The sequence below is a fragment of the Streptomyces angustmyceticus genome, from assembly GCF_040701845.1.
GTDB classification, from domain to species: domain Bacteria; phylum Actinomycetota; class Actinomycetes; order Streptomycetales; family Streptomycetaceae; genus Streptomyces; species Streptomyces angustmyceticus_A.
Window position 1 is genome coordinate 1 of record NZ_JBFBHQ010000038.1, and the last position, 46456, is coordinate 46456.

31 protein-coding genes and 1 pseudogene are annotated in these 46456 nt (G+C 71.8%); 14 read left to right on the forward strand and 18 right to left on the reverse strand.

From position 1 onward, the window contains the following. Positions 1–103: 103 nt before the first annotated feature. Complete coding sequence (locus AB0411_RS36240; RefSeq protein ID WP_366421487.1) at positions 104–550, reverse strand: DUF1772 domain-containing protein; 447 nt, start codon at positions 548–550, stop codon at positions 104–106. 94 nt (positions 551–644) lie between these two features. Between AB0411_RS36240 and AB0411_RS36245 the strand changes: the two genes are divergently transcribed. Continuing rightward, complete coding sequence (locus AB0411_RS36245; RefSeq protein ID WP_366421488.1) at positions 645–1220, forward strand: TetR/AcrR family transcriptional regulator; 576 nt, start codon at positions 645–647, stop codon at positions 1218–1220. 178 nt (positions 1221–1398) lie between these two features. On the opposite strand, the gene AB0411_RS36250 is transcribed toward AB0411_RS36245, so the two are convergent. After that, on the reverse strand, positions 1399–2280 hold the full coding sequence (locus AB0411_RS36250; RefSeq protein ID WP_366421489.1) for a 1,4-dihydroxy-6-naphthoate synthase: 882 nt from the start codon (positions 2278–2280) through the stop codon (positions 1399–1401). Positions 2281–2515: 235 nt separating this feature from the next. On the opposite strand from AB0411_RS36250, the gene AB0411_RS36255 reads away from it, so the two are divergent. The 3 genes from AB0411_RS36255 to AB0411_RS36265 all read left to right on the forward strand — a co-directional run bounded on the left by AB0411_RS36255 (position 2516) and on the right by AB0411_RS36265 (position 5194). Next, on the forward strand, positions 2516–3598 hold the full coding sequence (locus AB0411_RS36255) for an arylcarboxylate reductase (protein ID WP_366421490.1): 1083 nt from the start codon (positions 2516–2518) through the stop codon (positions 3596–3598). 66 nt (positions 3599–3664) lie between these two features. After that, positions 3665–4828 carry an aminofutalosine synthase MqnE gene (mqnE, locus tag AB0411_RS36260; RefSeq protein ID WP_366421491.1) on the forward strand — a complete coding sequence of 388 codons (1164 nt, stop codon included), beginning with the start codon at positions 3665–3667 and terminating at the stop codon, positions 4826–4828. Positions 4829–4888: 60 nt separating this feature from the next. After that, complete coding sequence (locus AB0411_RS36265; RefSeq protein WP_366421492.1) at positions 4889–5194, forward strand: ferredoxin; 306 nt, start codon at positions 4889–4891, stop codon at positions 5192–5194. Between the two features lie 260 nt (positions 5195–5454). On the opposite strand, the gene mqnC is transcribed toward AB0411_RS36265, so the two are convergent. Genes mqnC through AB0411_RS36280 form a run of 3 tightly spaced genes read right to left on the reverse strand, consistent with a single transcriptional unit; the run spans position 5455 to position 8446 of the window. Then, the gene (mqnC, locus tag AB0411_RS36270; protein ID WP_366421493.1) at positions 5455–6678 is read right to left on the reverse strand and encodes a cyclic dehypoxanthinyl futalosine synthase; all 1224 of its coding nucleotides are present in this window, start codon (positions 6676–6678) and stop codon (positions 5455–5457) included. Positions 6679–6724: 46 nt separating this feature from the next. Continuing rightward, entirely contained in the window at positions 6725–7630 is a 906-nt protein-coding gene (locus tag AB0411_RS36275; protein WP_366421494.1) for a menaquinone biosynthetic enzyme MqnA/MqnD family protein, read from the reverse strand. 45 nt (positions 7631–7675) lie between these two features. Further along, positions 7676–8446, reverse strand: coding sequence for a thioesterase II family protein (locus AB0411_RS36280; RefSeq protein ID WP_366421495.1), 771 nt, complete (start codon positions 8444–8446; stop codon positions 7676–7678). A 322-nt stretch (positions 8447–8768) separates the two neighbouring features. Here AB0411_RS36280 and AB0411_RS36285 point away from each other — a divergent pair, with 322 nt between their 5' ends. The 3 genes from AB0411_RS36285 (at position 8769) to AB0411_RS36295 (ending at position 13366) form a co-directional block, all read left to right on the forward strand. Next, a complete protein-coding gene (locus tag AB0411_RS36285) occupies positions 8769–9170 on the forward strand; it encodes a DUF6069 family protein (RefSeq protein ID WP_366421496.1) in 402 nt (133 codons plus the stop codon). After that, a complete protein-coding gene (locus AB0411_RS36290; protein WP_366421497.1) occupies positions 9167–10150 on the forward strand; it encodes an ACP S-malonyltransferase in 984 nt (327 codons plus the stop codon). Before AB0411_RS36285 ends, AB0411_RS36290 begins: the two co-directional genes overlap by 4 nt. Positions 10151–10291: 141 nt before the next feature. Next, positions 10292–13366 carry a non-ribosomal peptide synthetase gene (locus tag AB0411_RS36295; protein WP_366421498.1) on the forward strand — a complete coding sequence of 1025 codons (3075 nt, stop codon included), beginning with the start codon at positions 10292–10294 and terminating at the stop codon, positions 13364–13366. Positions 13367–13462: 96 nt separating this feature from the next. Here AB0411_RS36295 and AB0411_RS36300 read toward each other — a convergent pair. The 3 genes and pseudogenes from AB0411_RS36300 to AB0411_RS36310 all read right to left on the reverse strand — a co-directional run. Continuing rightward, positions 13463–14017: pseudogene (locus tag AB0411_RS36300) on the reverse strand (adenylyl-sulfate kinase); the annotation flags it as partial. Positions 14018–14019: 2 nt separating this feature from the next. Next, positions 14020–15309 carry a sulfotransferase family protein gene (locus AB0411_RS36305; RefSeq protein ID WP_366421499.1) on the reverse strand — a complete coding sequence of 430 codons (1290 nt, stop codon included), beginning with the start codon at positions 15307–15309 and terminating at the stop codon, positions 14020–14022. Between the two features lie 244 nt (positions 15310–15553). Then, positions 15554–16285: a VC0807 family protein gene (locus tag AB0411_RS36310; RefSeq protein WP_366421500.1), complete on the reverse strand. Its 732-nt coding sequence runs from the start codon at positions 16283–16285 to the stop codon at positions 15554–15556. A gap of 404 nt (positions 16286–16689) precedes the next feature. Between AB0411_RS36310 and AB0411_RS36315 the strand changes: the two genes are divergently transcribed. The 5 genes from AB0411_RS36315 (at position 16690) to AB0411_RS36335 (ending at position 21658) form a co-directional block, all read left to right on the forward strand. Continuing rightward, positions 16690–17922 carry a class I SAM-dependent methyltransferase gene (locus tag AB0411_RS36315; protein WP_366421501.1) on the forward strand — a complete coding sequence of 411 codons (1233 nt, stop codon included), beginning with the start codon at positions 16690–16692 and terminating at the stop codon, positions 17920–17922. A 303-nt stretch (positions 17923–18225) separates the two neighbouring features. Further along, complete coding sequence (locus tag AB0411_RS36320; protein WP_366421502.1) at positions 18226–18855, forward strand: dTDP-4-dehydrorhamnose 3,5-epimerase family protein; 630 nt, start codon at positions 18226–18228, stop codon at positions 18853–18855. Positions 18856–18868: 13 nt separating this feature from the next. Continuing rightward, complete coding sequence (locus tag AB0411_RS36325) at positions 18869–19828, forward strand: NAD-dependent epimerase/dehydratase family protein (protein WP_366421503.1); 960 nt, start codon at positions 18869–18871, stop codon at positions 19826–19828. A 170-nt stretch (positions 19829–19998) separates the two neighbouring features. Further along, entirely contained in the window at positions 19999–20781 is a 783-nt protein-coding gene (locus AB0411_RS36330; RefSeq protein ID WP_366421504.1) for an ABC transporter ATP-binding protein, read from the forward strand. 121 nt (positions 20782–20902) lie between these two features. Continuing rightward, complete coding sequence (locus AB0411_RS36335; protein ID WP_366421517.1) at positions 20903–21658, forward strand: ABC transporter permease; 756 nt, start codon at positions 20903–20905, stop codon at positions 21656–21658. Between the two features lie 94 nt (positions 21659–21752). Here AB0411_RS36335 and AB0411_RS36340 read toward each other — a convergent pair whose 3' ends face one another. From AB0411_RS36340 to AB0411_RS36350, 3 genes are all read right to left on the reverse strand, one after another. Beyond that, positions 21753–22187, reverse strand: a complete 435-nt coding sequence (locus AB0411_RS36340; protein WP_366421505.1) for a cold-shock protein — start codon at positions 22185–22187, stop codon at positions 21753–21755. A gap of 174 nt (positions 22188–22361) precedes the next feature. Continuing rightward, complete coding sequence (locus AB0411_RS36345; RefSeq protein ID WP_366421506.1) at positions 22362–23393, reverse strand: ketoacyl-ACP synthase III family protein; 1032 nt, start codon at positions 23391–23393, stop codon at positions 22362–22364. 34 nt (positions 23394–23427) lie between these two features. Further along, positions 23428–30624: a type I polyketide synthase gene (locus AB0411_RS36350; protein WP_437044433.1), complete on the reverse strand. Its 7197-nt coding sequence runs from the start codon at positions 30622–30624 to the stop codon at positions 23428–23430. 530 nt (positions 30625–31154) lie between these two features. Here AB0411_RS36350 and rfbH point away from each other — a divergent pair. Further along, a complete protein-coding gene (gene rfbH / locus AB0411_RS36355; protein WP_366421508.1) occupies positions 31155–32456 on the forward strand; it encodes a lipopolysaccharide biosynthesis protein RfbH in 1302 nt (433 codons plus the stop codon). 89 nt (positions 32457–32545) lie between these two features. On the opposite strand, the gene AB0411_RS36360 is transcribed toward rfbH, so the two are convergent. The 5 genes from AB0411_RS36360 to AB0411_RS36380 form a co-directional block, all read right to left on the reverse strand. Next, positions 32546–33739 carry a macrolide family glycosyltransferase gene (locus AB0411_RS36360; RefSeq protein WP_366421509.1) on the reverse strand — a complete coding sequence of 398 codons (1194 nt, stop codon included), beginning with the start codon at positions 33737–33739 and terminating at the stop codon, positions 32546–32548. Positions 33740–33875: 136 nt separating this feature from the next. Continuing rightward, positions 33876–34883 carry an NAD-dependent epimerase/dehydratase family protein gene (locus AB0411_RS36365; protein WP_366421510.1) on the reverse strand — a complete coding sequence of 336 codons (1008 nt, stop codon included), beginning with the start codon at positions 34881–34883 and terminating at the stop codon, positions 33876–33878. Beyond that, positions 34883–35884, reverse strand: coding sequence for a dTDP-glucose 4,6-dehydratase (rfbB, locus tag AB0411_RS36370; protein WP_366421511.1), 1002 nt, complete (start codon positions 35882–35884; stop codon positions 34883–34885). The genes AB0411_RS36365 and rfbB overlap by 1 nt, the downstream gene beginning before the upstream one ends. Before the next feature lie 103 nt (positions 35885–35987). After that, positions 35988–37055 (reverse strand): glucose-1-phosphate thymidylyltransferase, encoded by a 1068-nt coding sequence (locus AB0411_RS36375; protein WP_366421512.1) that lies wholly within the window; start codon positions 37053–37055, stop codon positions 35988–35990. Positions 37056–37120: 65 nt separating this feature from the next. Then, positions 37121–38377, reverse strand: coding sequence for an activator-dependent family glycosyltransferase (locus AB0411_RS36380; protein ID WP_366421513.1), 1257 nt, complete (start codon positions 38375–38377; stop codon positions 37121–37123). 419 nt (positions 38378–38796) lie between these two features. On the opposite strand from AB0411_RS36380, the gene AB0411_RS36385 reads away from it, so the two are divergent. Further along, positions 38797–40011, forward strand: coding sequence for a cytochrome P450 (locus AB0411_RS36385; protein WP_366421514.1), 1215 nt, complete (start codon positions 38797–38799; stop codon positions 40009–40011). A 29-nt stretch (positions 40012–40040) separates the two neighbouring features. Here the strand turns inward: AB0411_RS36385 and AB0411_RS36390 are convergent, their stop codons facing one another. Together AB0411_RS36390 and AB0411_RS36395 are read right to left on the reverse strand one after the other, a co-directional pair. Beyond that, on the reverse strand, positions 40041–40244 hold the full coding sequence (locus AB0411_RS36390) for a ferredoxin (protein ID WP_366421515.1): 204 nt from the start codon (positions 40242–40244) through the stop codon (positions 40041–40043). Positions 40245–40420: 176 nt separating this feature from the next. Beyond that, positions 40421–46456 (reverse strand): type I polyketide synthase (locus tag AB0411_RS36395; RefSeq protein WP_366421516.1); only part of this gene is annotated, 6036 nt, incomplete at its 5' end.

Genomic DNA, 46456 nt, shown 5'->3' on the forward strand with positions numbered 1-46456 from the left:
AGCGGCCAGACCAACTACCTGGTCGAGCAGGCCAAGCAGGAGCTCTTCGCCCAGGGCGTCGACGAGAAGCAGTTCCCGGCCGGCGCCCCGGTTCTCGAAGCCGTCAGACGAGCGCGACGGCGAACAGTGCGAAGGCGCACACGATGAGGCCCACCCGCAGGTAGTGGAGCCGGTCCCACCGCCCCACCTGCTGCTTCCAGTCCGTGGGCACGCCCTCGTGCGACCAGGTCGCCACCCGCTTGTTGATCGGCACCAGCAGCAGGATCGACATCACCACGCTCAGTACGAGCAGCGCGGTGCCCGTGGCGACGAGCGAGGCACCGGCGCCGCCCCACCCCACCGCGGCCCACACCGACCCGAGGACGACCGAGCCGATGTACCAGAACGGCATGATCCGGCCGAGGATGCGCGCGCCGTCGCTGCGGGCGTGGACTCCTCCGTCGTTCGAGAGCCGGTCGAGGATCGGGTTGACGAACACCGCCACCGCGAACTCCACGCCCACCATCAGCCCGACCACGACGACCGTGATGACGGCCAGTGCGTTCTGCATGTCCCCTCCCAAGGACCGGACCTAGCGGCGCTAGGTATTGAGTCAATGCTAGACATGCCGCCGCTCGATTGTCTAGCGGTGCTAGAATCGCCGTATGTCGGTACGTGAACGCAAGGAACGCGAGCGGGCCAACCGCCACCAGCTGATCATCTCCACCGCCCGCGAACTCGCCGAGAGCGACGGCTGGGACGCGGTCACCACACGCCGGCTCGCCGAACGGATCGAGTTCAGCCAGCCCGTGCTCTACAGCCACTTCCGGGGGAAGAGGGAGATCCTGGGAGCGGTCGCGCTGGAAGGGTTCGCCGAGTTGACGACCGCGCTGCGCGCCGCGGCACCAAAGGGGCCCGACGACCGCGCGACGGTGGCCGCACTGGCCCGCGCCTACACCGACTTCGCCACGGACAATCCCGCGCTGTACGACGCGATGTTCAGCCTCGACAACGGTCTCCCCTTCGCCGACGAGTCCACGCCGGCGCCGCTGCACGAGGCGTTCGGGGTGTTGCGGGAGCATCTCGCCGGCCACGCGCGGCCGGATGAACCGGGGCTTTTCGTCGAGGCGTTCTGGGCGGCGCTGCACGGACTGGTCACCCTCACCCGCGCCGGGCGGCTCCCCGCCGAGCGGGTATCCGACCGCCTCACGCTCCTGGTGGACCGCTTCGTGTCCCGCTAGGCGATCTCTTCAGGTGGCCTCGGAGGGTGGAGGACGGACCGGCGGTCGTCCGCCTGCCGACTGGGCCGGCCCCCTCCCCCGCATCACATCCGATGGGGAACGTGACACCGCGATGACGACGTCCGGCCGACACCCGGGAAGTGACGACTACGCCCGGCCGACACCCGGGAAGTGACGACTACGCCCGGCCGACACCCGGGAAGTCGAGCGCGCCGGGAGCGACGGGCGGGACGAGGCCCTCGGCGGCGGCGCGGCCGAGCAGCTCCCGCACCGCCCCGTAGCCGTCCTCGCCGAGGCCGGCGGTGTAGTCGTTCACATACAGCCCGATGTGCTGCTCGATCACGTCCGGGGCCATCTCCTGGGCGTGTTCCAGGACGTAGGCACGGGAGGCCGAGGGGTTGGCCCAGGCGAAGCGGACGGAGCCGGCGGCGGCGCGGGCCACCGCTCGCAGCCGCTCCTCCCCGAGGTCCCGCCGGGCGACGATCGCGCCGAGCGGGATCGGGCGGCCGGTGGCGCCCTCCCATTCCTCGCCCATGTCCGCGAGGCGGTGCAGCCCGTACTGCTGATAGGTGAAGCGGGCCTCGTGGATGACGAGCCCCGCGTCGACCGTGCCGTCCCGGACCGCGGGCATGATCTCGTGGAAGGGCATCACCACGATGTCCCCCACTCCGCCCGGCACGGCCCGCGCCGCCCACAGGCGGAACAGCAGATACGCGGTCGAGCGCACGCCGGGCACCGCCACACTCCGCCCCGCCAGCCGCGCCGGGCCGGAGCCGGCCGGGCCGTCCTCGGACCGGGTGAGGACCAGCGGCCCGCAGCCGTGGCCCAGTGCGCCGCCGCACGGCAGCAGCGCGTACTCGTCGAGCACGTACGGCAGGGCCGCGTAGGAGATCTTCAGCAGGTCCCCGGCGCCGCGTTCCGCGAGGCCGTTGGTGACGTCGATGTCCGCGATGGTCACCGCGAGTCCGGGAGCCTCCGGGAGCAACCCGTGTGACCAGGCGTGGAACGCGAAGGTGTCATTGGGGCACGGTGAGTGGGCGAGCGTCAGCCGTTGGGCCATGGGTCCCCTCCGCCGGGGTTCGTGCGGGCTGCCGGCGCGGAGTTCCGGCGCCGTACCTCCCAGGAAACCCGTTGTGGGTATGGGGATTTCCCCAGAGTGGCTCGGCGAGTATGGAAGGGCCGCCGGCGTTGCCGTGTCGGACTGTCACCCCTGTGCCGGCCCGGCCGGGGGACGCGGGCGGCGGCCCGACTCCCGCAGATCCGCACGCGGCCTTCCCGGAAGGAAAGGAACGGCGATGCTGCCGACCACCGCACCACTGGACGCCTCCCGCATGGAGCGGTGGCTGTCCATGGACCTCGACGCGTGGACCCGGCATGTCGTACGACGTCACTTCGCTCCGGACTCCGGGAGCCCTTATTGGCTCAAGCGCCGTGACACGCTGGATTTTGAGCCGTTCGACATCACGCGCTACGCCGAACTGTCGGCGTTCGGTCATTTCACCCTCGCCGAGCTGCGGGACCTCGACCCCGTCGATCTGGTCCCGCAGGCCGTGCCGCGCCCGCTGTCGGGCCGGGTCTTCGGCTCGGGAGGCACCACCGGCAGGCCGTGCCATGTCTTCTACACCGGCCCGATGCTCGACCACCACGCCCTCTGGCGCCGGCGCGGCCTCCTCACGGCAGGTTTCGCACCGGGCCGCACCTGGATCCATGCCACTCCCGGTGGGCCGCATGTGGTGGGTGAGGGCGCCGCGCAGATCGCCCATCTGCATGCGTCGGTCGTCTACGGGATCGACCTCGATCCGCGCTGGATCAAGCAGCTCATCCGGGGCTGCCGGCTGGCCGAGGTCAATCACTACGTCGAGCACGTCGTCGAGCAGATCACGGACCTCATGAGCAGCCGCCGGATCGACTACCTGGAGACGACACCCGCACTGTTCCAGGTGCTGGCACGGCGGCGTCCGGAACTGGTCGGACAGCTCGACGGTGTCGGGCTCGGCGGCACGCAGTTCGTGCCGGCGATGTACCGGGAGTTCGCCGGGGCACTGGGCGGCGGTCTGATCGGGGCGGCCTACGGGAACACGTTCGGCGGTGCCATGGGCCTGCCCGCGGAGCACGACGGCGACGTACTTCCGTACGTTCCGCACTACCCGCAGGTGACCATGGCCGTCGTCGACAAGAACGACCCGACGCGGACGGTGGGCTACGGGGACGTGGGACAGGTCCGGCTCACCGTGTTGCACGAGGATCTCTTCCTGCCCCGCATCCTCGAACGCGACCAGGCCGCGCGGTACCGCACCTCGGCCGACTGGCCCTGCGACGGAGTGGCGAATGTGCAGCCGCTGCAGGTCTCCCGGGCCGCTCCCGAAGGAATCTACTGAGGCGACGCCATCAGCGCCTGAGAACACTTTTTCACCAAGGTCTAGCACTGAGGAAGGTAGTTGGGGATGGACGCAGGACTCAAGCGTGAGCTGGAGGAGAAAGTCCGTGCGGGAGAGCGGCTGACCCGTGAGGACGGCATCGCCCTCTACGGGTGCGACGATCTGGCCTGGCTGGGCGGGCTGGCCCATGAGGTGCGGACGCGCAAGAACGGCGATGTCGTCCACTTCAATGTGAATCGCCACCTCAACATGACGAACGTGTGCACCGCCTCCTGTGCGTACTGCTCCTTCCAGCGCAAACCCGGTGAGCAGGACGCGTACACGATGCGCATCGAGGAGGCCGTCCGCCTCGCCAAGGCGATGGAGAACGACAACCTCACCGAGCTGCACATCGTCAACGGCCTGCACCCGACCCTGCCGTGGCGCTACTACCCGCGGTCGTTGCGCGAGCTGAAGAAGGCCCTGCCGAACGTCTCCCTCAAGGCCTTCACCGCCACCGAGATCCACCACTTCGAGACCATCTCGGGCCTGTCCGCCTCGGAGATCCTCGACGAGCTCATCGACGCCGGCCTGGAGTCGCTGACCGGCGGCGGCGCGGAGATCTTCGACTGGGAGGTCCGGCAGCACATCGTCGACCACCGCACCCACTGGGAGGACTGGTCGCGCATCCACCGCCTCGCGCACGAGAAGGGCCTCAAGACGCCCTCGACGATGCTCTACGGGCACATCGAGGAGCCCCGCCACCGCGTCGACCACGTGCTGCGGCTGCGTGAGCTCCAGGACGAGACCGGCGGCTTCCAGGTCTTCATCCCGCTGCGCTACCAGCACGACTTCGTCGACATGCAGGACGGCAAGGTCCGCAACAAGCTCCAGGCGCGGACCACCATGGCCTCGGGCGCGGAGGCCCTGAAGACCTTCGCGGTCTCCCGCCTCCTCTTCGACAACGTCCCGCACGTCAAGGTCTTCTGGGTGATGCACGGGGTGTCCACGGCCCAGCTGGCCCTGAACCACGGTGCGGACGACATGGACGGCTCGGTCGTCGAGTACAAGATCACGCATGACGCGGACGACTTCGGCACGCCGGACAAGCTGACCCGCGAGGACATTCTCGAACTGATCCGCGATGCCGGCTTCCGCCCCGTCGAGCGCAACACCCGCTATGAGACCATCCGCGAGTACCCGGGCCCCGACCCCGAGCGCCGCGAGTCGCCCCAGCCCATGCGGGTCTGAAGCCCGCCGGCCCGAGCGCCCGAAACCACAGACCAGGACCACGATCAGCAGGCAGGCGGTATGTCCACCAAGGCGAACGTGAACGACGACAATCTCGAGGTCTGGATCGACCAGGACCTCTGCACCGGAGACGGCATCTGCGTGGAGTACGCGCCGGAGGTCTTCGAGCTGGACATCGACGGCCTCGCCTATGTGAAGGGTGAGGACGACGAGTTGCGCCAGGAGCCCCGGGCTACCGTGCCGCTGCCCCTGGATCTGATCCGGGACGTCGCGGACTCGGCCAAGGAGTGCCCGGGCGAGTGCATCCACGTACGGCGCGTCAAGGACGCGGTGGAGGTCTACGGACCGGAGGCCGAGTCGGCCTGACCGGGGCCGGCGGGCCCGCAGGACACGCAGACGCAGCGAACGGGCCGGCTCCCGGAGAGTTCTTCTCCGGGAGCCGGCCTGTCGGCATGGGCCGCGGCCTCTGCCCGCGGGGGCGGCCCGTCGGTATGACGCGGCGGCCGGTTCCACACGGCGGCCGTCGGCCGGCGTTCAGCGCAGCACAGCGGTGGCCGGATCAGTGTGATCCGGCCACCGCTGTCGGAGGGGGCGGTACGTGACGAGCGGCGAGGAAGGCGAGCCGGTCAGCTCGCCCCGATCACCTTCAGCTCGGGGTGGCTGCGCGCGGCGTCCGGGCCGTCGAGGGCGGTGGAGGACAGATGGGAGACCACGTGGTCGTCGACCGGGTCGTTGGCCGGGTCGTCGTGCACCACCAGGTGCTCGTAGGTGGTGGCGCGCTGCGCCGGGACCCGGTCGGCCGACCGGATCAGCTGCAGCAGTTCCATGCGGTTGGAGCGGTGCTTGGCGCCTGCCGAGGAGACCACGTTCTCCTCCAGCATCACCGAGCCGAGGTCGTCGGCTCCGTAGTGCAGGGCGAGCTGCCCTGCCTCCTTGCCGACCGTCAGCCAGGAACCCTGGATGTGCGGCACGTTGTCCAGGAAGATCCGCGCGATGGCGAGCATGCGCAGATACTCGAAGACCGTCGCCTGGGTCTGGCCCTTCAGGTGGTTGTTCTCCGGCTGGTAGGTGTACGGGATGAAGGCGCGGAAGCCGTGGGAGCGGTCCTGGACGTCGCGGATCATCCGCAGGTGCTCGATCCGCTCGGCGTTGGTCTCGCCGGTGCCCATCAGCATCGTCGAGGTCGACTCCACACCGAGTCCATGAGCCACCTCCATGATCTCCAGCCAGCGCTCGCCGGACTCCTTCAGCGGCGCGATGGCCTTCCGCGGGCGGGCCGGCAGCAGCTCGGCGCCGGCGCCCGCGAAGGAGTCCAGACCGGCGGCGTGGATGCGCTGGATCGCCTCCTCCACCGACACCTTGGAGATCCGCGCCATGTGCTCGACCTCGGAGGCGCCCAGCGAGTGGATGACCAGCTGCGGGAACGCCTTCTTGATGGCGGAGAAGTGCTCTTCGTAGTACTCCACGCCGTAGTCGGGGTGGTGGCCGCCCTGGAACATGATCTGGGTGCCGCCGAGTTCGACGGTCTCCGCGCAGCGGCGCAGGATGTCGTCGAGGTCGCGGGTCCAGCCCTTGGCGGTGTCCTTGGGCGCGGCGTAGAAGGCGCAGAACCGGCAGGCCGTCACGCAGACGTTGGTGTAGTTGATGTTGCGCTCGATGATGTACGTCGCGATGTGCTCGGTGCCCGCGTAGCGGCGGCGGCGGATCGTGTCGGCCGCCGTGCCCAGCGCGTGCAGCGGAGCGAAACGGTAGAGGCCCAGCGCCTCTTCTGGGGTCACCCTGCCGCCCTCGGCGGCACGGTCCAGTACGGACTGGAGGCCACGGTCGGTGGCTTCGGACGGTCGGGGCATGTCGACGGCCTTTCCGGGTGTGTTTTCGGGCTCGTTGCTGGTCATGTCACGTGCTGATGGCTTCGGCGCCCAGCAGGCGGACACGGACGTCCGGCGGGAAGCCGGCCGGTCCGCCGCCCACCCTGCGGGCGAATTCCGCGATTCCGGCGAGCTGACGCTCACCGAGGCTGAAGTCGAGGGCGGTGGTGTAGTAGTGCTCCAGCGTCTCGGCGTCGAACGCCTCCCACCGGGCGGCCTGTTCGCAGACCTCCTTGACCTCGGCGAGGGCCAGATCGCGGGACGCCAGCAGAGCGGCGTGTACGCGGCGGACGGTCTCCGGCTCCCTGGCGAGGAAGTCCCTGCGGGCGGCGAAGACGGCGAAGACGAAGGGCAGTCCGGTCCAGTCGCGCCACATCCGGCCGAGGTCGTGCACCTGCAGACCGAGCCGGGGCGCGTCGTGCAGGGCGGCCCGCAGGGCGGCGTCACCGATGACCACGGCCGCCCGTGCCTGCTGCATCATCGCCGCGAGGTCCGGACGGCAGACGAAGTACTCGGGCCGGACGCCGACCGACTCCGCGAACAGCAATTCGGCGAGCCGGACCGATGTCCGGCTGGTGGATCCGAGGGCGACGGGTTCGCCGTCGAGCTCGTCCAGCGGGACCTGGCTGACGATCAGGCAGGACTCCACGGGGCCGTCGCTGCCCACGGCGATGCCCGGCATCGCCACCAGGTCGTCGGCGTGCTTGAGGAATTCGAGGAGGCTGATCGGCCCGATGTCGAGCGTGCCGGCGACGAGGGCGTCGCTCAGGCCGTCCGGGCTGTCCTTCCTCAGGTCCATGTCGAGCAGGCTGCCGCTTCTGGCCAGTCCCCAGAACAGCGGCAGGCAGTTGAGGAATTCGATGTGACCGACCCTGGGCCGTCGCCCGGTGCGCGGTGCGGGCGTGGCCGACGCGGTGAGTAGGGGTTCAGGCATGGCTGTCAGGCTCCAGGGGGCTCGGTCGGGGCAGCGGGGCGGCACCTACGCGTGGGGGGTGAGGGCCACGGAGGCGAAGTGGTCGCTGAGCACGGTCATCACTTCTTGCGGCCGGTCGGCCAGGTAGAAGTGCCCACCGGAGAAGACCCGCAGAGCGAAGTCGCCGGTGGTGTGCGCCTCCCAGGACCGGGCCTCGTCGAGGGAGGTCTTGGGGTCGTCGTCACCGATGAGCACGGTGACGGGGCAGCGCACGACGGCCCCGGGATCGCTCCGGTAGGTCTCGACGGCCTTGTAGTCGCTGCGCAGCGCGGGCAGCACCATCCGCAGCATCTCCTCGTCGTCGAGGACCCGCGCGTCGGTGCCGCTCAGCGCCCGCAGCTCCGTGACGATGCCGTCGTCGTCCCGCCGGTGGACCTGTTCGTCGCGGTACGCGGACGGTGCCCTGCGTCCGGAGGCGAACAGTTGCAGGGGGCCGTCCCCGTGGCGTTCCAGGCGCCGTGCCACCTCGAAGGCCACCAGCGCGCCCATGCTGTGGCCGAAGAAGGTCAACGGCCGGTCGCACCAGGCTGTGAGCGCCTCGGCGATCCGGTCCGCCAGGAGGCCGATGTCGTCGATCGGCGGTTCCTTGCGGCGGTCCTGCCGCCCGGGGTACTGCACGGCGATCACGTCCACGCCGGGGCTGAGCGCGGCCGAGACGGGGTGGTAGAAGCTCGCGGAACCGCCGGCGTGCGGGAAGCACACCAGGCGCCGGCCCGCGTCCGGGGCCGGGTGGAATCGCCGGCACCACAGGCCGTCGTCCGCAAGGGGTGAACTCATCGTGCTGATCCGTCCTTTCCAGTGGACCGGCCCGGCCGCGCCACGGCCGGCACCGTCGTCCCGAGCGGATCGGGAATCACTTGCTGCCGCCACTATCCAGTGGGGCCGGACCACCAGCACAAGGGCTACCGGCCCGATGCGGGGGAAGTCTGGGCGTTTCCCCGGTTCTCAGGTGTGGGGGAACCGGACCGGTGGCGCGGCGGAGCACCCCGGGCCTAGCCTCACGGTGCAGCGGTCGCTGCCCGTGAACGACAGCGGTCCGGCTACCGGTTGCGCCCGCCGTGCCGGGTGTTGTCCGTCCGTCTCAGGAGGTTGGTTCATCATGGCCGCGACGTCACCACGGTCCGCCCGGTTCCTGGCCGTCCTCGGGACCGTCGCCGCCACGCTCGTGGTGTGGGTGATCGCCACGGTGCTGCTGGGGGTGACGCTCGATGCGCGGATGAAGCCCGGCGCCGCGGTCCAGCACATCGGCCCGGCCGCGGTCGTCCTCGCGAGCCTCGTCGTCGGACTCGCCGCCTGGGCGCTGCTCGCCCTGCTGGAGCGCCTCACCGCGCGTGCGCGGCGGGTGTGGACGGTCGTCGCGGTCGTGGTCCTCGTGCTCTCCCTGATCGCCCCGCTGCAGAGCGGAGTCACGACCGGCGCCAAGGTGACGCTGCTGTGCATGCATCTGGTCGCGGCCGCGGTCCTGGTGCCGGCGCTGGCCCGGCCGGCCGTCCGGCGATGACGGACACCGGTCTCGCATTCCTCTGCGGAACCGATCTCGACACCTTCGACCCGAGCGGACCGGCCGCGTTCTACGACAGCTCTCCGGTGCTGCGCCACCGGTACCGGCAGGTGGCCGACTGGACGGGCGTGACGCCCGGACGGCTGCTCGGCAGGGACCGTGCCCGGGCCGGGGCGCGGGAGCGCGCCCTCCTCGGCCGGCTGGCGCCGGCGACGGCGATGCTCGGCATCCATGACGTGCTCGCGGTGCACCGGATCCGGCCCGGTGTGCTGGGCGGCCTGGGCGTCGGGGCGATGGTCGCGTCCTGTCTGGCGGGCGCCCTCCCGCGCGACGCGCTGATCCGGACGCTGGCCGACGGCGGCAGCCCCGACGAGCCGGACCGTGCGGGAGCCGTCGCGCTGGCCTTTCTGCCGGCCGGCCACGACCCCGAGTGGTACCGCGGTGCCTTGCACGCAGGGGTGCGGTACTGCGGCTCCCTGGGCGAGGACACCAGCGGAACGTACCGGGTGGTGCTGCTGACCGGGTACGCCGATGCGCTGGGGCGGCTTGCCACCGAGGCCCCGAAGGGCGCCGTCCGGATCGGCGAGAGCCCTGGTGTCACGGTGCACGGCCCGCTCGGCCGGGCGGCCCACCGCAGGATGCGCCGTCTGGTGACCGGTCTCCCGTTCACCGCCCCCGTTCTGCCGCTGTGCTCCGCGCTGGAAGCGAAGACCCTGCGTACGGCGGACGACGTCGGCGAGCTCTTCCTGCGGAACGTGGTGCAGCCCGCCGACCTCGGCTCGCTCACGGCGGAGATGCACGCGCACGGCACCCGGCTCGGGCTCGTCCTCGGGCCGTCCCTGCCCAGGAACCTGCTCCGGTTTCCGTTCCCCGTCGTCCATGTGGAATCCCCGGCCGACATCGCCCGGGCGATCTCGGCGATCCTGGAATTCGGCGTGGAGATGTCCCCGGCGGGGCACCGCATGCCGCACTGGGCGTAGGGCGTTCCCGGGCTCCTCCCCCAGTTCTGCGGATTCCGTGGTTCCCGGGCCGGGGAATGCTAAGCACCCCCCTAGTCATCGGCGGCGGAAGATGGCGCCCAACCGGCAGGACAGAGCCGGCTCGCTCCCCGGAGGCCAGGAATGCGTGACCCTTCCGCACGTCAGCTCTACACCAGACCCCTGTCGGCCGAGGAATGGCTGTACGTGGGCATGGGCGGCCGGAACACCATTCAGCACGTCATCGAAGGCGACGGAACCCTGGACGCCGAGGAACTCACCAAGGCCGTGGCGATCGCCTCGGAGGCGTGCCCCGGCACCCGGCTCAGGCGGCAGGGACGCCGCTGGGTGGACAGCGGGGTCGCCCCCTTGGTACACGTCCTGCCCGGCCCCTTCGACGGAAAGCGGCTGGATTCCCCGGCGCTGCGCACGCCGCTGAGCCCGTCGGGGCCGACCTGTGAAGTGCTGCTCGTTCCCGGGGATCCGGTCACCGTGGTCTTCCGGGCCTGCCATGCCGTGACCGATGCCCGGGGCCTGCTGCCCTGGGCCGTCGATGTGTTCCGGGTGCTGCGCGGTCAGCAGCCGCTCGGCGCGCCCGCACGGCTGAACAGTGACGAGTTTCTGCAGCGGCTCGATCTGCCGGGCGGCCTGCCGCCGATTCCGCAGGGCGTGGGGAAGCTGGAATGGCCCTCTCCGCTGGGGCAGTTGCCGCGAAGGGGGCGCGGCCTGGTCTGGCGGCGCCGTACCGTCGACGGCAGCCACCCGGCGGTCACGGCCAAGGTGACGACCGCCCTTGCCGCGGAATACGGACCGCAGGGCAGGGGGCAGTTCTTCGTTCCGGTCGATCTGCGCCGCCATGACGCGTCGATCCGTTCCACGGCCTGGCTGTCCCAGGCGCTGGTCGTGGACGTCCGCCCGGGGGACGGTTGGGAGGAGACGCATCACAGGATGCTGACCGCGCTCTCCGCGAAAGAGGAACTGGCGCTGCGCACCGAGCCCCGCCTGCTGCGGGCGCCGTTGCCGGTGCTGCGCCTGCTGTCGGCGGCGGTCGACCGTACGGCCGTCCGCAAGGGCCGCTTCTCCGCTCTGGGCTTCGTGACGCATCTGGGCGCCTTCGCCCTCCAGGACTTCAGCGCCGCCGGATTCCGGGCCAGGACGCTGTTCACCCTGGGCGGCACCGGTCCGGGCAGCCCGCCGTCGATCGAGATGATGGAGAGCGGGGGCCACACCGAGATCACCGTGGCGTGGCAGGACGGCCCCGGTGTCGCGGAGCGCGCCGACGCCCTGCTCGACCACGTCGAAGAGGCGCTGTCGCCCCGCGCGCACCGTCACTGGGCGGGCAACGAGACCGCGCGAGCGCTGCCCACCGACGCTTCGGTGGTCCGGCTCTTCCGCGAGCAGGTCCGGCGGACGCCCGACAGGGTGGCGCTCAGCGGGCCGGAGGGCCCGGTGACCTATGCCGAACTGAGCCGCCGCGCGGATGCCGTGGCCGCCGGACTGACCCGCCGCGGCGCCGGCCGGGGCACCGTCGTCGCCCTGCTCGCCGACCGGTCGGTGGCGGGCGTGGCGGGGCTGTGGGGGGTGCTGCGGGCCGGATCCTGCTATCTGCCGGTGGATGCGCAGCATCCCGATGTCCGCCTGGCCGGGCTGCTGTCCGCTGCCGGGGCCGCGTACTGCCTGGTGGAGCGGCCCTACGAGCAGCGCGACTGCATACCGGACGGGTGTGTGCCGCTGGTGCTGGACGACCTGATGGCCGAGGCGGCGGACCCGGAGGGTTCCGGCGCGGCGGAGGACCACGCGTCCGGCCACCGCGGCTTCGAGGATGCCGAGGTGGCGCCGGACGACCTGGCCTACATCATCTACACCTCGGGGTCGACGGGCCGCCCCAAGGGCGTGCAGATCGAGCACCGGAGCCTTCAGCACTACGTCCACTGGGCCACCCGGGAATTCGGGGTGGACGCCGACACCCGCCTCCCGCTCCTCACTTCACCGTCCTTCGACGTCTCGGGCACCTCCGTGTTCCTGCCCCTGCTGGCGGGCGGCGAGGTGATCCTCCTGCGCGACGAGCCCCATCACCTCTCGCTGCGCCGCCTGCTGGAGCGCTCGGGCGCCAATACGCTGAATCTGACGCCCTCCCATCTCGATCTGATCGGGCAGCTGGACATCCGCCCGGCCGGGTTCCGCACCCTCATCGTGATCGGTGAGCAGCTGAGGGTGGAGGTCGCGGCGCGGGCACAGGAGATGTTCGGGGCGCAGTGCCGGATCATCAACGAGTACGGGCCCACCGAGGCGACCATCGGGTGCACGGCGTACACCTTCCGGCCGGAGGCGGATGCGGAGCGGGCCGTGGTGCCGATCGGGATGCCGGCCGACAACACCCAGGTGTTCCTGCTCGATGCGCAACGGCGGTTCGTCGCCCCGGGCGGGGTGGGCGAGATGTACCTCGGTGGCGCGCAACTGGCCCGCGGCTACCGTGGCCGTCCGGACCTGGACCAGGAGTGCTTCCCCAGGCTGGCGGACGGCACCCGGGTCTACCGCACGGGTGATCTGGCCCGGGCCCTGCCCTCGGGCGGGTTGGAGTTCATCGGACGCGTCGACAACCAGGTCAAGGTGCGAGGGCATCGGGTGGAGCCGGCGGAGGTGGCGCAGAGTCTGGAGGGCCACCCGGCGGTCGACCGGGCCGTGGTGGTGGCGCGGGCCAGGCCCGGCCGGCCCGGCAAGTCCCTGTGCGCGTACGTGCTGGCCGACGCGGAGCTCACACCGCAGGAGTTGACTGCCTACGCCACCGAACGGCTCCCCCGTTACATGGTGCCTGCCGCGATCCTCGTCGTGCCGGAACTGCCGTACACGGTCAGCGGCAAGGTCGACGAGAAGGCTCTGCCCGATCCCCTCACGGAGGAGTCGGGCTCCGGGTCAGCGGGCCGGGCGGGTTCGGCCGCGCCGGTGGATCCGGTGGAGGAGGCGGTGGCGCGGGTGTGGGCACGCGCCCTGGGCGTGGAGCGCTGCCGGCTCGACGGGCAGGCGGATTTCCACCGGATGGGCGGTGACTCGCTGTCGCTGCTGGCGATGGTCGCCGGGGTCTGCCGCGAGGTGCTGGAGGCCGGCGGGGAAGAGGCGTTCATGGCGCATCTCGCCACGATCATCAGCGAGCCGACGCTCGACCGGGTGGTCGCGCTCTGCCGCGCGGCGGCTGCCGGAGACCGGCAGGCGCAGGTCTGACCGCTACGGCTGGGTCCCGTTGCTGCCCGAAGGCCCGTGGCCGGCAACGGGATCGGCCAGGAGCGGATCCGGAGTTCCGGGGCACCGGGAACGCACCACGCCCTTGTCGATCAGCAGGGCGTACACGGCGGCCGCGGCTTCCGGGACCGACAGCCGGTGCGTGGCCAGGCGCAGGTCGGGACCGGCCGGCGACGCGCATGCCTCGTCCGTCGTCGTCAGGGCGGCGGCAGGCCCGGCCACGTGCCGGACGGACCGGCGCTCCGCGCACACCGAGCGCGGTGTGTCCAAGTGGACTTCCACGTACGGGGTTCCGGTCGCCTCATGGCGTCTGCGCACGACGTCGCGGCTGTCCGTGCCGGGGGCGGTGGTGGTGAGGGTGGCGGACACCAGGGTGATGAAGCCGTTGCGGGCCAGTACTTCGGCGGCGAGGCCGGTGCGCTCCACGTGGTGGCCCGGGTCCTCCCTGGTGGGTCCGGGGCCGGTGGGCAGCGTCGCGTGCAGGGCGTCGCCGTCGAGGATCTCCACCCGGTGGCGCTGTGCGCGCAGTGCGCCGGCGAGGGCCTGCGCGACGGTGGTCTTGCCGGCGCCCGGCAAGCCGGTGAACCAGACCGTGGCGCCGGCGCATCCGCACCTGAGGCTGTCGTCGTTCATGGTCAGCGCTTCTCCCGCGGGACATCGAAGCGGTCGTAGTAGAAGGCGAAGCGTTCTCTGAGTTCGGACACGTTCAGGGCGAAGTCCTCGGCGGCATAGCGGTGACGGCCGCTGCGGTGCTTCTCGGCCGTGGCGTACGCGCGCATCGCCTTCTCGGTGACGTCGTCCAGTTCGCGGCCGGCCCCCTCGTAGACCCGGCGTATTTCGCGGATCGGGTCCTCGACGAGCGGACGGAAGAGCACATCCACGACCCGGTGCTCGTGGCCTGCGCGGTCACGCAGCGCGGCGCGCAGCGACCTCTCGATGATGTCGGCGGCGAACTTCCCGATCAGATGCGGATTCGGGTGGTCGAAGTAGACCCTGGCGCCGTAGGCGACCATGTTGCTGAAGGAGATCACCGAGGTCACCGGGTCCCGGTGGGTCTGCACCACCGTGGCGTCCTCGAAGGCACCGAACAGCGGCACCAGCATTTCGGCGTGTCCCGGGGACTTCAGCACCCAGCGGTCACCGGCCGGGCGGCTCCATTGCAGGAACTGGAGGACCCGCTTGAAGTACCGGTAGCCCTCGGCGTGGTCGGCGGTGGTGTACCAGCGCGTGTACGCGGGGACCAGCCCGATGTCCTCGTACATGGGCGAGCAGTGGCTCAGCGACAGCAGCAGATTGTCCTCTTCGGCCTCGTCGTGCACCAGCTCGTGCATCGAGGCCTGTTCGGGCAGGATGCGGTTGGTCATCCCGACCTCGACCCGGCTGGCCTTGACGCGGGGGTCGGGATCCTTCCGGGCCGCCGTCAGATCACCGTCGGGCAGGGGATGCGTCGATTCCCACAGCGGAAGGGAGCGGGAGCGCTGGTCCCTGGCGATGAGCCGTTGCAGGAACGTCGTGCCGGTGCGCGGTGCACCGGTGATGAAAAGCGGCTCGGGTACCGGTGCTTCGAAGATCTCCGGGCACCGCGCGGCCAGTTCCGCGAGCCGGAGCCGGGTCGACAGGTTCTTGACCAGCTGGCTGTGCAGCATGAAACGGCCGTTCGCGCTCAGCCGGACTTCCTCGGTGAGCGACCGGCACAGCAGGGCCAACGGTTCCTCGAAGGCACTGTCCGACGCGGCTGCCGACACCCTGGCCCGGGCAGCCGCCTTGCGTTTGAGCACGTCGGGTTCCAACGGCCACAGCCGGGGCGCCACTGGCCCGAGCAGCCCGTTCATCGCCCTGAGCGGCCAGGGCAGACGCGGATGCGCCAGGAGGATGCCGCGTGAGGTGAGCTCTTGACGTCGCGGAAGCGGCACGTGGGTCAGCATCAACTTCTCCCATGGCGATGAACCGATCGCCGGTATTCTGGCCATGCGGCGCGCACACCCGGCAAGGTCGTTCCGGAACAACTAGGAGTTGTTCTGGGATTCCCGCTCGGCGACGGTCCGGTCCCCGGCCCGGCGCCGGGAAAGCCCGCGGAAAGGCATGGCGCACAAAGCGCCCGGGAGACCGTTCACGAGCCGTTCTGCCGCGTGAACGCCACCCGGGCGCGGAGCCTTTCCTCGGAGTTTCTCAGGCCGTCCCGTTGTCTTTCGGCCCGGTGGAGATCCGGGACCGCGCCGGCCTCCTACCCCGTCCGGGGAAGAGCAGCCGGAACACACCGGTCTTGTGCAGGATGATGTGCGTGATCACTTGCAGCACGAGGTAGGTGACGAAATACAGCACACCGTCGAGCGCCGGCACCGAATCGACGGGCAGGGTGTAGGCCATGATCACCCGGAGCGCCGCGTCGACCAGCAGCCCGCACCCCCACAGCACCGTCAGACCACGCCAGATGCGGCGGAACTGCGGATCGGCGTGCCACAAACCTTCCAGGGTCTCCGCCTTGCCCGGGAGCAGCGTCTTGAGAGCCCGGTAGGTGAACGGACGGGAGGTGAACAGCGACCCGAGGATCCACAGCGCGATCAGCCCGGTGAACCAGCCGCCTCTGGCCAGGGCCAGGCGCGGGCTGCCGGAGATGAGGGAACCGAGCCCGGCGAGCACGAGGATGGCGAGGACGAAGACGCCGACGCTGTCGACCCGGCGCTGTTTGACGATGGAATATCCGGTGCTGAGTGCCGGTGCGGCGGCGCTGAGCAACAGCGACACCAGTTCGCCGCAGCCCGCGCTGCGCAGCACGTAGTAGAGCCCCACGGGAAGGACGACATCGCAGAGCAGTGTCAGCGCGAACTGCCGGCGGGCAGCGGTCTGCTCGCTGTGGTTGCTGTCCGGTGCCAACTCGGCCTCGTCACGCATTGCAGCCATCGCTGCTCCTTGAGTTGTCCGTTGCTGCCCGTCCGTGCCGGATCAGGCCGCTCCGCGAAGAGCCTGTGCCGCGAGAGCGTCGGTCGTCCCTGACACCTACCAGACTTGCATGGCCAAGCAAAAAGTAGCACACACAAGCAGACGAGGCGCCCCGCGCGACAGTGGTCCGGTGCCACGGCCGAGGCTCCCGGGGCGCAGAGCCTGCCACCCGGCCCGTCGGCGCGGGACCCCGGCAGACGGGTTCTGGAGCATTTTCCAGAATGCTCGCCGGAATCACGGTGCTCCGGGACTCCGGCATTAAGGTCGCCGGCAGATACCTGGCGGGGCTCGCCGCGCGTGGCGTGGGATCACGACGCCGGTTCCGATCCGGTCCAGCCGATGGTGGAACGCGACCTGGAGAATCCATGATCATCGATGACTGCCGTATCTGCGGCAACCGCACCCTGCTGCCGATACTCGACCTGGGCCCGCAGGCTCTCACCGGCGTGTTTCCCCGCGCCCGGGACGAGGCCGTCCCCACGGTCCCCCTCGAACTGGTCAAGTGCTCACCGGACGGCTGCGGCCTCGTCCAGCTCCGCCACACCGCCGACTTCGGGCTGATGTACGGGGACAACTACGGCTACCGCTCCGGGATACGCCCGTTCATGGTCCAGCATCTCCACGGCAAGGTCGCGGCGATCACCGACCTGGTCGGCCTCGGTCCGGACGATCTGGTGGTGGACATCGGCAGCAATGACTCCACCCTGCTGCGCGGCTACCCCACCCCCGGCCCGACGCTGGTCGGCATCGACCCGACCGGGCCGAAGTTCCGCGAGTACTACCCGCCGGACGCCGAACTGATCCCCGACTTCTTCTCCCGCGACCTGTTCACCGAACGGTTCGGCTCGCGCCGCGCGAAGGTGGTCACCTCCATCGCGATGTTCTATGACCTGCCACGGCCGATGGCGTTCATGCAGGACGTGTACGACGTCCTCGACGACGACGGCGTCTGGGTCATGGAGCAGAGCTACCTGCCGGCGATGATCGAAGGCACCGCCTACGACGTGGTGTGCCATGAACACCTGGAGTACTACGCGCTGCGACAGATCGAGTGGATGGCCGAGCGCGTCGGATTCACCGTCCTCAAGGCCGAACTCACCGAGGTGTACGGCGGCAGCCTCTGTGTGACCCTCGCCAAACGGCCCGGCCGCTACCCCGTCGACGAGGCGGGGCTGGCTGCCGTCCGCGCCGGGGAGACCGCGCTCGGGCTGGACACCATGGCCCCGTTCGAAGCGTTCGCCCGCCGCGTCCATGGCTTTCGCGACCGCCTCCGTGACTTCCTCGACGACTCGCGCAAGGCGGGGAAGGTGACCCTCGGATACGGCGCTTCGACCAAGGGCAATGTCATCCTGCAGTTCTGCGGGCTCACCGAGGAGGATCTGCCCTGCATCGGCGAGCCCAACGCGGACAAGTCCGGCTGCTTCACGCCCGGTACGGGGATTCCCATCGTGTCCGAGGAGGAGGCCAAGTCCCGGCGGCCCGACCAGCTGCTGGTGCTCCCCTGGATCTACCGGGAGGGCTTCATCGAGCGGGAGAGCGCCTTCCTGGCCGGCGGCGGCAAGCTGGTCTTCCCGCTGCCCGAACTCTCCGTCGTCTGACCGTGCCGCCTCCGTCCGGCAGGGACCGTCCGGCTCCGGCATTAGGGAATCTTCCACACGGGTCCCGCCCATACTGAGGCAGCCACAGCCGGGTCCGGCCCGTCCCTCCGGTCGGAACGCACGGACCGGGCGCTGTGCTGCGACGAGCCGTGCCTGCCCGTGCAGGGCAAGAACTTGTTTCCAACGTGGTGGGAGCGCGAAAACGTGAGTGACATGAGGCGCACCGAACCGATCGGGCCGCAGCGGCCCCGGACGCGCCCCGCGGCGTCGTCCGCGCACGACGCCGCGGGCAGGTGAGCCGTGATGCGTACCCGAGAGCTCGCTGTCGCCGGCGGATTCGAGTTCACCCCCGACATCCACTCGGACCACCGCGGACTGTTCGTCTCGCCGCTGCAGGACGAGGCGTTCGTCGCGGCGGTCGGCCACCGGTTCCCCGTGGCACAGACCAACCACAGCAGGTCGGCCAGAGGTGTGCTGCGCGGGCTCCACTTCACCGCCACTCCCCCGGGCCAGGCCAAGTACGTCTACTGCGCCCGGGGGCAGGCACTGGACGCCGTCGTGGACATCCGGGTGGGGTCACCCACCTTCGGCCAGTGGGACCTCGTCAAGATGGACTCGGAGTCCTTCCGCGCCGTGTACATACCCGACGGGCTCGCCCACGCCTTCCTGGCACTCGAGGACGACACCGTCATGTCGTACCTCGTGAGCAGTGCCTACCAGGCCGAGCTGGAGCATGCGATCGATCCGCTCGACCCCGCGATCGGGCTGCCCTGGCCGCACGAGGTGGAGTTCCGCCTCTCCGCGCGGGACACCATCGCGCCCCGCCTGGCGGAGGCCGAGGCCAAGGGGATGCTCCCGATGTACGCCGACTGCCTGCCGGCCGCCGAACCGCCGGGGCATCCCGATCGGCCGGCGGTCCGGTCCGGTGACTGACGTGGAACGTGCCGTGGCACCGTCGACGCCGATCCCCGGCCCCGTCCGTGTGGCGGTGCTGGGGGCCACCGGCTGTATGGGCCGGCACGTCTGTGCCGCCTTCTCGGCCGAAGGGAGCGAGGTCGTCGCGGTCGCCCGCCGCTACGCACCGCAGGTCGCCGCCCACCGGTTCCTGTCCCTCGATGTCGCGGGCACCACCAGCGGCGAGCTCGCCCGGGTGCTGGCTCATGAGGAACTCGACGTCGTGGTCAATGCCACCCTCGGCTGGGGAGACGAACTGCACTACACCAACGTGCAGTTGGTGGAACGGCTCCTCGACGCGCTGGCGATGCTCCCGGCCCCTCCCCGGCTGGTGCACCTCGGCACCATCCACGAGTACGGCCCGGTCCCCTTCGGGACGTCGATACACGAGGGCACGGAGCCCGCTCCGGAGAATCCCTACGCCGAGGCGAAGCTCACCGCCTCGCGGATGGTTCTCGACGCCGCCCGGGACGGTGCACTCGACGGCGTGGTCCTGCGGGTGGCCAACACCCTGGGGCCGCACCCCGCACTGGAGAGTTTCTTCGGGGCCCTGGCGGTCCGGCTCCGCGGTGCCGACGCGGCCACGGGGGTCGAGCTGACGATCGCCGATGCCCGGCGGGACTACGTCGATGTCCGGGATGCCGTGGACGCCGTGGTCCGGGCGGCCCGGGTCCCGCGCGCCGACCCGCTGGTCAACATCGGCTGCGGCCGGGCGCGGGACGTACGGCAGCTGGTGGACGAGCTCGTCGCGGCCGCCGGGCTGCCCGCGGAGACGATTCGCGAGCAGCGGGGCGAGGTGCGCAGCAGGGGCGCCGACTGGATCCAGGTCGACATCTCCCGTGCCGCACGGCTCCTCGGCTGGCGCCCCCGGTTCACCCTCGGGGAATCGATGCGGGCCATGTGGGACACCGTGTGCGCGGACCAGCCGCTCCCGGCCCGGAACCTCGGCTGAGCGCACCCCGCGACGGCCCAAACGCTAGGGATTTGCCGGGTAGTTCGTGCCCGGCGCGACAGGGATCGAAATGTTTGCTCGGCCATGTCAAAATATGCTCAAGCGAGCAAATCATTCGACTGCGCGGGAGACGGCGGACGAGATTCGCATCCGCGAGGCAGGAGGCCGCCATGACCGCTCCGATCATCAGCGCCAAGGGGCTCGCCCGTACGTTCACGACCAAGAAGGGCCCGGTCGAGGCGGTGCGGGGCATCGACCTCACGGTGGCCGCCGGGGAGATCCTCGGGTTCCTCGGCCCCAACGGCGCCGGCAAGACCACCACGATGCGCATGCTCACCACCCTGCTGCCCCCCACCGGGGGAAGTGCCACCGTCGCCGGGCACGATCTGGCGAGCGACCCGGCCGGGGTGCGCCGGCGCATCGGCTATGTCGCCCAGGCGAGTGGGGTCGACCCGGCCATCAGCGTGCGCGAGGAACTGGTCACCCAGGGCAGGCTGTACAAGCTCGGCAAGGCCGAGGCCAGGAACCGTGCGCGGGAACTCGCCGAGGACCTCGACCTGGCCGAACTCCTCGACCGGCCCACCCGGGCGCTCTCCGGAGGCCAACGCCGCCGCCTCGACATCGCCCTGGGCCTGACCCACCGGCCCGAGCTGCTGTTCCTCGACGAGCCGACGACCGGGCTCGACCCCGGCAGCCGCTCCGACGTGTGGGATCTGGTGCGCCGCATCCGCGCCGAGGGCACCACGGTCTTCCTGACCACGCACTACCTGGACGAGGCGGACGTCCTCTCCGACCGGCTCGTCGTCGTCGACGACGGCCTGGTCGCCGCCGAGGGCGCCCCGCAGGATCTGAAGGTGCGGTACGCGGGATCGGAGACGGCCAGCCTGCGCGATGCCTTCCTCGCCATCACGGGGCACCACACCCCCGCTCCCGAAGCCCCTGTCACCGTCTGACCGCCCGCTCCCCACGGAGGCTGACTTGCCGCACTCGTCCCCCGCCGCGTCCTCGGTGACGACGGCATCCGAACCCGCGGGCCCACCGCCCCGACGCCACGCGGCCAGGAGCAATTCCGCCCTGGGCGACCTGGTCTCCGACACCCGCCTGATCCTCGGGCGCTATCTGCGGCAGACCCTGCGCGCCAAGATCGGTCTCGTGGTCGGCGTCCTCATGCCGCTGCTCGTGCTGTTCTTCTTCGGCCCGCTCCTGACGCATGTGCAGCTCGGTACCGGCGGTGACGCGTGGCAGACGCTGGTGCCGGGGCTTCTGGTGCAACTCGGCATGTTCAGCGCCGCCTTCGCCGGCATCGGCATCCTGATCGAGAAGCAGCACGGGGTCATCGAGCGGATGCAGGTCACCCCGGTCAGCCGCCTGGCGCTGCTGATGGGCCGGGTGCTGCGCGACGTGGTGCAGATGCTGGCCCAGTCCCTGCTGCTGGTGCTCGCCGGCATGGCGATGGGACTGCGCGCCCCGGTGCTCGGCGTCCTCATCGGCTTTCTGTTCGTCGCCGTGCTCACGGTCGCGCTGGCCTCGCTGTCCTATGCGCTGGCCATGCGGCTCAACTCCCCCGAGGAGTTCGCTCCGGTGGTCAACACCATCAACCTGCCGGTCATGCTGCTCTCCGGCATCCTGCTGCCGATGGCGCTCGCGCCCCGGTGGCTCGACGTGGTGTCGCAATTCGTGCCGCTGCGCTACCTGGTGGAAGCGGTCCGGGCCGCGTTCCTCGGCCAGTACGGCAGCACCGCGATGATCCGCGGTGCGCTCGTCGCGGCGGTGCTCGCCGCGATCTCGGTCTTCCTCGGCGCCCGGATATTCCGCAAGGCCGGTGCCTAGACGGCACAGCGGCCGAGGTGGTCAGGGCCGGCGCTCCCGGCCCTGACCACCTCGGCCGTTCCGTTCCTGTGTGCCGTCCGCCACCGGGCCCGGGTCAGGCGTCGATCCAGTGGTGCGTCTGGGCCAGGTCCATGACGCGCTTGCGCACCTGCACCAGCTGCGCCCCGGTCAGCGACGGAACCGCGTCGAGCAGGGCCTCCGTCAGTTCGCCGCGGAATTCGGCGGCGGAGAGGATCTCGCACACCAGGTCCTCGTCCGGCTCGGGGGCGGCGGACCGTGCCGTGACCGCGCCCGGAGCCTGTCGCCGCACCGTGGCCGCACGCGCCGGCTCCAGCAGCTGCACCTCGCCGGCCTTGAGCCCGCGGTCCCCCGCTTCGGCCGTGTACGCGACCCGCAGCCCGCTACGGAACAGATGCTTCTCGTCGCACAAGTCGTTGACGTGCACGAACACATCCTCACCACCGGCGTCGGGGGCGATGAAGCCATACCCTCGCACCTCGTCGAACCGCACGACCGTTCCCGTAGCCACCTCGGGCTCCCCTCTTCTCCACCATCAGCACTGCACACCGCACCCGCTCCGGAGCCACCCACGGCACCGGTTCCCCCCGGCCGGCGCGTTCGCCCACCGGTGTCCGGCCGTCGGCGCTCCGCCGGACCGGACCGGAAACCCGGGCCCTCGCGACCCGGTCGCCCGGCCGGGGTGTCAGACGGACCACGGGGGCAGATCCAGGATGGTCACCACACTGGCCGTGCAGATCCACCCCGGGCCCTGGGAAACCAGCAGGACGTTATCACCCGCTGTCACTTCGCCGGTGCGCACCAGGTGTTCCAGCGAAATGAAGACATCGGCCCCGCCCACATGCCCGACCGACTTGCCGAAATCCCAGCTCGATCGCGACATGGGCAGGCCGAGCGGCATCATGGTGGCGAATTCGACCATGCGGCCGTCCATGTTGATCGGTATGACCTTGGCGAGGTCGGAGGCGTTCAGATCCGCGTCGACCAGGGACCGGTGAATGATGTCGAGGTTGAACAGCGTGATCTTCTCAAGGGCCTCGGACAGCGGCATCTCGGTTTCGTTGAACTGCTCGGCCCGCTCCGGCATCGTGGGGACCGGCTCGTCACGCTCCAGCATTCCGCCGTTTCCGCGGTGCCACTTCTCCAGCGCGTGCAGCACCCCCGCGTTGAGGGAACGCACCTGGGCGAATCCCTCCTCGGCGCTGAGCAGGACCGCCATACCACCGTCGGAGAAGAAGTAGGACTGGCCGAAGCCGTCGTTCCAGCGGTCGGCTCCCGGGGCGGTGAAGTTCTCACCCGAGGTCAGCAGGACGGCCTCGGCCTCCGCGGCGCCGGTCATCTGGCCGATGGCCACCTCCAGCGCCCCCAGCATGCCGTTGCAGCCCTGCTGGAGATTTTGCGCGGGGACGTTTTCGAGGGCCAGCTCACGCATGATGTAGCCGGGCGGATAACACCCCATGGGGCCCTGGTAGTTGACGGAGCTGTGGATGTGCGCGCTGATCGTCTCGATATCCAGCTTGGAACGCTCAAGGGCCGTCCGGGCAGCCGAGACCGCCATGTCCAACGCCGGAATGTCGCCGCCGACGTGGACGCCGGTCAGTCCGTTGCTCTGCGGAATCTCCGCGTCCAGGATGCCGTCGGCAACCGCCTGCTCCGCGCTCGCCCATTCCGGAAGGAATGCTCCCAGCGAGTCGATGTAGATGCCTTCCAACTTCATGAACGTTCTCCTCTGTGCGTGCTGGCGGGCCCGGTCAGCATTCGAGAAGCTCTCGCCTGAGGTGCTGGGCCAGGGATCCGGGGTCGGGGAAGTCGAATATGACCGCGGGCGGCAGGGTGAGCTTCGTCGCCGCGTTCAACTCGTTGCGGACGGTCAACGCCGTCAGCGAGTCGAAGCCGAGATCCTTGAAGTCCTGCTGCGTGCCGATCGCGTCGGCGGAGGCATGCCCCAGTGCCGTGGCCACCAGTCGGCGCACGAGGTCGAGGAGGGTCGCGTCCCGTTCGGCGTCGGTCATCGCGGCGAGGCGGTGCCTGAGCTCGGAGGCTTCCGCGGGCGCGTTCCGTGCGGCCGGCCGGGACGGCTTGTGCACCAGTGCGCGCAGCAGCGGTGGCAGATTCCCGGACGCGGCCTGCCGGCGGAGTTCCGCGGTGTCCAGCCGTGCCGCGACCGGATTGCCCTCGTCCAGCCCGCATACCGCGTCGAACAGTTCCAGGCCCTCGGCGAGGGGCAGCGGGTGCACCGGCAGACGGGACGCACCCGAGGTCGTGAGGTCCCGGCCGGCCCACAGGCCCCAGGCGATGGATGCCGCCGGGAGGCCCTGCGCACGGCGGCTCCGGGCGAGGGCGTCCAGGACGACATTGGCCGCGGCGTAGTTGCCCTGGCCGGCGCCGCCCAGGATCCCCGCGACGGACGAGAAGACGACGAACGCGGAGAGGTCCAGGTCCTTGGTCGCCTCGTGCAGGGCGAGCGCGGCGTCCACCTTGGGCCGCAGTACGGCATCCAGCCGCTCCGGGGTCAGGGACAGCACGATGCCGTCGTCCGTCACCACCGCGGTGTGCACCACGGCCTTGAGCGGACGGTCGGCGGGCACCGTCGCCAGCAGCCCGTCGAGCGCCTCGCGGTCGGTCACATCGCAGGCCGCGAGGGTCACCCGGGCGCCCAGCGCGGTCAGTTCGGCCTCCAGCCCGGCCGCGCCGGGGGCGTCGGGGCCGCGGCGGCCGGCCAGCAGCAGGTCGCGTACGCCGTGCCCGGTGACGAGATGGCGGGCGAGTGCGGCGCCGAGCAGGCCGGTGCCGCCGGTGACCAGGACGGTGCCGTGCGGATCGGTGAGCAGCGGGGCGCTCCGTGCCGGAGCGGTGAGCCGGGTCAGCCGCGGGATGCGCACCGCGCGTTTGCGCAGGGCGAGTTGCGGCTCCTCGGAGCCGATGACCTTGAGCAGGGTGCGCCAGGCGGGCTTGCTCGCATCGGTGTCGACGAGGGTGAAGCGGCCGGGGTTCTCGGTCTGTGCGGACCGGATCAGCCCCCAGACGGCAGCCGTCGTCAGGTCCGGTGCGGGGGTGTCGTCCCAGGCGGCCACCGCGCCCCGGGTGAGCAGGATCAGCTTGGCGGAGGCGAAAGAGGGGCTGGTCAGCCAGGTCTGTGCCCAGGCCAGGGCCTGCCGGGTGCGGTGGTGGACCGCGTCGGCCGTGTCCGCGCCGGTCCGGTCCTGGGTGGCCGGGTCCGTTGCGGGGGCGGCGGTCATCACCACGCAGTCCGGTACGGCGGCACCGCCCTCGATCTCCTTGGCGAGGGTGTCCAGGTCCGGGTAGGTCTCGGCGTACTGTCCGGCGCCCATCAGGCCGGAGCGCGCGCGGAGCGGGTCCTCGCCGACGACGGCCCAGGCCGACGGGGTGTCCGCGGCGAGGGACGCGGGCGGTGTCTCGGTCCACTCCTCCTGGAACAGGCTGTCCTGCTGTGCCGCGGCGGCACCCCTGATGGTGCGGGCGGACACGGGGTGGGTGTCGAGGGACTCGATGCTCAGCACGGGCCGGCCCGTCGCGTCGGCGGCGGCGATCGTCAGGCCCTCGGCGGCCGTGCGGGTGAGGCGTACCCGCAGGACCGCGGCGCCGGCGGCGTGCAGGGTCACGCCCCGCCACCGGGCGGGCCGGCACGTCTGCTCCCCGGCGTCGGCGAGTCCGCCCGCCCACACGGGGTGCAAGGCACTGTCCAGCAGGGCGGGATGGAGGCCGAACGCCGCGGCCTGTGCCGTGCGGTCCTCGGGCAGGGCGACCTCGGCGAAGAGGTCGTCACCGCGCCGCCATACGGCCTGCAGGCACCGGAAGGCGGGGCCGTGGCGGTATCCGCCGGCGGTCAGGGCGGCGGCCACCTCGTCCGTCGCCACTGCGGTCGCCTCCGCCGGCGGCCACACCTCCAGGTCCCAGGAGGGCCGGACGCCGCCCGCCGTCAGGGTGCCGGTGGCGTGGCAGGTCCACGGCCTGCCGGTGCCCTCGTCGTCGCGTCGCGAGTGGAGGGCGACGGGCCGGTGGCCACTCTCGTCCGGAGTGCTGACGGTGACCCTGAGCTGGACGGCGCCCCGCGCGGGCACCACCAGCGGTGCGTGCGGGGAGAGCTCCGCCAGCCGGTCGCAGCCCACCTCGTCACCGGCGCGCAGCGCCAGTTCGACGAAGGCCGTGCCGGGCACCACGGTGCTGCCCGCGACGCGGTGGTCGGTGAGCCAGTCATGGGTGCGGGCCGACAGCCGGCCGGTGAGGAGCAGGGCCCCGGATTCGGGCAGTTCCACGGCCGCGCCGAGCAGCGGGTGCTCCGCGTCGGCCAGTCCCAGGGCGGAGACATCGCCCGCGCCGTCGGGGGGCGTCAGCCAGAACCTGTCGCGCTGGAACGCATAGGTCGGCAGGTCGGTGCGGGGCGTCGCGGCGGCGGGGAAGGCCGGGCGCCAGTCCACCGGTGCGCCGTGCACCCATGCCTCGCCCAGCGAGCGCAGGAAGCGGTCCCAGCCGCCGTCGTCGGCGCGCAGCGACGGCACCGCCGCCGCGGCGGACCCGGCGGACTCGAAGGTCTCCTGCAGGCCGACCGCCAGCACCGGGTGGGCGCTGGCCTCCACGAAGATCTCGTAACCGTCCGCGAGCAGGGTGCGGGTCGCGGCCTCGAACTCCACGGTCTGCCGGAGGTTGCGGTACCAGTAGGCCGCGGTCAGTTCCGGCCCGTCGACCTGCCCGCCGGTCACCGACGAGTAGAACGCCACCTCGCACGGCCGCGGTGACACCGACGCCAGCAACTCCAGCAGCTCGTCCTCCAGCTGCTCGGTCGCCACCGAGTGTCCGGCGAAGTCGACCGGGACCCGGCGCACCCGCACTCCTTCGCCCTCCAGGAGTGCTATCGCCTGGTCCAGGGCCTCCGCATCACCGGAGATCACGGTGGAGGAGGGGCCGTTCACCGCGGCGACACCGACCTGCCCGTGCCAGCGTTCCAGGCGGGCCTGTACATCGTCCGCGGGCATCCCCACCGACGCCATGCCGCCGGAGCCCGCCACCCGGGCGATCGCCTGGCTGCGCAGGGCGACGATCCGTGCCGCGTCGTCCAGGCTGAGGGCCCCCGCCACGCAGGCCGCCGCGATCTCGCCCTGGGAGTGCCCGACCACCGCGTCCGGCCGCACGCCGAACGAGCGCCACAGCTCCGCCAGCGCGACCATGACGGCGAACAGCACCGGCTGCACCACGTCCGCCCGCTCCAGCCCGGGAGCGCCGTCGGCGCCCTCCAGCACGTCCGCCGGCGACCAGTCCACGAAGGCCGACAGGGCCTCCTCGCACTCGGCCAGCCGGTTGCGGAAGACCTCCGAGGTGGCCGCCAACTCCCGTGCCATGCCCACCCATTGGGAGCCCTGGCCGGGGAAGACGAAGACGGTGCCGCCCGGGCGGGCGGCGCCGCGCACCACACCGGCACCGGCCTCGCCCCGTGCGAGGCCGTCCAGTCCCGCGGGCAGTTCCGCGCCGCTGCCGACGACCACGGCCCGGTGGTCCAGGGCGCTGCGGCCGAGCAGTCCGAGACCCACTCCGGCCGCGTCCACGGTGTCGGCCCCGGCACCGGTGCCGGTCTCTGTGCCGGCTTCGGTGAACTCCCGGAGCCGGGCGGCCTGTCCGGCCAGTCCCTGCGGCCCACGGCCCGAGAGCACCCAGGGGAGGACGCCGGGCGCCGCGGCCGGCTCCGCCGCCGGGTCGCTCGCCACGGGTGCGTCCGGCGCCTGCTCCAGAATGAGATGCGCGTTGGTGCCGCTGGCGCCGAACGAGGAGACCGCGGCGCGCCGGGGCCGGTCGGTCGCCGGCCAGCTGACCGGCTCGGCGAGGAGCTCCACCGCACCGGCCGACCAGTCCACGTGGGGCGACGGTTCCTCCACGTGCAGGGTCCGCGGCAGCACCCCCCGCCCGAGGGCCTGCACCATCTTGATCACACCGGCCACGCCGGCCGCCGCCTGGGTGTGGCCGATGTTCGACTTCAGCGAGCCCAGCCACAGCGGCCGGTCCGGTGCCCGCCCCTGGCCGTAGGTCGCCAGCAGCGCCTGTGCCTCGATCGGATCGCCCAGTGTGGTGCCCGTGCCGTGGCCCTCGACCGCGTCGACCTCGTCGGGTGTCAGCCCGGCCCGGTCCAACGCCTGCCGTATCACCCGCTGTTGGGCCGGTCCGCTGGGTGCCGTCAGGCCGTTGCTCGCGCCGTCCTGGTTCACCGCGCTGCCCCGCACCACCGCCAGCACCGGATGCCCCAGCCGACGGGCGTCCGACAGTCGCTCCAGCAGCACCAGTCCCGCGCCCTCGGAGAACCCGGTTCCGTTGGCCGCCGAGGAGTACGCCTTGCAGCGCCCGTCGGCGGACAGCGCACCCTGACGGCTGAATTCGACCAGGGCGGTCGGCGCGGTCATCACCGTCACCCCGCCGGCCAGCGCCAGGGAGCACTCCCCCTGCCGCAGCGACTGGGCCGCCAGATGGATCGCCACCAGCGAGGACGAACACGCCGTGTCGACCGTGAGGGCGGGGCCTTCCAGACCGAAGGTGTAGGCGATCCGGCCCGAGGCGATGCTGATCGCGCTGCCGTTGGCGAGATGACCCTCCAGACTCGGGTCCGACCGGTCGTACGGGCCGGGGCCGTAGCCGCCGTGCATCACACCGGCGAACACCCCGGTGGGGCTGCCCTTGAGGGATGCCGCGTCGAGACCCGCGCGTTCGAAGGTCTCCCATGCGGTCTCCAGCAGCAGCCGCTGCTGGGGGTCCATCGCCAGCGCCTCGCGCGGGGAGATGCCGAAGAAGGCGGCGTCAAAACGGTCCGCGTCGTGCAGGAACGCCCCTTCGTGGGCATCCGACCGGCCGCCGGCGGCCGGGTCCCGGCCCAGGAGCCGTTCCAGGTCCCAGCCGCGGTCCGCCGGCAGCGGACCGACGGCGTCGGTCCCCTCGTCGACCAGCCGCCACAGGGCCTCCGGGGAGTCGCTGCCGCCCGGATAGCGGCAGCCCATCGCGATGATCGCGACGGGTTCGTCCGGATCCGCGTGCGGAGGGGCCTGGGCGGGGTCCTCGTGCGGTGCGTCCAGCAGCTCGGTGTGCAGGTGCCCGGCGAGCGCGGCGGGGGTGGGGTAGTCGAAGGCGATCGCGGCCGACAGCCGCTTGCCGGTCAGGGACCGCAGCCGGTCGCGCAGCTGGACCGCGGCCAGCGAGGTGAAGCCCAGCTCCTTGAACGCCTTCTCCGGAGCGATGTCGTCCGCGCTGCCCAGGCCGAGTACGTCGGCGACCGCGGAGCGCACCATGGTGAGCAGCGCCCGGTGGCGCTGGGAGCCGTTGAGCCGGCGCGTGAGCTGCTCGGCTGCCCGGCCGACGGAGCTCCGCGTCGCGGAGACGGCCCTGGTGCGCAGCTCCGCCAGGGGGTTCACCGCCAGCAGCCGAGCCGGCAGGTCCGCCAGTTCCTGCCGGGCGATCTTCCCGGCCGGTGTGCGGGGGACGGCGGCGATCTCGTAGAGCTCGTCGGGCACCTTGTAGGAGGACAGCCGCTCCTGGCAGGTGGCGAGGACCAGGCCGGGGTCGATGCCGCCGGGGCCCGGTACGAGGTAGGCGACGGGGACCTCGCCGAGCACCTCGTGCGGGGTACCGGCGACCGCGGCCCCGGCCACCCCGGGGATCTGCTGGAGGACCTCTTCGACCTCGCCGGGATGGATGTTCTCACCGCCTCGGATGATCAGTTCCTTGACCCGGCCGGTGAGGGTCAGATAGCCGGCGTCGTCGCGGCGGCCGAGGTCGCCGGTGCGGTACCACCCGTCGGACAGCACAGCGGCCGTGGCCTCGGGCTGCCGGTGGTATCCGACCATCAGGGCCGGGCTGTTGACCCATACCTCGCCCTCCTCGCCGGTGACGACCTCGTCCCCCGTGCGGGGGTCGGTCAGCCGCAGTGCGAGTCCGGGCAGGGGCAGCCCGCAGGAGCCCTCCACCTGCGGGCCGTCGGGGAGGTTGGTGGTGATCGCGCCGCCGGTCTCGGTGCTGCCGTAGCTGGCCAGCAGGGAGATCCCGAAGGTCGCCTGGAAGGCGCGGTGCAGCCGGACCGGGCAGGCGGAGCCGGCGACCAGGCACAGCCGCAGGTCGGGCGCGGCGAAGTCGCCGCCGCGGGCCGCCTCGATCATGTGGTGGAACATCGTCGGGACGCCGACGAGAAAGGTGCTGCGCTCGGACTGCAGGGCCTCCAGGATCTCGTCGGCTGCCAGCCCCGGCATGAGGTGTGCCGTGGCGCCGACGGCCACGACGCCCAGCAGGCACACGTTGTGCGACACGAGGTGGAACAGCGGCAGCGGCCAGAGCACCCGGTCGCCGGCGGACAGGCCGAGGACCGGTGCGTTGCACGATGCCGTCGCCCAGAGGGACCGGCGCTGGGTGGAGAGCACTCCCTTGGGCCGGCCGGTGGTTCCCGAGGTGTAGAGCATCCAGGCCGGCTCGTCCAGGCCGAGGTCGTCGCGCGCCGGGGTCGCCGGTTCGGTGGCGGCGAGGGTCTCGTAGTGCGCGGCGCCCTCGGGGGCCGCGCCGTCGCCGGTGACCACGACGCGCAGGCCCGGACGCTGCGGCAGCATCCGCAGCACCTGTTCGGCCCCGGCCGGACCGGTGATGATCACCTGGGCGTCGCTGTCGTCGAGCAGATGTGCCAGCTCCGCGTCGGAGGACTGGGGGTTGAGCGGCACCCCGACGGCGCTCGCCCGGGAGGCGGCCAGACAGCTCTCCGCCATCTCCACGCAATTGCCCAGGTAGACGGCCGCGCGGCCGCCGCGGGACAGGCCCAGAGCTGCCAGGTTGCCGGCCAGCCGCGCGGTGCGCCGGTCGAGCGCGGCGTAGGTGACGCTGCGCCGCGCGTCGGAGAACGCGGTCTTGTCGGCGAACCGGTCGGCGTGCTCGGTGAGCAACTCGTGCACCGGGCGGATCAGTTCGGTGCGCATCTCGGCACTCACGTCTTTCGCGCTCCCACCACTTCGGAAACAGGTCCTTGCCTCGGGCAGGCGCAGGCCGCCCGGGCGGCCCGGGCACCTGGGCCCGGGCGCACCGGAACCTCCCGTCCGCTCCGCCGGGACCGCTCTCGCGAAAGGTCTCACCGGAACGTCGTTGCGCCTTCGGGAGGGAGAACACGTCCCGTCGCTCCGGCCGTGGAGAAGCGCCGTCCCCCGTCCGGCCCCAGTATGGGCAGGGGCGGTGTGGGGCATTCCCTAGTGTCCGCCCCGCCTGTGGCGCCCGTTGGGCCGCGCCGCACACCCTCTACGGCACTCCCTAGACTTCGCGGCCCTCACTGGCCCCGTCCGGGCCCGGCGTGCTGAGCTGATGGCCCCGATCAGCCGACCGGTGACGGGAACCGGTGTACCGCGTGGCCGGGACACGCCGTCGGCCTGTCGTGCTCCGCGCCGCGACCCGCGGATCGCACCCCCGCGGCAACGCGACGAACATCCCGCAGGACACTCACAGGAGGCGGCAGCCGATGGGGTACAGCAAGAGCGACATTCTGGATCAGGTACGCGCGTACCACCAGGACAATGTCGCGTCCGGATTCGTGCCCGGGGTGACGCCGGTTGCGGCGTCGGGCGCGGTCCTCGACGAGGACGACCGGGTCGCCCTCGTCGAGGCGGCCCTGGATCTGCGGATCGCGGCCGGTGCCAGTTCCCGCCGGTTCGAGCGGGCGCTGGCCAAGTACTTCGGGCTGCGCAAGGCGCATCTGACCAACTCGGGTTCCTCGGCCAACCTCCTGGCGCTCAGCGCGCTGACCTCACCTCAGCTGGAGGACCTGCGGCTGGTGCCCGGCGACGAGGTCGTCACGGTGGCGGCGGGCTTTCCCACGACGGTCAATCCGATCCTGCAGAACGGTCTGGTGCCGGTCTTCATCGATGTCGAACTCGGCACGTACAACGCCTCCCCGGAGCGGATCGCGGAGGCCATCGGCCCGCGCACCCGGGCCATCATGATCGCTCATGCGCTCGGCAACCCCTTCGCCGTCGAGGAGGTCGCCAAGATCGCCGACGACCGCGGGCTGTTCCTCATCGAGGACAACTGCGACGCCCTCGGCAGCACCTACCGGGGCCGGCTGACGGGCACGTTCGGCGATCTGGCCACGGAGAGCTTCTACCCGGCCCACCACATCACCATGGGCGAGGGCGGCTGCGTGCTGACCGACAACATGGTGCTCGCCCGCATCGTGGAGTCGCTGCGGGACTGGGGGCGGGACTGCTGGTGCGAGCCGGGCGAGGACAACCGCTGCTTCAAGCGGTTCGACCAGCAGATGGGCACCCTGCCGAAGGGCTACGACCACAAGTACATTTTCTCCCACATCGGCTACAACCTGAAGTCGACGGATCTGCAGGCCTCGCTCGGGCTCAACCAGTTCGGGAAGATCGAGGAGTTCGGTGCCGCCCGGCGGCACAACTGGGCGCGGCTGCGCGCGGGGCTGGACGGCCTGCCGCATCTGCTGCTGCCCGAGCCCACGCCGGACAGCGATCCGAGCTGGTTCGGTTTCGTGCTCACGGTGCTGGACGGCGCGCCGTTCTCGACGGCGGAGCTCATCGGCCACCTGGAGTCCCGGCGGGTGGCCACCCGACGCTTCTTCGCCGGCAATCTCACCCGCCACCCGGCGTATCTCAACAGCCCGTTCCGGGTGAGCGGTCCGCTGACCAACAGCGACATCATCGCCGAGCGGACCTTCTGGATCGGGGTCTTCCCGGGGCTGACCGACGAGATGATCGACCACAGCATCCGCAGCGTCGCCGAGTTCGTCACCAGCCGTAGCTGACGGGCCCGGCAGAAGGCGCCCGTCACGCGTGAGCATGGCGGGCGCCTGTGCCGTCCGGGCGGCAGGGGCGGGAAGGGGGCCCGGACGGTTCAGACCCCGGAGACGGACGGGGTCCGGTCGGCGGCCCACTGCTCCAGGAGGTCGGCGCCCCGGACCGCGCCCCCGGCCCCGCGGACGTGCGCGCGCATCCGCGCCGTCCGCTCCGGTGTCCCGGGGTCGGTCACGATCTCCCGAGCGGCCGCGGCGAGGGTCCGCGACGTCAGCTGGTCGCGGTCGATCCACCGGCCCAGCTCCAGGTCGTCCAGACGCCGTGCGGTCAGGGCGAGTTCGAAGGTCTGCGGCACCGCGATCACCGGTGTGCCGAAGTACAGCGCCTCCATGACGCTGCCCATGCCGGCGTGGCAGACCAGCAGATCGGCGTGCGGCAGGACGACGGGGTGCGGCAGCCACTCGTGGAGTTCGACGTGCGGCGGTACGGGCCCGAGGGCGTCGAGGTCTCGGCCGCGGCCGAGGGTCATCACCACGTGCCAGTCGTCGCCGTCGAAGGCGTCCAGGCAGGTGCGGAAGAAGTCGCGCTGGCGGTTGGACTCGGTGCCGAGCGAGATCAGTGCCAGCCGCCGGCCGTCGCCGGGCGGTGCCCACGGCACGGCGGTGTCCTCGGCGACCGAGGGGCCGACGAAGGCGAAGCGGTCGTCGAAGCTCGCGCCCTCGATCTGGAACTCCCGCGGCAGGAAGGCCAGGTTCCGGTCGTCCCATTCCGCCAGGAAGCGGCCCAGCTCGTCCGGGGCGAGGCCGTGGTCGCGGGTGAAGCGCATCAGCGCGGCGCCGCCCTGGCGCATCGAGGGGTCCTCGGGGTCGAACAGCTGGGCCCGCATGGAGAAGGTCTCGTTCGACGCGTGGCTGGGGCTCAGCTGCACGGTGGTGGTGCAGCCCAGGATGCGCGCGGTCATCCGGGCGGCCGCGAACGACTCGAAGTCGTAGAGCACGAGGTCCGGTACGTCGGAGGCGAGGGCGGCCACCGCGAGCGGGCAGACCGTGTCCATCGTCTCGACCAGCAGCTCGTAGCCCTCGGCGGCCAGGCGTGCGGCGCTCGGGTCGGGCACCTTGCCGAACGCGCCGCGCCGGGAGGTGTAGCCCACGGCCCGGGCTCCGGCCCGCTCCACCAGTTCGGTGTAGCGGTGGTCGACGACATAGGTCACCCGATGGCCGCGGGCGACGAGTTCGCGGGTCAGGCCGAGTGTCGGGTTGACGTGCCCGAAGTCGGCGAAGACGAAGACGGCCACATGCCGCTGGGATACCGCTCGGGACCCTGACAATTCCACACCTCTGCTCGCTGCTGTACGGGGGCGGGACCAGGGGCGTTCGACGGCAGCCGAGTCCCCCTGCTGCCACCGTAGGGACGGCGGCCTAGGGTTTCTGCTAATGCTGTGCGGCCGGCGGGCCCGTGACGGGGGCGGGCCGGGCCGTGGCCGCCCGCCACAGCTCCCGTGCCGAGCTGTCGAGGCTGTGACGCGCCGACCAGCCGAGCAGCCGTTGGGCGGTGCCGGTCGCCACCCGCATCCAGTCCAGGCCGGTGTCGGTCCGCACGCCGGCGCCGGCCCCTTCGACGATCCGGGCCGGTCTTCCGCTGGCCGCGATCAGCCGCTCCACCATCGAGCGCACCGGCACCGCCTCGCCGCGCCCGATGTTGATGACCTGTCCGCCGGCCGGCATCGACAGGGCGGCCAGCACCGCGTCGGCGGTGTCCCGGACGTCCACGAAGTCACGGCTCGCCCGCAGCGGACTGACCCGCACCACCGCCTCCCGCCCGGCCTCCGAGGCGCGCAGCTGTGCGGCGACCTGCCCCAGCAGACTGCTCGGTGAGGTGCCCGCCCCGATCACATTCGGCAGCCGCAGCACCACCGCGTCCGCCCGCCCCTCCCCGGACGCCGCCAGGACCGCCTGGGTGCCCCGCAGTTTCGACTGCCCGTACGGGGTGGTCGGCCGGGTCGGCGCCCGCTCGTCCAGGGCGGTGCCGGGCGGGGGCGGGGCGTACTCGAACACCGACCCGAGGTGGACCAGACGGGGGCGCCAGGTGGCCGCGGCGATCGCCGCCAGCACCGTTTCGACCAGGGTGTGGTTGGCCTGCCGCATGGTCTCCGGCTCGCGGGACCACACGGCGCCGGCGGCATTGACCACGGCATCGGGCCGCTCGGTGTCCAGGAGGCGGCTGAGGGCGTACGGCCCGTCGGCGACCAGGTCGAGCGGCACGCAGTGCGCGGGGTCGGTGGTGAAGGGCCGGCGGGCCACCAGCAGGGGTTCGCCGCCGGCCGCCCGGACCGCGGCGGACACCTGGCGGCCGATGAATCCGCTCGCGCCCAGGACGACCACCCGGCGGACCGGCCCGTCCGGGTCCCGGTCCGCTGCCGGCGTGGGACAACGGGCCATCAGCGCGTCCCGGCGAGCCGCAGCGCACGGTCCTTGAGCGGCTGCCACCAGTCGCGGTGGTCGCGGTACCAGGCGACCGCCTCGGCCAGGCCGTCGGCGAAGTCCTTGCCCGGCTGGTAGCCCAGCTCGGTCTGGATCTTGCGCCAGTCCACCGAGTAGCGCCGGTCGTGTCCCTTGCGGTCGGCGACGTACTCGATCCTCTCCGGCGACGCCCCGCAGGTCTCCAGGAGCAGATCGGTCAGTTCCCGGTTGCTCAGCTCGGTGCCGCCGCCGATGTTGTAGACCTCGCCGGGACGGCCGCCGGTGCGGACCAGCTCGATGCCCTGGACGTGGTCGTCGATGTGCAGCCAGTCGCGGACGTGCAGGCCGTCGCCGTAGAGCGGGACCTTCTTCCCGTCCAGGAGGTTGGTGACGAACAGCGGGATGAGCTTCTCCGGGAACTGGCGGTGCCCGTAGTTGTTGGAACAGCGGGTGACCCGTACGTCGAGGCCGTGGGTGCGGTGGTAGGCGAGGGCGATCAGATCGCTGGAGGCCTTGGAGGCCGCGTACGGCGAGTTGGGGTCGACCGGGTGGGTCTCCGAGCAGGACCCCGTGGCGATCGAGCCGTAGACCTCGTCGGTCGAGACATGGACGAAGGTCCGCAGCCCGTGCCGGAGCGCGGCGTCGAGCAGGACCTGGGTGCCCAGGACGTTGGTGCGCACGAACTCCGCGGAGCTGAGTATGGAGCGGTCGACGTGCGACTCGGCCGCGAAGTGGACGACCTGGTCGTGGGCGGCGAGCAGGTCGCCGACCAGTGCCTCGTCGCAGATGTCGCCGGCGAAGAAGCGGAAACTGTCGAGGTGACGGACCTCGTCGAGGTTGGCCGTGCTGGCCGCGTAGGTGAGGCTGTCGAGCACGGTGATCTGGACGTCGCCCGGCCCGAAGGGTCCCAGGAGCGTACGGACGTAGTGCGAACCGATGAAGCCGGCGCCGCCGGTCACCAGGATTCTCGTGGGGCTCATCGAGGTTGTGGCGCGAGGCCCGGGAACCAGGCCGGTGGGGAGCGCCTACCCCCTTCCGTTGTTCGGTGCGGGTGAGATGGTCGGCCCGCCGCGCGGGGCGGCGTCAGGACTGGATGTGCACCTTCGCGTGGTCGCCGATGACCAGGCGGTGGGCCACCGGACGCTGCGGTGCGAGCGCCACCTGGGCGTTGCGGCCGACCAGTGAGCCCTCCACCCGGCGCACGCTCTCGAACGACGAGCCGCGCAGCACGATCGAGGAGGCGAGTTCGCTGTCGTGGATGCGGCAGTCCTCCGCGATGGAGGTGGACGGGCCGATGTAGGAGTCGGTGACGACGGTGCCGGCGCCGATCACGGCAGGCCCGACGATGCGTGAGGCGCGGACCGTGGCGCCGGGTCCGATGCGCACCCGGCCGAGGACCTCGCTCGCACTGTCCACGGAGCCCTCGATGCAGCGTTCCTGGCTCTCCAGCAGCATGCGGTTGACCTCCAGCATGTCGACGACGCTGCCGGTGTCCCGCCAGTAGCCGGACAGCTCGCCGGAACGGATGTCCCAGCCCGCCTCGACCATCCACTGCACGGCGTCGGTGATCTCCAGTTCGCCGCGCGCGGACGGCCGGATGGCCCGTACCGCTTCGTGCACCGCGGCGGTGAACAGGTAGACGCCGACCAGCGCCAGATCGCTCTTGGGGTGTTGCGGCTTCTCCTCCAGACCCGTCACCCGGCCCGAGGCGTCCAGCTCGGCCACGCCGAAGGCGGTGGGGTCGGGGACCCGGCTGAGCACGAGCTGGGCGTCGGGGCGCTCCTTGCGGAAGCCCTCGACGAGATCGGTGATGCCGCCGGAGATGAAGTTGTCCCCCAGGTACATCAGGAAGTCGTCGTCGCCCAGGAAGTCACGGGCGACGAGGACGGCGTGGGCGAGGCCGAGCGGGGCGCTCTGCGGAATGTAGGTCACCTTCAGGCCGAACCGCGACCCGTCGCCGACCGCCGCACGGATCTCCGGTCCGGTGTCGCCGACGATGATGCCGACATCGGTGATGCCGGTCTCGGCGATGGCCTCCAGCACGTAGAAGAGGATCGGCTTGTTGGCGACCGGGACGAGTTGTTTGGCGGAGGTGTGGGTTATGGGCCGCAGGCGCGTACCCGCGCCTCCCGAGAGCACAAGAGCCTTCACGGTTTCCATCCTGGGGCGAGTGGTGTCAGGGGGAGGCCTGTCGGTCGCCGGCCGACACGGCCCGGTCAGCGCTTCGCGACCAGGTGCTCCAGTGTGGTGACCATGTCGCGCGGGCTGGGCATCGCCGCGGATTCGTCGCGCAGTCGCTGCGCGGCGGAGGCGAAGCCCGGGTCGTCGAGGATCTGCAGGGTGCGACGGAGCACCAGGTCGGCGGTGACTTCGCTGTGGTGGGCGTAGATCCCCGCGCCGGCGCGCTCCAGGGACCTGCCCCGCCACTCCTGGTCGGCGACGTTGGTGGAGAGGGCGAGTTGCGGTACGGCGTTGATCAGGGCGGTGGCGTAGGTTCCCCAGCCGCCGTGGTGGATGACGGCCGAGCAGCTGGGCAGCAGGGTGTGCAGCGCCACGCCGTCGACGGCGCGCACATTGGCGGGGACGACAGCGGTCTCGGCGAGTTCCGCCCGCTGCTGCGGAAGGAGCGCGGCGACCACCTCGATGTCGAGCGCGGCCAGCGCTCCGAGGATGTCGGGAACGGAGACGTAATCGCCGCCGTACGCCTCGGTGTTGCTCGTGCCGAGGGTGAGACAGACCCTCGGTCGCTTGGGTGCCTCGCGCAGCCACGGCCACCACACCGCGTCGCCGTTGTACGGCACGTAGCGCATGGACAGCGACTCCAGCGTGGTGGGCGGCCGCAGGCTCGGCGGCAGGGTGTCGAGGGTGTACTGCCCGTTGATCAGCTCTTCGTCGCAGGTGACGCCGAACGGGGCGCCCCGCTCGTCGAGCCAGTCGGCGAGCGGGTCCGTCCGCTCACCGGGCGGCTCCTGGCTCATCAGGCCGAGGTAGGTCTGCCGTGCCCTGCCGTAGACATCGGCACACCACAGCAGCCGGACGTGGACGGCATCGCAGGCGCGGGCGGCGATGGCTCCGGCGTAGCAGAGCGGGTCACGGACGACCAGATGCGGCTGCCAGCTCTTCGCCAGGGCGGTCATCTCGTCGATCACCGGCTCGTTGTACAGCGCGAAGCCGTAGGGAACGCTGAGCTCGTAGCGGTCGCGGAGGGCCGGCCAGTCCACCTCTCCCGGTCCCAGCCGGCTCCAGTTGGCGACGTCCTGGTCCTGTGATTCGGGGGCCAGTTTCATGGCCTGGTGCAGTCCGTGGTCGCGGCCGACGGGAGCCGCGACCAGGCCGGTGCCGGTGACGATGTCGGTGAGTCCCGGCGCGTTCGCCATGCGCACCTCGTGTCCTGCCGCGGTCAGCGCCCAAGCCAGCGGCACCATGGAATACAGATGCGACTTCTCGGACAGTCCGGCGAACAGCACGCGCATGGGATCCCCTCTCGGTCGCGCACAGTTGGGTGGTCTCGACATGACCGCCAGGCACGCATTCGCGGCCAGCGCGCGGATGGTGTCGATGCTCATCCTGTGGTCTGCGGCAGTGCCCCGCGGTACCGCGCCGCCAGGGTCTGGGGATTCCTCCAGACAATGGCGGCCGAACCCACCGACCGGCTCCCGGACGCCGGATGCGGGCCGGTCCGTGCCGTGCCGCCGCCCGGTGAGGGCGGACGCCCCCTTGCCGCCGGGCCCGGGCTCCGGAATTCCCTAGAATTCCGCCGCTTTCCTGTCCTGCGCCGCGCCCGCCGTGCTGAGCTTCGTTCTTATCTGTGAAGAGCGGTTTCGACGGCAGGACGCGTGCTCCGGTATGCGGCCGGGCCGGCGCGAAAGGGGAATCATCGGTGCCACGGAACATGTCGAATGTCCTCCCGAATGTGCCGCACCCGCCGTGGGCTCCCGGCCCGGAGATCGTCCGTCCTCCGACGGTGGAGCCGGACGGCGGGGCGACACTACTGGCCTGGATGCGCCGGATGCGCGAGGAAAGACCGGTCTGGCGGGACGAGTCGGGGAATGCGCATGTCTTCAGACACGCGGACGTGGTGCGCATCATGGCGGATCCGGAGTTGTACTCCTCCGACACGGTGGGGCGGCTCTGCGGCGGCGAGACGCCCAGCGGTGTCCTGCTGCTGCTCGATCCCCCGCAGCACGGCAAGCTGCGCCGCCTGGTCAGCCGGGCGTTCACCCACCGGCTGGTCTCCGAACTGACCCCGCGGATCACCACCCTCACCCGGGAGCTGCTCGACGCCGTCGACGGTGACCGCTTCGACCTGGTCGACGCGGTGGCCCATCCGCTGCCGGTGATGGTGATCGCCACGATGCTGGGCGTGCCGCTCCGCGACCACGACAAGTTCCAGGCGTGGGGCGGGCAGTTGCTCGCCACGGATGCGTCGGACCCGGAGAGCGTGCAGCGCATGGAGGTGACCGGCAAGGAGATCTCGGCGTACCTGCAGGAGTTCGTGGACGCCCGCCGGAGCACCCCGCACGACGACCTGATCGGCACCCTGGTCCAGGCGGAGGTCGACGGGCAGCGGCTGTCCGACGACGAGATCGTCAGTTTCGCCACGCTGTTGCTGCTGGCGGGCCACATCACGACCTCGGTACTGCTCGGCAACATCCTGCTGTGCCTGGACAGCGCGCCGGAGCGCTGGGAGGCGCTGCGCGCGGACCGGTCCGGGATACCGGCGGTCATCGAGGAGACGCTGCGCTGCCGGCCGGCGTTCACCCGCGTCGAGCGGGTGCCGACCCGGCAGGTGGAGATCGCCGGGGAGGTCATCGAACCGAACACCCTCGTCCATCTGTGGCTGCTGTCCGCCAACCATGACGAGCGGGTCTTCGAGGACCCCGCGGCCTTTGTGCCGGAGCGGTCCAACTCCCGGCAGACGGCGTTCGGCCACGGCATCCACTACTGCATCGGTGCTCCGCTCGCCCGCCTGGAGAGCCGCATCGTGCTGGAGCTGATGCTGGACCGTTTCCGCTCCGCGCGGGTGGATGCCGGCTCCCCTCTGTCGTTCCACGGCAGCAACGTCTTCGGGGCCGAGCGGCTGCCGCTGGTGGTACAGCGGGCGTGACGCCACCGCCGTGGACCCCGCCGCGCCGGTCAGCGGGCGGCGGGGTCCACCGTGATGGCGCGGGACGGGCACAGGTGCTCGGCCTCTTCCACCTCGTCCGCCCACTGCTCCGGCGGCTCGGTCATCCGCAGCACGACACGGCCGTCCTCCTCGTGCTGCTCGAAGACCTCGCCGGCGGTCATGGCGCACATCCCGGCGCCGACGCACCGGTCCCGGTCAACCGTGATCTTCATGGTGTCTCCCTCGTCTCGTGGGCCTGCGACCTCGTCCCATGGCCTGCCAACCATGGTGTCGGCTGGGCGGCGCGCCGCCGACCGTCGTCGGCAGGGTCTGGTGAATCGCCCAGACAATGAGCCCCGGCCGTGGGCCCGCACGCCTCCGCCGGGCGGCTCACGCCACCCCCCGCAGCTCATCGTGGGGTGCTGCCCCGCGGGCCCGGCAGGCCCTCCATCCAGGCGGCGACGGACTTCGCGGTGGAGCCCGCGTGGTCCTCCATCATCGTGAAGTGGTTGCCCGGCACCTCGGTCACGGTGTCCGCCCCGTCCCAGGACGCCTGCCACTCCTCCGGTGCGAGCCCTCCGGCCTGCTCGACGGTCACCGGCGGCTCGCTGGAGCGCACCAGCAGCACGGGGCAGGCCGGCCGGTCCGGTGACCAAGCGCCGACGACATGGATGTACCAGCTCATCGCGGTGAGTCGGTCGGAATCCATGTGCGCGAACAGGGACTCACGGTCGAACATCCCGCCGAGCATCTCTCCGGCGAACCGGGTGAACGGCGAGTCCTCGCGCGGCAGATAGGTGTCCAGCAGCGCGACACCGGCGGGCGGTGTCCCCGCCTTCTCCAGACGGTGCGCCACCGCGAGGGCCAGGATGCCGCCGGACGACGAGCCGAGCAGCACGAACGGACCGCCGTCCGCGCACCGCAGCACCGCCTCGGCCTGCAGCCGGACGACCGCGTCGAAGGAGGCGGGCAGCAGCTCTCCCCGGCCGAAGCCCGGGGTGGGCAGCGCCCACACGTCGCGCGTGCCGCGGTGGACGGAGGCGAACCTGGCGTACTGGTGCACCCCGGCGAGCGCCACATACGAGCTGAAGCAGATCAGTGCCGGCTCGGCGGGATCCGGGGAGGCGCCGCCGCGGGCGAGGCGTACGGGCGTGCAGGGCGTTCCGGAGTCCTCCGGGGCGTCGAACGTCGGCCGCAGCCGGGCAGCCGCCTGGAGCAGCGCGAACCCCTCCTCCACCCGTCCCGACTCGCAGGCTCCCCGGAAGAGGGCGCCGAGGGTGTCCTGCGCCCGTCCCGTCGTGGACGGCCGGTCGTCGGATCCTTCGGTGCCGGACTGCGGGAGGGCCCCCGCGGCCAGCTCCTCGCCCAGCCGGGCGGCGAGGTCCTGGGGGGTGGCGACGTCGAACACGACGGTGGGCGGGAGGCGCAGACCGGTGACGGCGCCGAGCTGGTTGCGCAGCTCCACGGCGGTCAGCGAGTCGAAGCCCGACTCCGTGAAGTCGCGGTCCGGTTCGATGTCCTCGGGCGATCCGTGGCCGAGGACCGCCGCGACCTGGCGCCGGACCAGGTCCAGCAGGAGTGCGTCCCGGCCGCCGGGGCCCGCGGCCGTGAGCCGGGCGAGCAGCTCGTCCTTGTCCGCCGCGGAGGCGGAGACCGTGCGCCGGGTCCGGCCGGGTGCGGCGCCGCCCAGCAGTGCCGCCGCTCCGCCCCTGCCCAGGCCCACGGTGACCAGCGCGGGGTCGCCCGTCGCCAGTGCGGCGTCGAACAGTGCGAGCCCGTCGTCGGCGGAGAGCGGCCGCATCCCGCCGCGGGCCATCCGCCGCCGGTCGGTGTCGGCGAGCCCCGTCGTCATCCCGCCGTCCTCGGCCCACAGCCCCCACGCCAGGGAAGTGGCCGGCAGCCCCTGGGCCGCCCGGTGTCCGGCCAGACCGTCCAGGAAGGCGTTGGCGGCCGCGTAGTTGGCCTGGCCCGCCGAGCCGAAGGTGCCGGCGGCGGAGGAGAAGAGCACGAACGCCGACAGTTTCTGATCCCTCGTCAGTTCGTGCAGCAGCCAGGCGGCGTCGGCCTTGGGGCGCAGCGTCCGGTCGATCCGCTCCTCGTCGAGCGCGGTCAGCACCCCGTCGTCGACGACCCCGGCGAGATGCACGACGGCGGTCAGCGGGTGCTCCGCCGGGACCGAGCCGAGCAGCCCCTGCACGTCCGCCCGCTCGGCGACATCGCAGGCCACCAGCGAGGCCAGCGCGCCCTCCTCGGCCAGCTCCGCGCACAGCTGCGCCGCCCCGTCGGCCGCGGGCCCGCCGCGGCTCGCCAGCAGCAGGTGCCGCACGCCGTGCCGGGTGACGAGATGGCGTGCCAGGAGCCGCCCCAACGCACCCGTGGCCCCGGTGACCAGCACCGTGCCCTCCGGGTCGAACGGGGACTCCGGGCTCCGGGGAGGCTCGACGCGGGCGAGCTGCGGCAGCCGCAACCCGCCCGCACGCAGCACCGCCTGCGGAGGCGCGGTGGCCACGGCGTCCGCGAGCACACGGCGGGACGCCTCGCTGTCGTCCAGGTCGAGCAGCCACAACCGCCCGGGGTGTTCCCGCTGCGCGGAGCGGACCAGTCCGCACAGCGCCGCGCCCGCGAGATCGCTGACGTCCTCCCCGGCCCCGGCAGCGACGGCGCCCCGGGTCACGAGCACCAGCCGGGAGCCGGCGAACCGCTCCTCCCCGAGCCACTGGCGGCAGGTGGCGAGGGTGGTGGCGAGCAGTCCGCGAACGTCCGGAGTGCCGCTACCCGGGTCCGGGTCCGTGGCGCACACCAGCAGCACGGTGTCGGGCATCGTCATCCCCGTGGCCACCGCGGCCGCCAGCGCATCGAGGTCGGCGTACGACTCGGTGTGCACGCCCGCGCCGTCCAACGCCTCCGTGATCCCGGCGTCCGGCGATCCGCCGGTCGCGGCGCCGGCCGGGCTGCCGAGCACGACCCACCGCGCGGCCCCGGAGCGTGCGGCCAGGGAGGCGTCCTGCCAGTCGAGGCGCAGCGGCACCTCGGGCCCGGCCGGAGCGGAGGCGGGCAGCTGCTCGGGGGTGACCGTGCGCAGGGTCAGCGCGTCGGCGGTGACGACGGGCCGCCCGGAGACGTCCGTGACGAGCACCGAGAAGGCATCGGCCCGGTCCTCGGCGGGCGTCAGACGTACCCGCAGCGCATCGGCCCCCTCCGCGTGGAACGTCACCCCGCTCCAGGCGAACGGCAGCATCGCACCGCCGTCTCCCGCCTCACCTGTGTCCCTCCCGCCGACGAGCAGCGCCTGCACGGCCGCATCGAGCAGCGCGGGGTGCAGGGTGAACCGTGCGGCGTCGGCGCGGAACGGCTCGGGCAGCGCGGCCTCGGCGAACAGCTCGTCGCCGCGCCGCCAGACCCGCCCGAGGCCCTGGAAGGCGGGCCCGTAGGCGAACCCGGCTCCGGCGAAGGCGTCGTACCACTCCCCCGTGCCGACCGGCTCGGCACCCTCGGGCGGCCAACTGCTCGGTGGTTCGGGCTCGTTCGCCGGAGCGGTGGCCAGGGTGCCTCGCGCGTGCCGGGCCCATGGCGCGGCGTCGTCCGCTTCCACGGGCCGGGAGTGCACGGTGAACGACCGGCACCCGGTGTCGTCGGGTGCGCTCACCACGACCTGGAGCTGGACCGCGCCCTGCTCCGGGAGGACGAGCGGCGCCTCCAGGGTGAGTTCGGCGAGATGGTCGCATCCGGTCCGGTCACCGGCGCTGACGGCCAGGTCGAGATAGGCCGTCGCCGGCAGGATCACCCTGCCCAGCACCGCGTGGTCGGCGAGCCAGGCATGGGTGGCCAGTGACAGCCGCCCCGTGAAGACCACGGATTCCGCACCGGCCACGGTGACCGCCGCGCCGAGCAGCGGGTGACCGGCCGCGCGCAGCCCCACGGCGTCGAGGTCGCCCGCCGCGGCGACGGCATCCCACCAGTAGCGCTTCCGCTGGAAGGCGTAGGTCGGCAGGTCGACGCGGCGGGCGCCGGGGAACAGCGCGGCCCAGTCGAGACCGGCACCCGAGGTGTGGAGAGCGCCGGCCGCGGCCATCACCCCGTGCGTCTCGGGCCGGTCCTTGCGCAGCGCGGGAATCAGCGTCCGTTCGCCGTCGAGGCAGCCCTGTGCCATGGCGGTGAGCGTGCCGTCCGGGCCGATCTCCAGGAACCGGGTCACACCCTGCTGCTCCAGCCACCGGACGCCGTCGGCGAAGCGCACGGCCTCGCGGACGTGCCGCACCCAGTAGTCGGGAGACATCAGTTCTTCCGCCGAGGCGAGCGTGCCGGTGACGTTCGAGACCACCGGGATGCGGGGTTCCTCGTACGACACGCTTTCCGCGACGGCACGGAAGGCGTCGAGCATCGGCTCCATCAGCGCGGAGTGGAAGGCATGGCTCACCTGGAGCCGCTTCACCTTCCGGCCCGCGGACTCGAAACGCCCGGCCAACTCCACGACCACGGATTCCTCGCCCGCTATCACGGTCGACCGCGGACCGTTCACCGCGGCGACGCTCACCTGCTGGTCGCGGCCTTCCAGCAGCGGCAGCACCTCGGCTTCCGACGCCTGGACCGAGACCATGGCCCCACCCGCCGGCAACGCCTGCATCAACCGACCACGCGCCGCCACCACACGACAGGCGTCGTCCAGCGACAACACCCCCGCCACATGCGCAGCCACCACCTCACCGATGGAGTGGCCCATCAGGAAATCGGGCCGGACACCGAAGGACTCGACGAGCCGGAACAGCGCCACCTCCACCGCGAACAACGCCGGCTGGGTGAAACCCGTCCGGTGCAGCAGCTCGGCCTCGTCACCGAACACCACCTCCCGCAGGGGCGAGGGCAGCTCCGCGTCGAAGTGCGCGCACACCGCGTCGAAGGCGTCCGCGAACACCGGGAACGCGTCATACAGCTCACGGCCCATCCCCCACCGCTGCGCACCCTGCCCCGTGAACAGCAGCGCTGTTCTGCCGTCGCCCCGTACCACCCCGGTGAGGGCATGTGCCGGGGTCTCGCCGGTCGCCAGCGCGCTCAGGCCGCTCAGCAGCTCCCCGCGGGTGCTGCCGACGAGCGCGGCGCGGTGCTCGAAGGCGGACCGGGTGGTGGCCAGGGAAAGTCCCACGTCCCGCAGGCCGAGCTCGGGACGGTCCTCCAGATGCGCGAGCAGTCGGCCGGCCTGTGCCCGCAGGGCGTCAGGGGTGGTGCCGCTGAGCAGCCAGGTCACGGGGACGGCCGGGGTGTCGGTCGGAGGCGGGGCGGGAGCAGCGGGGGCCTGTTCCAGGATGGTGTGCACATTGGTGCCGCTGATGCCGAAGGAGGACACCCCCGCCCGTCGGGGCCGGTCGGTGTCGGGCCACTCCACGGTGTCCGTGAGCAGCCGTACGTTCCCTTCCGACCAGTCCACATGGGTCGACGGCCGGTCGATGTGCAAGGTGGGCGGCAGCACGCCGTGCTGGAGCGCCAGCACCATCTTGATCAGGCCCGCCACTCCGGCGGCGGCCTGGGTGTGCCCGATGTTGGACTTGACGGAGCCGAGCCACAGCGGGCGGTCGGCCTCCCGTCCCTGCCCGTAGGTCGCCAGGAGCGCCTGGGCCTCGATGGGGTCGCCGAGTGTCGTGCCGGTGCCGTGGGCCTCGACGGCGTCGACCTCCGTGGCGGACAGGCCGGCGCCGGCCAGGGCCTCGCGGATCACCCGCTGCTGCGAGGGGCCGTTGGGGGCGGTGAGTCCGTTCGAGGCACCGTCCTGGTTGACGGCGGAGCCGCGCAGCAGCGCCAGCACCGTGTGCCCGTTGCGCTGGGCGTCGGAGAGCCGCTCGACCAGCACGACGCCGACGCCTTCGGAGAAGCCGGTGCCGTCGGTCCGGTCGGCGAACGCCTTGCAGCGGCCGTCGGCCGCCAGGCCCTGCTGGCGGCTGAAGTCCAGGAAGAGCCCCGGGGTGGACATCACGGTGACGCCGCCGGCCAGTGCGAGATCGCATTCGCCCGCCCGGAGGGCCTGCGCCGCGAGGTGGAGGGCGACGAGCGAGGAGGAGCAGGCGGTGTCGACGGTGACCGCGGGCCCCTCCAGCCCGAAGGTGTAGGAGAGGCGGCCGGACAGGACGCTCGCCGAGTTGCCGGTGCCGAGGTGTGCCTCGGCGTCCGGTGCCGGGGCGAGGGAACGGGAGGAGTAGTCCTGGTAGTTGGTGCCGGCGAAGACGCCGGTACGGCTGCCGCGCAGGGCGACCGGGTCGATCCCGGCCCGCTCGAACGCCTCCCACGACGTCTCCAGCAGCAGCCGCTGCTGCGGATCCATCGCCACCGCCTCCCGCGGCGAAATACCGAAGAAGCCCGCGTCGAAACCGCCGACATCGGCCAGGAACCCACCGGCCCGGGTGTAACTGCGCCCGGGCACCCCCGGCTCCGGGTCGTAGAGCGCCTCCACGTCCCA

Bases quoted from the DNA above. Each gene is read 5' to 3' on its own strand.
- AB0411_RS36240 (WP_366421487.1), bottom strand. From the start codon at position 550: ATGCAGAACGCACTGGCCGTCATCACGGTCGTCGTGGTCGGGCTGATG.
- AB0411_RS36245 (WP_366421488.1), top strand. From the start codon at position 645: ATGTCGGTACGTGAACGCAAGGAACGCGAGCGGGCCAACCGCCACCAG.
- AB0411_RS36250 (WP_366421489.1), bottom strand. From the start codon at position 2,280: ATGGCCCAACGGCTGACGCTCGCCCACTCACCGTGCCCCAATGACACC.
- AB0411_RS36255 (WP_366421490.1), top strand. From the start codon at position 2,516: ATGCTGCCGACCACCGCACCACTGGACGCCTCCCGCATGGAGCGGTGG.
- mqnE (WP_366421491.1), top strand. From the start codon at position 3,665: ATGGACGCAGGACTCAAGCGTGAGCTGGAGGAGAAAGTCCGTGCGGGA.
- AB0411_RS36265 (WP_366421492.1), top strand. From the start codon at position 4,889: ATGTCCACCAAGGCGAACGTGAACGACGACAATCTCGAGGTCTGGATC.
- mqnC (WP_366421493.1), bottom strand. From the start codon at position 6,678: ATGCCCCGACCGTCCGAAGCCACCGACCGTGGCCTCCAGTCCGTACTG.
- AB0411_RS36275 (WP_366421494.1), bottom strand. From the start codon at position 7,630: ATGCCTGAACCCCTACTCACCGCGTCGGCCACGCCCGCACCGCGCACC.
- AB0411_RS36280 (WP_366421495.1), bottom strand. From the start codon at position 8,446: ATGAGTTCACCCCTTGCGGACGACGGCCTGTGGTGCCGGCGATTCCAC.
- AB0411_RS36285 (WP_366421496.1), top strand. From the start codon at position 8,769: ATGGCCGCGACGTCACCACGGTCCGCCCGGTTCCTGGCCGTCCTCGGG.
- AB0411_RS36290 (WP_366421497.1), top strand. From the start codon at position 9,167: ATGACGGACACCGGTCTCGCATTCCTCTGCGGAACCGATCTCGACACC.
- AB0411_RS36295 (WP_366421498.1), top strand. From the start codon at position 10,292: ATGCGTGACCCTTCCGCACGTCAGCTCTACACCAGACCCCTGTCGGCC.
- AB0411_RS36305 (WP_366421499.1), bottom strand. From the start codon at position 15,309: ATGCTGACCCACGTGCCGCTTCCGCGACGTCAAGAGCTCACCTCACGC.
- AB0411_RS36310 (WP_366421500.1), bottom strand. From the start codon at position 16,285: ATGGCTGCAATGCGTGACGAGGCCGAGTTGGCACCGGACAGCAACCAC.
- AB0411_RS36315 (WP_366421501.1), top strand. From the start codon at position 16,690: ATGATCATCGATGACTGCCGTATCTGCGGCAACCGCACCCTGCTGCCG.
- AB0411_RS36320 (WP_366421502.1), top strand. From the start codon at position 18,226: ATGCGTACCCGAGAGCTCGCTGTCGCCGGCGGATTCGAGTTCACCCCC.
- AB0411_RS36330 (WP_366421504.1), top strand. From the start codon at position 19,999: ATGACCGCTCCGATCATCAGCGCCAAGGGGCTCGCCCGTACGTTCACG.
- AB0411_RS36345 (WP_366421506.1), bottom strand. From the start codon at position 23,393: ATGAAGTTGGAAGGCATCTACATCGACTCGCTGGGAGCATTCCTTCCG.
- AB0411_RS36350 (WP_437044433.1), bottom strand. From the start codon at position 30,624: ATGCGCACCGAACTGATCCGCCCGGTGCACGAGTTGCTCACCGAGCAC.
- rfbH (WP_366421508.1), top strand. From the start codon at position 31,155: ATGGGGTACAGCAAGAGCGACATTCTGGATCAGGTACGCGCGTACCAC.
- AB0411_RS36365 (WP_366421510.1), bottom strand. From the start codon at position 34,883: ATGGCCCGTTGTCCCACGCCGGCAGCGGACCGGGACCCGGACGGGCCG.
- rfbB (WP_366421511.1), bottom strand. From the start codon at position 35,884: ATGAGCCCCACGAGAATCCTGGTGACCGGCGGCGCCGGCTTCATCGGT.
- AB0411_RS36380 (WP_366421513.1), bottom strand. From the start codon at position 38,377: ATGCGCGTGCTGTTCGCCGGACTGTCCGAGAAGTCGCATCTGTATTCC.
- AB0411_RS36385 (WP_366421514.1), top strand. From the start codon at position 38,797: ATGTCGAATGTCCTCCCGAATGTGCCGCACCCGCCGTGGGCTCCCGGC.
- AB0411_RS36390 (WP_366421515.1), bottom strand. From the start codon at position 40,244: ATGAAGATCACGGTTGACCGGGACCGGTGCGTCGGCGCCGGGATGTGC.